This is a genomic window from Sphingomonas sp. Xoc002, from assembly GCF_050408055.1.
GTDB lineage: Bacteria > Pseudomonadota > Alphaproteobacteria > Sphingomonadales > Sphingomonadaceae > Sphingomonas > Sphingomonas yabuuchiae.
Window position 1 is genome coordinate 708,357 of sequence record NZ_CP191175.1, and the last position, 57,671, is coordinate 766,027.

The following is a 57,671-nucleotide window of genomic DNA, read 5'->3' on the forward strand; positions in this document are numbered from 1 at the left end:
TCGTCCTGATCTTCGACGAGGTGTTCATGGGCTTCCGCCTCGCCAAGGGCGGCATGCCCGAATATTTCGGGGTGAAGCCCGACCTGATCACTTATGGCAAGACGCTGGGCGGCGGCCTGCCGGTCGGCGTCTTGTGCGGCCCGGCGCATCTGATGAAGCGCTGGCGCGAGGATCGCCCGGTCGACATCTGCTTTGCGCGCGGGACCTTCAATTCGCACCCCATGGTGATGGGGGCGATGAACGCCTTTCTCCAGCGGCTGGAGACGCCCGAGCTGGCCGCCCTGTATGACGGGCTGGACGAGCGATGGAATGCGCGGGCCGCGATGTTCAACGCACGGATGGCGGAGGCGGGGCTCCCGCTCTCGGTCGCGCATGTCCAGACGATCTGGACCATCCTCTATTCTGTCGCCTCGCCCTATAACTGGATGCTGCAATATTATCTCCGGGCGCACGGCTTGGCGTTGAGCTGGGTCGGGACCGGGCGGCTGATCTTCAGCCTCGACATCGACGACACCCTGTTCGCCGATATTTGCGACCGCTTCGTTGCAGCGGGACAACAGATGCGTGACGATGGCTGGTGGTGGACCTCGCCCGATGCGCCGCAGGAGTTGAAGGCGGCGAACAAGGCGATCCGGCGGCGGATCTTGAAGGAGTCGCTGGCGGTTAGGTTGGGGCGGGGGGAGGGCTGACCTCTCGCATCTTAAAAGCCCCTCTCCCGGCAGGGGGAGGGGTTGGGGAGGGGCAAGGGCCATGGGCGAAGGTCTCTGTGAGACCCCGTGCCCTCCCCCATCCCCTCCCGCCTGCGGGAGGGGAGCGGCCAGGGGCAGGCCGTTTGGAAAAAGATGGCCGGCGGTCCCGTTGGAACCGCCGCCCCGTCCGTCAAACCGCAGCAGAAATTACGCCGCCTTCAAATCCTCGAAATCATCGACATCGTGATGATCCATCCGCTCGCCCTTCATCAGGCGGCGCGGGGCGCTCTTGTACATCTTGAAGTCGTTGAACGGGTCGGTGACGATCTTGGTCGCCCAGACCAGGCCGGTTTCCAGATCGCGCGCGACCCAGAGCTGCATGACCCGCACGAAGATCGCGCTGACGCCAAGGCCCAGCCAGCCGATGCCGACATGGCGCAGATAGCCCATGAAGCCGTCCGGATATTCCAGCGTGCCGAACAAGGTCGGCTGGACCAGCAGCACGACCGGGATCGCGCCCCAAATGGCCATCAGCACATATTTGCGCGCCAGATTGTAGCCGACCTTGATCTCTTCCTTATGCTCATGCGTCGCCTTGTTCACATGGTCATAGCCCTTGGGCTCGAAGAAGAAGTGCCCCGCCTGGCGGCTGGTCATCGCCACGCCCCAGGCGAGCAGGCTGGCCACCGCCGGGTCGATGAACAGCAGGACATAGGCGGTCAAGAAGGTGCAGGCGCTGACGAAGTGCAGGCTCTGATTGACCAGGCTGTGATGATAATAACGATGATCGTCCCACCGCTGTTCGGCGAGCTGCGCGCGAAAACCCGTCATTGGACATGTCCTTGGAGGGAAGGCTGACGCTTGGCGAAGCGGACCAGCGAGAAATGGCCGAGCGGGGGCAGGGGGCGGCTTTCGACCAGCTCCACATCGCCGCGCGTCGCCGCCCAGTTGGTGTAGCGCTCGAACGGAAAATCGGTGCGGAAGCCCAGGCGGCTGGTGATCGGCATCAACGTCTTTTCGATCCGGCCGCGCAGGCCCTCGCCCGCGCCGACGCGCGTCGCGATCACGATCTCGCCACCGGGGCGGCAGATGCGCGCGAACTCGTCCAGCGCCTTTTCCGGGTTCGGTACGGCGGTGATGACGTACTGCGCGACCACCACGTCGAAGCTGTCGTCGGCGAATTGCAGCGATTCGGCATCGCCGTAAGCGATCTGTTCGACATGGGAGAGATTGCCGCGCTTCACCCGCTCGCGCGCCTTGTCGAGCATCGGCTCGGACAGGTCGACGCCGACGATGCGGTTCGCCCGCGAATATTGGGGCAGCGAGATGCCGGTGCCGACCCCCACCTCGATGATGCGACCGCCGATGCGTTCGGCGGCGACGATGGCGGCGGAACGGCCTTTCTTGAAGACCGGGCCGAAGACCAGATCATAGACAGGCGACCAGCGATCATAGGCCTTGGTGACGCTGGCGGTACTCATCTGCGTTGCCATCGAAAGGGGCATCCCGTTGAACGACGATGCGATCCCTGTTTGCAGCAGGCGGTGACAGTTTCACGACAAATCCGGCTTCGCTTGCGAGATTTTCGCAATAGCGCAACGAATATGTCATCATGCGTGCATGAATATGTCGCACATGTCGGATAATAGATAAGGTAGAGGTGCTGTCACCTTGTGACGGAGACCGGGCCTACACTGTCCACGTGCTGCTGAATGCGGGCGGCATGATCCTCTATACTTTGCAGAATTAAGTATATCCGGTGGCGCGACTCGGCGGTTCGCGTCTGTGGGCCGATCCGCCGTTGGTGACGACGGCCCATCGCATGGCGATGGCGGCACGGGATGACCCGATTTTTCGGCACGCCATAACGCATGGTGCGTTTCACCATTTGCTTGGCGTTTTCTACCACGCATTGGCATTACGCACCGGTGACGAAAATGCTAAGACATTGAAATAGCATGGTTCATGTGTATGGCATGACTAATGCAGTAACTCACATGCCGGGGTGATCCGGCATAAAGGGAGTTACCACCATGTTGCTGACACTACTGATCGCATCGACCCTGTCCGCCGCTCCGGCCCGCACGGCCGTCGAGCCCGCGCCCGTCACGCCGAACGCCGTCACGCTGAACACGGTCGCCGTCGCGACGAGCGGCGCGGAACCCTCGGTCATGCCGTCCAAGGCGACGCGCTACTGCGTCGTCGCGCAGATCACCGGCTCGCACCTGCCGATCAAGGTCTGCCGCACCGCCGACGACTGGATCGCGATGGACGGTCAGATCCCCACCGGCCGCATCGCGCGTCGCTGATCCTCGAAAAGCGGAGACCCATCATGATGTTCGCCCTGCTCGCCGCCGCTGCTGCCCTGTCGGCTCCGTCGTCCGCCCCGTCGCCGCGTGAGGAGGCCGCCAGGCCCGCCGCCGCCACCGTCGAAACCGCAGCCCTGCCGACCGCGCCGACCGCCGCCGCCAAGCCGACCCGCTATTGTTTCCTGAATGTCGAGGAAGACCATATCATGCGCGGCAAGGTCTGCATGACGCGCAAGCAATGGCTGTGGCGCGGTGTCGACCCGCTGACCTATATCGGCCGTACCAAGTGAAGCACGGGAAAAGGGGCCGCCTTTTCAAGGACGGCCCCACCCGGCGCGATCAGACCAGATCGCGTGAATAGACGTTGTAGATCTTGTTGACGTCGCTCTTGATGGTCTCGGCGATCGAGCGCATCCCCTGATTGTCGTCGAGGACCCAGCCGATCTCGCCGCGCGACGCGCCATATTTGGTGACCGAGGCCTGGCGGATATATTCGATCATCATGAAGGCGAGCTGGCCCGCCATGCGCGACGCCTGAAGCTCCTTGACCACGCCCATCAGCGGCACGCGCATCGTCCGCACCTTGGGCGCGCGCAGCCACAGCAGCAGCTTGGCCCAACCGAAGGGAAGCAGGCTGCCCTTGAGCGGCTTGATCGCCTCGTTCAGGTCGGGGAGCGTGATCATGAACGCCACGGGCTTGCCGTCCAGCTCGGCGATGCGGATCAGGTCGTTGAACACGATCGGCTTCAGCTTGACGCCGACATCCTTGATCTCGGGCGGGGTGAGGGGGATGAAGCCCCAGTTATCCGACCAGGCATCGTTCAGGATGCTCAGGATGATCGCGGCCTCTTCCTCGAACTTGGCCTTGTTCACCTCGCGCACGCGAATGCGCTCGTTCTTCTCGCCCGACTTGATGATCCGCTGGACGATCGGCGGGAATTCCTGCGTGATGTCCAGCTCATAGGTGAAGAGTTGCTTGACGACGCCGTAACCGGCACCCTCGATCCAGCCCTGATATTCGGGGCGCGCATGGCCCATCATGATCGTCGGATCCTGGTCGAAGCCCTGGACCAGCAGGCCCGGCTCTTCCCAGACCGATTGCGAGACGGGGCCGATCGCACGGGTCATGCCCTGCTCGCGCAGCCAGCCCTCAGCGGCGGCGAGCAGCGCGCGGAACACGTCCTGGTTCACCGCATCCATCAGGCCCCAGAAGCCGACGCCCGGCCCGAAGCCCTTGGACGGCTCCATCTCCAGCGCCAGCGTGTCGAGATGCGCCGAGATGCGGCCCACGACCTTGCCATTCTCCTCCGCCAGGAACAGCTGCGCCTTGGCATGGCTGTACCAGCCATTCTTCTCCGGCGTAATCAGTCCCAGCGCCTCGCCCTTCAGCGGCGGAACCCAGTGGGGATCGTCGGCGTAAAGGCGAAAGGGGAAGTCGACGAAGATCTTGCGATCCGACTTCGAAGAGATGGGGCGGATGGAAACGGTCATGGGATGCGGTCCGGCAATGATTTTGCCATCGTTCCTAACCGTCCACGTCGATCATAGCGAGTGAGGATTCCGTCATGGCAGGACGTGGGAATGCCACCGTGTCGCCACTATGTGGGGGCAAAGGATAGAGCTATGGAATCGACGCTTTCTTTTGAACGGAGTGCGCAGGCTGTCGCAGCGGCCCCTTCCGTGCGTGTCCCGATTGCGGACGACAAGGCGATGCTGCGCGCCGCCGCCGAGCTGACCCGCGACCTGATCGCGCCGCGTCCCGGCCTGTACTGGGGCGACATGGTGGGCAGCGCACTGGTCGGTTATGCGGCGCTGGCCGTCGCGGTCATGGCATCGTCGACGGGCGTGATCGTGGTGGCCTCGGTCGTGGCGGTCCTGGCGCTCTATCGCGCTTTGCTGTTCATCCACGAAGTCAGCCATATGAAGCATTCGGCGCTGCCGCGTTTCCGCGAAGGCTGGAACGCGCTGGTCGGCGTGCCGCTGCTGACGCCCGCCTTCATGTATGAGGGGGTGCACAACCTGCACCATGCCAAGACGCGGTACGGCACGGCGGACGATCCCGAATATCTGCCGCTGGCGCTGATGAAGCCGTGGACGCTGCCGGTTTTCATCCTGGTGTCGGCGCTGGCGCCGCTGGGGCTGCTGATCCGTTTCGCCATCCTGTCGCCGCTGTCCTGGGTCATCCCCGGCCTGCGCAAGATCGTCGTCGAGCGTTATTCGGCGCTGGCGATCAACCCGCAGTTCCGCCGTCGCATGCCCGAGGGCGAGGCGCTGGTCCGCTTCAACCGCACCGATGCTGCCGCCTCGATCTGGGCGATCGCGCTGATCGCGATGGTCGCGACCGGCGTGATCCCGGTGCGCGGTTTTGCGATCGGCTTTGCGATCGGCTCGGCGGTCGCCGTGCTGAACCAGGTCCGCACGCTCGTCGCCCATCTCTGGGAGAATGAGGGCGAGCAGATGACCGTGACCGCGCAGTATCTGGACTCGGTCAACGTGCCGCCGCCCGCGCTGCTGCCGGGCCTGTGGGCGCCGGTGGGCCTGCGCTATCACGCGCTGCACCACCTGCTGCCGTCGCTCCCTTATCATTCGCTGGGCGAGGCGCACCGCCGGATCAGCGCGGCGCTGACGCCGGAGTCGCCGTACCACAAGGCGAGCTATCAGGGCCTGCCGGGGCTGGTCGCGAAGATCGGCTTGAGCACGATCCGCCGGGGGAAGTGATTTCCCCTTGTTGAGCGAAGGGCGGGACGTGCGCTTAGACGTCGCTCAGTGCGAACGGACGGTGGGATTGAGGCTGGCCAGCGAGCCTACGCCCCTCATTCCTCCGTCCGGAACAGCACCGCTTCGCCGATCAGGAAGAACAGCAGGATCGGCGCCCAGGCCGCGAGGAAGGGCGGATAGGCCCCCAGATCGCCCATCGCCATCGAGAAATTGTCCGCCACGAAATAGGCGAAGCCCAGCGCCATGCCGATCACGGCACGCACGAACAGCTTGCCCGACCGCGCGATGCCGAAGGCCGCGACCGCGCCGAGCAGCGGCATCAGCATGGCGGACATCGGCGCGGACAGCTTGTGCCACAGCGACCCCTCCAGCGACTTGGTCGGCCGTCCCGCTTCCTGCAGGTCGGTGATCGCGCTCGACAGCGCACCGAAGGACAGATTGTCGGCGCTGACGCTGGCCAGCGTCAGTTGCTCGGGCGACACGCCGCGCCCGACGATCAGCGAGGGATAGTTGGTCAGCTTGCCCGACTTCACCTCGAAGCGCGTCGCCGGGCCGATCTGCCAGCCATCGCCCGAGCGCACGCCGCGCGGGGCCCGCACGATCGCCTGGAGGCTGCCGCCCGCGCGGTCATACAGCGTCACGCCGCCCAGCTGGGTCTTGGCGCCCCGGCCCTGGATCAGATCGACCGAGATCAGGTCGTCGCCGTCGCGCACCCAGACATTGGCCCGGTCGCCGCTGTCGATGGGCAGGGGGCCATATTGCACCTTCTGCCAGGCCGACAACGTCGCGCTGGCGCGCGGCACGATGCGGTCGTTGAACGCGAAGCTGAAGGCCGCCACGCCCGCGCTGGCGATCAGCAGGGGGGCGAGCACCTGATGCGCCGACATGCCCGCCGCCTTCAGCGCGATGACCTCAGAATTCTGGTTCATCGTGAAGAAGGTCAGGATCGTGCCGAGCAGCACCGAGAAGGGCAGCAGGAACGAGATGATCTGCGGCGCGCGCAGCGAGACGTATCGCCACACCTGTGCCTGTCCGTTGCCCGGCGCGGCCAGCACCGCACCGGATTCGCTCAGCACGTCGAGCGTCTGGAGCACCAACGCCACCGCGAACAGGATGGCGAAGGTGCGGATCAGGAACATCTTCGCCATGTAGATGGCGATCGTCTTCGACGGGAAAATGTTGGACAGGCTCATGCCGTATAGGCCTTTTTACGGCGGCGGCCGGGTATCCAGCGCCCGATCGCCTTGGCCAGCTTGGCCACCCCGCGCTCCAGCGCGCCGATCGGCTGGCCGCCGGGCACATAGGCGGTGACATAATACATCCACAGGACCAGCCCCGCGAACACCGCGAATGGCCCCCATAGCGCCAGGATCGGATTCACCCGCCCCAGCGCGCCGATGTCTGCGGCATATTGGTTCACCTTGAAATAGGTGACCAGCATCACGATCGACAGGAACACGCCCAGCGCCGAGGTCGATCGCTTCGGCGGTATGCCCAGCGACACCGCGAGCAGCGGCAGCAGGAACATCGTCACCACCTCGACCACGCGGAAATGGAATTCGGAGCGGCTGCCTGCGCGTGCCTCGGCGCTCTGCGCCTCCTGACCGTGACGGGCCAGTTCGGGCAGGGTGAACTCCAGGTCGCGGCCGCCGCGCTGGCGGAAATTGTCGAACTTGGGCAGGTCGATCGGCAGGTCATGGCTGGAGAAGGTCAGCACGCGCGGCGCCTTGAACTCCGGCCGGTTGTGGATCAGCGTGCCATTGGTCAGGCGGAAGATGATGACGTTGGGGTCGTCGGTCGCCAGGAAGCGCCCGCGCGCCGCCGTCACGCCGATCCAGTCGCCCTTCGACGTGTTGGCGTGGACGAAGATGCCCGACAGGTCGCGGCCATTCTCGCGGCTTTCCTCGATGCGCAGGGTCATGCGGTCGCCCAGATGGGTGAACTCGCCGACCTTGATCGACGCCCCCAGCGCGCCGGTGCGCAATTCGTAGCGCAAGCCTTCGTAATAATAACGCGCGACCGGCTGGATATAGCCGACGATCGCGAAGTTCAGCGCGGCCAGCACGATGGCGTACATGTACGGCACGCGCAGCAGCCGGGTATAGCTCATGCCGACGCCGCGCATCACGTCCAGCTCGGACGAGGTGGCAAGGCGACGGAAGGCAAGCAGGATGCCCAGCATCAGCCCGATCGGAATGCCCAGCCCCAGATATTCGGGCAGCAGGTTGGCGAGCATCCGCCACACCACGCTGATCGGCCCGCCTTCGGTCGCGACGAATTCGAACAGGCGGCGGATGCGATCGAGCACCAGCAGCATCGCCGAGATGAGCAGCGTCGCGAACAGCGGCAACGCGATCAGCCGGGCCATGTAGCGATCGATAGATTTCATGCGGGGGGCATCACTCGCGCGATAAAACGGCCATGGCTATACGGGGGCGGGCAGGGCGCGTCACCCCCTTCGTTTTTGGGGTGTTTTCGTCGACGGCTACGCCGCCAACCTCAAGCCGCGGCGCAGACCGGCCCTTCCGCCCGCTTCAACGCCGCCGCCACCGCACGTTCCAGCCCGGCCAGGGTGAACGGCTTGCGCAACACCTCATGCCCCTCGAACCCCGTGGCCTGCGCATCGCCCGCAAAGCCGGTGACGAACAGCACCGCCAGATCGGGATGGCTCGGGCGGATCGTGGCGATCAGTTCGGGGCCGGTCAGATGGGGCATCAGCACGTCGGACACGATCAATCGGATGCCGGGATGCCGCGCCAGCAGTCCCTCCGCCTCGCGCGGGTCGTTGCAGGGGATCGGGTCGTGGCCCAGTTCCCGAAGCGCGCTCATCGTCGCGGCCAACACGCGGGGATCGTCCTCGACCAGCAGGATGCGCAGCGCGTCGTTCGCCTCGGCCTCGGTTTCGGCCGCAACCGGCGCGGCCTCGACCGGCAAGGCGGGGGCGGGGGCCGAGTGGCGGGGCAGATAGAGATTGACCGTCGTGCCCTTGCCCGGTGCACTCTGGATGGTCACGTCGCCACCCATCTGGCCGACCAGCCCGAAAATCTGGCTGAGCCCCAGCCCGGTGCCCTTGCCCGCGGGCTTGGTGGTGAAGAAGGGTTCGAACACCCGTTCGATGACCTCGGGCGTCATGCCCTCGCCGGTATCGGCGACCGACAGCACCACATAATCGCCCGCCTCGCCGCGTGGCAGGGCATGCGGCCCCATCTTCATCTCGGCGGTGCGGATGGTCAGCTCGCCGCGCCCGTCCATCGCGTCGCGGGCGTTGACCGCCAGGTTCAGGATCGCATTTTCCATCTGGGTGCGATCGCCGAACAGCGTCCATCCGGTCGTCCAGTCCTGGATCGTCACCTTCACCCCGTCGCCCAGCGTCCGGTCGAGCAGGTCGCGCATGCCCTCGACCAGACGGCGCGGCACCAGTGTCTCGGGGGCCAGCGCCTCTTCGCGGCTGAACATCAGCAGGCGGCGGGTCAGCGCGGCGGCGCGGTGTGCGCCTTCGGTCGCGCTCTCCAGATGGCGCGCCATGTCATCGGGCGACCGGGTGCGGCGGGCGAGTTCCAGCCCGCCCAGCACGACCGCCAGCATGTTATTGAAATCATGTGCGATCCCGCCGGTCAGCTGGCCCAGCGCGTCCATCTTCTGCGCCTGCCGCAGCTTGGCTTCCTGAACCTTCAGCTCCTCGGTGGCGACCTCGACCGCGCTGGCCAGTTCCTCGGCCCGGGCGCGTTCGGCGCGCGCTTCGGCATGGGCCTGGGCCCGCTCGCTGACCGCGCCGACGATGATCCAGGCCAGCGCGATGCCGCCCAGCACCAGCACGATGCCGAACACCACCAGCCCGCCCGCGATCCGGTTGGAGTGCTGGATCGTCTCCTCGGCGGCTTCGGAGCGTTGTTGCAGGAGCACCCGCTCGCCATCGGTCAGCCGGGCGAGCAGATCGTTGATCTTCAGCAGCGCCTCGGCCTGGCGGGCCTGGTAATAGAGACCATAGGCCTGACGGTTGAGGTGGTAGGTGGTCGACAGCGCGATCGTCGACAATTCACGGCCGCGCGTGCCATAGGCCTGGCGGAGCTGGTCCATCAGGCGTTGCTGCTGCTGGTCCTCGATCATCCGGTCCAGCCGGTCGAGCTGGACCCCCGCCGTCGTCCATTCGTCCTGATAGAGCTGACCCAGCTTGCGGTCACCCGAGATGACGTAGCGGCCCAGCGACGCCTCGGACCGGGCGATGGTGCCCGCCAGCGTGCGGGCGGCGATCATCACGTCATAGCTGTGGCTCTGCCGCTCCAGCGCGCGGTCGCGCTCGCGATTGGCATGGCCCAGCGTGATCACGAGCATGGCCAGCGTCACCGCACCCGCCACCGCCATCGCGATCAGCGCAAAGGTCCGCCACCGGCCGACCCCGCCAAGCTCGTCCTGATCCATCACGGGCGCGACGCTATCCTCGACGGTCGGATATTGTAAAGTCGGGCCGACACGGCACTCGGCCCGACGATGGTATCAGGCGATGACGCCGACCGCCTGACCGGCGGCGCGGAACATGCCCAGCACCGTCTGGATCTGTTCCGGCGTATGCTCGGCGCAGATCGAGCAGCGCAGCAGATAGGTGCCCGCCGGTGTTGCGGGCGGACGCGCCATGTTCACGTACAACCCGCCGTCGAGCAGCGCCTGCCACATGATGACCGCCTGTTCCTGATCCTCCAGGATGACCGCGACGATCGCGCTGTCGCAATTCTCGGTGCCCAGCCGGAAGCCCATCGCCTTCAGCCCGCCGTGCAGGGCGCGCGCATTCGACCATAGCCGCTCGCGCTTTTCGTGCGCGGTCATCAGCTTGCGGATCGAGGTCGCGGCGGTCGCGACGACCGAGGGGGGCAGCGAGGCGGTGAAGATGTACGGACGGCAGGCCAGGCGAACCGCCTCGAACTTCGGATGGTTGGACACGACGAAGCCGCCGACCGTGCCGACCGACTTGGAGAAGGTGCCGACGACGAAATCGACCTGGCCTTCCAGCCCCTGCGCCTCGTACACGCCGCGCCCGTTGGGGCCGAAAAAGCCCATCGAGTGCGCCTCGTCGACCAGCACCATCGCGCCATGCTTCTTGGCGACGGCGACCATCTCCTTCAGCGGGGCGATATCGCCCAGCATCGAATAGACGCCCTCCAGCACGACCAGCTTGGCCGGTTCCTTGGGCAGGCGGCCGAGCCGCTTGTCGAGATCCTCGACCGAATTGTGGCGGAAGCGGACGATCTCGGCATTGCCTTGCTGGCAGCCGTCATAGATGGACGCATGGCTGTCGGCGTCGAGGATGACATATTCCCCCTTGCCCGCCAGCGTCGAGATGATGCCCAGGTTCGCCATATAGCCGGTCGAGAAGACGATCGCGCCGGTCGTGCCGTAGAACTCGCGCAGCGCCTGTTCGACGTCCATATGGTCGTGGAAGGTGCCGTTGAGCATCCGGCTGCCGTTCGTGCCCGAGCCGAACTTCTCCAGCGCGTCCTTGCCCGCCGCGATGACGTCGGCGTCGAAGGTCATGCCCATATAATTATAGGTGCCGAGCAGGATCGTGTCCTTGCCGCGGATCACCGCCTCGGTGGGCGACTTCACCTGTTCCATCACGATCGCGAAGGGATCGGTGACCCCTGAGTCGAGCAGCGCCTGCCGCTCGGCGATCAGGCCGTCGAACTTGAAGAGCAGGTCGCGCTCGGGGGCCACGACGGGGGCGTCGGCAGGAAGGGCGTGGGGTTGGGCAGCGGCTTCGGTCATGTCGGTGTCCGTTTGAAGGCGATCAGGCTTGCTTCAGCTTTTCGACCGCGTCGACCAGCTGGCCGACATTCTCGATCTCGGCCTGCATGTTCATCGTGATGATGATGTCGAACTCGTCTTCGATCGCGGCGACGAAATCCATCACGGTCAGGCTGTCCCACTCCAGGTCGCCCTGGAAGGTCGTCGCCTCGGTCAGCGCGACGCCCTTCTTGTTGAAGGGCGCGATCTGGGCCGCGACGGTATCGAAAATGGCTTGGCGGTCGCTCATGATGATCCTTTCAGTCGGGCGCCCAGTGGCACCCAAATGCGGCGGCTTTTCGACCGCGCGGGTCTTGCTGCTATAGCAAGCCATTGGCGCGATACCACCGTGCCGTATCGGCCAACCCCTTGGCGAGCGGTATGGCGGGTTCCCACAGCGCCGGGTCGGGCCGCAGGGTGGGGTCGGCGGTCCAGTCGGGGTGGCAGAGATAGCCGACCCGGTCGGCGGTCAGCTTGGCGCCCGGCCCCCGCAGTTTGCGATCGATCGTCGCGCCCAGGCTCAGCAGCCCCTTGGGCAGGTGCAGCGTCATCACCCGCCGTCCGACCGCCGCGCCCATCGCCTGGGCGAGTTCGGCATGGGTCAGGACCTGCCCGTCATCGACCTCCAGCACCGCGCGGGGGCCATCGGTGGCGACCAGCGTGGTCAGCAGCCGCGCGAAATCCTCGACGGCGATCAGCGACAGCTTGCCCGGCGGCGGCATGAAGGCGAGGCCGAGCCTGGCGGTGCGGAACACGTCCAGCCACTCGGTATCGTGCGGACCATAGATGCCGCTCGGCCGGACGATCGTCCAGTCGAGGCCGCTGTCCGTCACCACATCCTCGGCCTGTCGCTTGGACCAGCCATAGACGGACAGGTCGGGCTCGCGTGCCGACAGCGAGGAAACATGGACGAAGCGCTGGATCCCGGCCGCTTTCGCCGCCTCGACCATGGCGCGCGTGCCGTCGACATTACCCGCGACAAAGCCTTCGCGGTCGGGGGCGTTCACCACGCCCGCGATATGCAGCACGGCGTCGGCCCCCTCGACCAGCGTGGCGAGGCTGTCGGGCTTGTCGAGCGCCCCCGCGATCCAGGTGATCCCGGCGCGCGACGGCTGCGCCCGGCGGGTCAGCGCGCGCAGGGTCAGGCCGGACCCGGCGGCACGGTCCACCACCGCACGACCGACGAAGCCGGTCGCTCCCGTCACCGCGACGATCATAGCAGGGCCAGATGGTTGCGATGGATCAGCGCGGCGCGCGGGGCGTGACCCAGTATCTCGGCCTGCTGGTCCGAGCGGGTGCCGATCAGCGCGCGCGCCTCGGTCGAATCATATTCGCTGAGGCCCCGTGCGATGGTGCCGTTCGGTCCCTCGACGGTGACGAGGTCGCCGCGCGCGAAATGGCCCTGCACGGCTGTGGCGCCCGCCGCGAGCAGGCTGTTGCCCTCGGCCAGCGCCTTGGCCGCGCCCGCATCGACCGTGATCGCACCGCGCGCGGTCAGCCCGCCCGCCAGCCACGCCTTGCGGGCGGGTGCGCTCTTCTCGGCAACGAAGATCGTATGGCGCGCAGGCGTCGACAGCGGATGGTCGATCCGGCCCGATGCGATGGCGAGATGCGCGCCGGCGCTGACCGCGATGCGCGCGGCGGCGATCTTCGACACCATGCCGCCCGATCCCATGCCCGAGGCGGAGCCGCCATCGGCCATGCCGCTGACCGCGTCGATGCGCTCGACCCGCTCGATATGGCGCGCATCCGGATTGGTGTGCGGGTTCGAGTCGTACAGCCCGTCCACGTCGGAGAGCAGCAGCACGCCGTTCGCGCCCGCCGCCTGTCCGACCCGTGCGGCGAGCCGGTCATTGTCGCCGAAGCGGATTTCTTCGGTGGCGACGCTGTCATTCTCGTTGATGACCGGCACCACGCCCAGACCCAGCAGCCGATTCAACGTCGCGGCGGCGTTCAGATAACGGCGGCGATCCTCCAGATCGTCGAGCGTCACCAGCATCTGCGCGGCGGTCAGGTTTTCCGCGTGCAACAATTCCGCCCAGGCCTGGCTCAGCGCGATCTGGCCGGTCGCGGCGGCGGCCTGCGCATCCTCCAGGCTCGCCCGGCCACCCTTGGGCAGGCCCAGCCGACGCGCGCCCAGTGCGATCGCGCCGGACGAGACGATCGCGATCTGCTGCCCCGCGCGTACCCGTGCGGCGATGTCGGCGACCAGCCCGGTCAGCCAGTGGCGACGGACCTCGCCCTCGGGCGTGACAAGGAGGGCCGAGCCGACCTTGACGATCAGGCGCTGGCAGGTGGTGGGGGGGAAGATCATTGTGGAGTGGAGTGCCACGATTGTCGGTCTCTGCGAGGCTCTTTTCCCTCCCCCGGCCCCTCCCGTTTACGGGAGGGGAGAAGAAAGCGCGAACAGCTCGCCAGGTATCGCTCCCCTCCCGCAGGCGGGAGGGGATGGGGGAGGGTCGGGTGTCTCACCGAGCCCGCCACCCGACGCATCAGCCCAGCGGCGACCACGTAATCTCGTCCTCGCCCTGATCGTTCTCCGGCACCGCATCCGCCCCCGGACCCATCTGCTCCAGCAGCTTGTCGAGCACCCAGTCGACGCCGATGCCCGCCGCGCCCGACAGCGGGATCACGTCCGCGCCGCTCGCCTCGGCCAGTTCGGCCGACAGCGCCTCGATCAGTTCGTCGTCGAGCGTGTCGATCTTGTTGAGCGCGATGATGTGCGGCTTGTCGATCAGGCCCGCGCCATAAGCCTCCAACTCGTCGCGCACGATGCGATAGCTTTCGGCCACGTCCGCGTCATTGGCGTCGACCAGATGGAGCAGCACGCGGCACCGCTCGATATGCCCCAGGAAGCGGTCGCCGATCCCGGCCCCGTCCGCGGCCCCCTCGATCAGGCCGGGAATGTCGGCGACCACGAACTCGCGCTCGCGATGCCGCACCACGCCCAGCTGCGGCCGGGTGGTGGTGAAGGCATAGGCGCCGACCTTGGCCTGCGCGTTGGTCACCGCGTTGATGAAGGTCGACTTGCCCGCATTGGGCAGGCCGACGAGCCCCGCATCGGCGAGCAGCTTCAGGCGCAGCCAGACCCACGCTTCTTCGCTGGGCCAGCCGGTGCCGTGCTGGCGCGGCGCGCGGTTGGTCGAGGTCTTGTAGGTCGCGTTGCCGCGTCCGCCGTCGCCGCCGCGCAGGAACACCTCGCGCTGGCCGACCTTGGTGAAGTCGAGCAGCACCTCTTCCTTGTCCTCGGACAGGACCTGGGTGCCGACCGGCACCTTGATGACCAGGTCCTCGCCACCGCCGCCAGTGCGGTTCGAACCCGAACCGCCATGCCCGCGCGGCGCCCGGAAATGCTGGGTGTAGCGGAAGTCGATCAGGGTGTTCAGGCCCGCCACCGCCTCGAAGACGATGTCGCCGCCCTTGCCGCCGTTGCCGCCGTCGGGACCGCCATATTCGATGAACTTTTCACGGCGGAAGGATACGGCACCGGGGCCGCCCGCGCCGGAACGGACGAAAATCTTGGCCTGATCGAGAAAATGCATGGCGCCGCCTTTACCGCTGACCGCGCCGACTGACCAGCCCGGCCGTTTATGACGGGGACGATCAGGCGACCAGCGTGGCCGCGCCGCATCGCACACCGTTGACCGTCACGTCCGCCTGGCCGACATGCAGGCCCAGCAACTCGGTCAGATCGCCGATCAGCGCATCGAGTATCGGGGCGACCGGCGTCAGCGCCGCCCCGACGATCCCGGTCAGCCCCGACAGGTCGAACCCCTCCAGCCGCAACGTCACCTGCTGGATCAGCGACGCGGCGATCCCGCGCAACGCCGAATTGGCGGTGACCGTCTTGGTCGTCCGCTGGCTGATGTCGTCCTGATCGAAACGGACCTGTTGCCATGCGCTGTCGCTCGCCAGATCGAGCTTGGCATAGCCCCAGACCCGCGCCAGCAGCAGCTGGAGCAGCACGGTCTGGCCGGTGATGGGCGAACGGCTCATATCGTCGAAGCGGCTCTGGTCGACCTGGGCGATGGCCAGCGTGCCGGGGGAGGGCAGGGCGTCGATCGTCACCGTCTGCACGGGGCCAGCGCAGGAGACGCTGTTCAACCGGGCCTGGGCCGCCGCGGTCTCGACGAAGATCGGCAGACGGATATTGGCGAGCAGGGGAACGCCGATCTCGGTGTCGATCAGGAACCGTTGCTGCGCGGTCCGCACGATGGTCGAGCCGTCCTGCGCCACCGCCAGCCATGGCGTGCTGGCCGGTCGCTCGCCGATCGCGACCAGGATCCTGGTCGACAGCAGCCCCTTGATCGAACCGCCCAGGTTCAACGCGACCTGTCGCTGCCCGTTGGCGACCGACAGCGATTCGCGCAGCATCGCATAGGCGTCGACCCCGATCAGATCGCGCGACGGCACCCTGGCCGTATTCCCCAGCGGCCCCAGATCGACCAGCCGGGTCAGCGGGACCTTCGATCCCGGTACGCGCAGCGCTATCCGCCGCAATATGCCCGCTGCATCCGGCTTGCCGGTCGCATCGGCCATGGCGCCCAGCAACTGCGGCAGCGTGACGTCGGCGGCCAGGATCGTGTCGAAACTGGCGCCGGTCAGGCCGATCTTCGTGCCCAGCCCCTGAATCATGGGCAGCAGGTCGACCTGTGCGCCCACCAGCGCCTGATAATCGCCGATCGACAGCGACAGGTCGCTGCCCGCCAGTCCATTGAGCAGCGCACCGGGCAATCCGCCCGACACGTTGACCAATCGGGTGCCGAGCGAAAAGGCGGCCATGTCGATCCGCCGCGCCACCGCCCGAGCGGAGACGGGCGCGGTATTGCGCCCGGTCAGCACCCGCCCGAAGAACAAGGGGACGGGGCGGCGGAGCGCGACACGTAACGCTCCGGCATCGGCGCCCGGCATGAATCGGTCCTGCGGCGCGATCGCGGCATCCGCGCGGTAGCGACCCGGCGTGATGGTGCTGGTCACGTCGTTCAGCCCATTGGCGGCGAGCAGACGGCGAATCGCTTCCTCGCGCCGATCGGGGCTGGACGAGGCCGCCGCCAAAGCGGCCTCGTCGGCGATGCCCTGCAAGCGGCGCTGCGACAGGGTCAGCATGCCGATATCGACCCCCAATGCGGAAAAGCCGATCAGGGCCATGGTCATGATCGCGGTCAGGATGCTCACCGCACCGCGCCGATCGCCCCACAGCCTGCGCATCACAGCCCGCCGATCATCGCGATACCCTTGGCGGTCATCGTGCGGCCCGGGGTAGGGACGAAGGGCAGGTTGAGCAGCGGATCGGACGTGGCGTCGTAGCGGATCGACACGGTCATTATATTGTCGACCTCGACCGCGTCCACTTGCCCCCGGCTGCTGCGCAGAATGCCGGTCGAATCGATCATCCGCTTCGCGGTGTCGACGGCGATGCCCTTGCGCTCGGTGGCGCTCATGCCCGCCAATGCGGCGCGGGCGGCGTCGTTGGCGGCCTGCTGGACCAGATGCGCGGTCAGGAAATACTCGCCGAAGCTGACGATCCCCATCAGCATCGTCAGCAGGATCGGCAGGACCAGCGCAAATTCGATCAGCGCGGCGCCCCGCCGGTCACGCGGGAGCGGGGTCGGAGCGAGACGTTGACGATTACGCGACACGGATCGACCGATGGAACAAGACACCGAAGGTTTCCCTTCCTGCGGTAGAATTGAAGTTCTGACCCAAGTAGAGTGTTGAATCCTTATCGGTCTATTACCATGCCGTATCAGGTATCAATTTCGACATTATGATGTGAATCAGTGACTAAAGTGGCTTGATAGCCATCGTCCTGTGATTTGGTCTTGACCGATTCGGGCATGACGGTGGCGTAACGAAATCGTTATACTGCGAATCGCCGCTTTCAACTTCAGTCGCCGGATCGGCCTGCAATTGGTTTGGATCAACGGTGTTGGAATGTCGGGGGGTGTCAAGGATCATCGCTCATTGGGCGCCTCGCACAAGCATGGCTGCCACCTCCGGGCGTCGATCCTCTGCCCGCAAGAAGGAAACTGGCGGAAGGGCGGCATGTCCTGGCGACGCCGCGGCTGGCGGCCAGCGACTTGGTCGTTCCGGCTTTGCCCGAATCCCTCCCTTGATGGGCAGGGATTCGGGCCTCGCGTCACTCAGGCCGCGAGCGGCATCGCGGGAGTTCGCTCGTCTTCCAGGTCCAGCGCATAATGGAGGCTGGGCGACAGCGTGTCGCGCCCGGCCGAGGCGCGGGCCATGCGGTGGCCGGTGGGGCGGAAGCCGAGCTTGGTCAGCACCCGGCCCGAGGCGGGATTGTCGGCGAAGTGCCACGCCCCGAGTCGCGCGATGGGCAGGGCGTGGCGTGCCATGGCGACGACCGCATGGCCTGCCTCGGTCGCATAGCCGCGACCCCAGGCCGCCGGTGTCAGCCAATAGCCGAGTTCATGGCCGGTATCGCCCGCGATGATCGCGATCCCGCCGATCAATTCGGGTGCGCCGCCGCGATCGAGCGCGGTGATCAGGAATTGCGGTTCGGTCGGGCCGCAGGGCCGGGCCAGCCACTGTTCGGCATCGCCGATGGTGTAGGGATGGGGGACGCGCGCCGCCATGCGGGCGACGGCTTCATGGCCGATGGCCTGGGTCAGGGCGGCGGCATCTTCCGGCCAGGCTGGCCGCAACAACAATCTTGGGGTCCGCGCGAACATCACTCGACAACTCCTCGTCGCGTCGGGCGCTTGCCACACGCCCATGACGGGACGGCGACATTGGCCCAAACGGTGGAGGGAGCATGAAAAAAGGGAGCCGGGGTGACCCGTCTCCCTTTTTTGCTGGTTCCTGCGCGGAACCCGGGTCACCCTGGTGGGCAACCCGGCGCGGTTGCCCGATTATTCGGCCGCTGCGGCCAGTTCGACCGAGCAGAATTTACGGCCAAGCTTGCCTTCGTGGAACGCGACGCGGCCATCGACGAGCGCGAACAGGGTATGGTCCTTGCCCATGCCCACGTTGCGACCCGGATAGAACTTCGTCCCGCGCTGACGCACGAGGATGTTGCCGGCGATGGCTTCCTGGCCACCGAACTTCTTCACGCCAAGGCGACGGCCGGCCGAATCACGACCGTTACGCGACGAACCGCCTGCTTTCTTATGTGCCATTGCGAACTACTCCTGGATTTCGTTGGGGTGGCGCGGCTGAAATTCAGGCGCCGACCGACACGATCTTCAGGATCGTGTGCTGCTGACGATGGCCGTTGCGACGACGATAGTTGTGGCGACGGCGCTTCTTGAAAACGATGACCTTGTCGGCCTTCGCCTGAGCGATGATCTCGGCGGCAACGGTGATGCCGTCGACGGCCTTCAGCTCCGAGCCTTCGCCCGCCAGCAGAACGTCACCCAGCGTCACCGACGCGCCGGCTTCGCCCTCGATCTTTTCGACGACGATCTTATCTCCGGCGGCGACGCGATACTGCTTGCCGCCCGTGCGCACGACTGCGAACATGGCTGTTATCACTTCCCAAATACATGGCTCCCGCGCGGGAATGCCCGTCGGGAAAGAACGGCCAGCTAGGCAAAGGTGGCCGGATTGTCAACCGGGGATTCTGTATTTCACCCGGTTTTGCCGTTCCGGTGAGGAGCAGGCCGGATTGACCGGATTGGTCCTATTCTGGCGATGTTGCACCGCAGCAACAATGGCATGACAAAATTGTGAAACGATTGAAATGGGAATTGCGGGCGTCGCTTCGGGTCATATTCTGATCATCGGGGGCGGCACGATGACCGCTCTGTATCAAAAAAGGGGAATTTGATGCGGATATCTCACGCCACGATCCTGCTTGCCTCCGTGTCGGGGCTTTGCCTGGCGATGCCCGCCACGGCCCAGGTTGCCGAACCGGTACCGGCCCAGCAGGAGGGGGCGGAGTCGCAGGACACGGTCGTCGTGACCGGCAGCCGCATTCCGGGCCGAACCCTCGCCGACAGCCCGGTGCCCGTCGACGTCATCGGCGGCGAGCAACTGACCAATGCGGGCTATACCGAGACGAACAAGCTGCTGAACCAGCTGGTGCCGTCGTTCAACTTCCCGCAGCCTTCGATCACCGACGGCACCGACTCGCTGCGCCCCGCGACGCTGCGCGGGCTGGCGCCGGACCAGACGCTGGTGCTGGTCAACGGCAAGCGACGGCATCAGGCGGCGCTGCTCAACCTGAACGGATCGGTCGGGCGCGGGTCGGGCGCGGTCGATCTGAACGAGATCATTCCCATCGCCATCGACCGGATCGAGATCCTGCGCGACGGCGCGTCCTCGCTCTATGGGTCCGATGCGATCGCGGGCGTCATCAACATCCAGCTCTCCAAGCGAAAGGGTGTGCGCGGCTCGATCACCTATGGCCAATATCGCACCAGCATGGACGGGGTGAAGGATGTGCTCGGCGTCCAGACCGATGCGGCGGGCAATCCGGTGATCGCGGTGTCGGGGGGCACCAACCGCGCCAACGACATATTGGGTCTCAACTATTCCGGCGACGACCGGGTGCGCCATGATGGCGATACGCTGACGCTCGCCTCGTCGATCGGCCTGCCGATGGGGCCGGACGGCTATTTCGTCTTTTCCAGCCAGTTCCGCGATCGCGATCCCACCCAGCGCGCCGCCGCCGACCCCCGCCGTCAATATTTTGCGGGCGATGCGCGGGAGCTGACCGCCAACCGCTTCAACCATGCCTATGGCGACGGCAAGACGCGCGACATGAACCTGTTCGTGAATGCGGGTACGGCGCTTGGCGGGCAGTTCGACCTCTATACCTTCGGCTCTTACGGCATTCGCGACGGACTGGGCGCGGGTTTCTTCCGGCGGCCCAACGACTCGCGCAACCGCGACTGGTCTGCCTCGACGACGACCTTCGTGCCTTATTATGCCAACGGCTTCCTGCCGTTCATCCGGTCCGAGATCGCCGACTATTCCGGCGCGGTCGGGGTGAAGGGGGAGATCGCCGATGGCTGGAACGCCGATCTGTCGGTCGTTTACGGCGCCAACTCGCTCGATTACTCGGTCGAGAACAGCTTCAACACCTCGCTGGGCGGGGCGGACAGTCCGCGCAATTTCTACGCGGGCGGCATCCGGTTCGGCCAGATCGTCGGCAATTTCGACCTCAGCCACCGCTTCGACGTGGGCTTCATGAATTCGCTGGGCTTTGCGGCGGGCGGCGAGGTCCGGCGTGAGAATTTCAGCATCAAGGCGGGCAATCCGGCCAGCTATGTCAACGGTCCGTTCGTGCCCAACGGCGCACCCGGCGGGGCGCAGGTCTTCCCCGGCTTCCGCCCGTCCAACGCGATCGACGTCGCGCGCAACAGCTTTGCGGGTTATGTCGAACTGGATGCGGAGGTGAACGACGCCCTGTCCGTCCAGGCGGCGGGCCGGTACGAGCATTATTCGGATTTCGGCGACACGGTGAACGGCAAGCTGGCCGGGCGATTGCAACTCTTCCCCGGAGTCGCGGTGCGCGGCTCGATCTCGACCGGTTTCCGCGCGCCCAGCCTGGCACAGCAATATTTCAGCACCTCGTCGACCAACAATGTCGCGGGCACGCTGCTGGAGATCCTGACCGTGCCGGTGTCGAGCCCGCTGGCGATCGCGCTGGGTTCCAAGCCGCTCCAGCCCGAAAAGGCGACCAATTTCGGCGGCGGCCTGACCTTCGATCCGATTCCCGGCTTCAACGTGACGGCGGACTATTACCAGATCCGCATTCGCGACCGCATCGTGCTCAGCGAGAATCTGCAAGGCGCCGCCGTCAACGCGCTGTTGCGGGCGCAGGGTTTTGCGGGCGTCAACTCGGCGCGCTTCTTCGTCAACGGCGTCGACACCAAGACGCAGGGCGTGGACGTGATCGCCACCTATCGCGTGCCCGATTTCGGTTATGGGCGGGTCAGCCTGACCGCCGGGTTCAACTATAACGAACAGGCGATCACCGGGCGTGCCTCGCTCCCCTCGTTGCCGGGCCTGCTCGTCTTCGGGCGCGCGGAAAGCTATCGCCTGACCAAGGGGCAGCCCAACAGCAAGATCAACCTGGGCGCCGATTATGAACTAGGCCGCGTATCGGCGACGATCCGCACCAATCGTTATGGCACCGTCTTCTCGGCGGGCACGGCGACCGATCTGGCGATCGCGCCGGGTGCGGGGGCGGGCGACTTCACCCTGGCTCCCAAATGGATCACCGATGCCGAGATTCGGGTGAAGCCGATCGAGGCGCTGGAACTGGCGATCGGCGCGGACAATCTGTTCGACATCTACCCGACCCGCTCGCCCGTCGGTGGGACGTTCGGCGTCAACAACTATTTCCTGCCCTATTCCAGCCTGTCGCCCTTCGGCTTCAACGGCCGGTTCCTCTATGCGCGAGCGTCGGTGAATTTCTGAGGTGCGCGCGGGCGGCCGGGGCACATGTCCCGGCCGCCTGTCATCAATGCCGGTGTTCGCGCTTCAGCAGATAGCGCCCATCGGCATAGCCGGTGAACAGGCCCGCAATGGCAGGATGCTCGATGGGTTCGTCGCTATCGTCGTGCAGCAGGTTCTGCTGGCTGACATAGGCGACATAGCTCGATTCGGCGTTCTCGGCGAGCAGGTGGTAGAAGGGCTGGTCCTTGGCCGGGCGAATCTGTTCGGGGATTGCGTCATACCATTCGTCGCTATTGGCGAAGACGGGGTCGACGTCGAAGATGACGCCGCGAATATCGAACATGCGATGCCGCACGACATCCCCGATCGCGAACCGTGCGGTTGCGATCATCGGAGCCTCCACGTCCAGGCGCGAGGTGAGGGGGAGGGTGTCGGTCAGGTCCATGCCCCATGATTTAATGTCTTTGTCGCGCCGCACAAGTTTAGGCGCTTGCAATGCGCAAAAAGCTGATCTAACAGCGCGCCTCCAATCGATCAGCCCCGGCGGTTTTCCACCGCCCGGATCGTCCTCGCGGAGAGGTGGCAGAGTGGTCGAATGCACCGCACTCGAAATGCGGCGTACCGGCAACGGTACCGAGGGTTCGAATCCCTCCCTCTCCGCCACTTACCTGACAAGCTGCTGATAAGCCTCAAAAGCCTTGAAAACGGGGCTTTCTGCGGCGATGCTTGCTACAAAATCTGCTACAAAAAGGGGAGAAATCCTTGAAGCGGGTGAAGGGGCATCGTTACCTGTATCGGCGCGGTGAGTATCTCGTCTTTCGGCGGGGCGTGCCCAAGCGTGCTCGTGCCGCCTTCGGGAAAACCGAGGTTCTGACGTCCTTGGGGACAGGCAGCATTTCCGAGGCTCGGCACTTGCTCGCCCGCGAACTGGAAAAGTTTGACCGCCTGCTGGCCGAGGTGACCGGCACCAGATCGCCAGCCGTCGTTCTCGATACCATCAAGCGAGAGCCGACAGCGGAAGAAGCCGAAGAAGGCGTGCGTCTGTGGTTCGCGGAGCGTGTCGGTCGTCTGGTCGATGAGGTGAATACGATCACCGATGAAGATCGGGCGGTCGACCTTATGCGGGATTATGATGCCCTATCGGGAGACGCCGCCGCCGGAATGAGGATTGGCAGTGAAAGCGCCATGATGACCGATTGGATCGTCGAGGCGCTGATAGAGCGTTTCGGTTGGCAGATCGCTCCTAGCACCCCGTTGCACCGTCGACTGACAAAACTTGTTGGTCGCGGGCAGATGGAGGCGGCGCGTCGCTTCGCGCAGGAGGCTAATGGCGATCCCGTCCGCGTGTTGGACGACACCTTTTCGCCTGAGCAATATCGGTTGGATGCGGAGCGCCAACGCGAACGAATGGCTCGGACGCCTGTATCTATGATGGGGCTGTTCGACGGCTATGCCAAAGAGCGTAAGCCCGCTGCGGCCACAATCAAGGCGTGGCGGCGTCAGCTATCGGCTTTCGTGGCGTTCGTCGGGCATGATGACGCGGCCAAGGTGACGCCGGAAGATGTCGTGGCATGGAAGGACCACCTCCTTCACAAAGCTGGCAAAGATGGTTCCGGGCTGAGCGCCAAGACTGTCGGGGAGACGTATCTCTCGGCGTTGAAAACCACGCTCCGTTGGGCTGTCGAGAACCGCAAGCTGCCTATCAATCCTGCCGAGACCACCCGCGTGCGTGGAGCGAAGAAGGTTCGCAAGCGTGGACCGGGTTTGACTGACGTGGAGGCCAACCTGATTTTGAAGGCGACGCTCACGCCGCCGCCGCCCCGGCTGTCCTCGGAGCGCGTACTGGCCCGGCGCTGGGTGCCTTGGATATGTGCCTACACCGGCGCTCGTGTGAACGAGATCACTCAGCTTCGCGCTGAGGACGTCGCCAAGGTTGATGGTATCTGGACGATCCACATCACGCCGGAGGCTGGATCAGTCAAAAATCATATTGCGCGGACCGTGGCCTTGCATCCCCATCTCGTTGAACAGGGTTTTCCAGCGGTTGCAGGCAAGGCCACGGGTTACCTCTTTTTCGACCCCTTGCGGCGTAGGGGAGGGTCGGACGAAAATCCGCAGTCTAAGAAGGTCGGCGAATTTCTGGCTGATTGGGTGCGAGAAATCGGTGTCGATGATCCCGATGTTCAGCCCAATCACGGATGGCGGCATCGGTTCAAAACAGTCAGTCGGAATGTGCGGATGGACCCGGAGATAAGGGATCGAATTCAGGGTCACGCGCCGAGGACCGAAGGGGAAGGATACGGAGACGTTTCGCCGGAGGCAACGTTACGTGAAGTGTCTCTCCTTCCAAAATACGAGATGCCGTTTGACGGATGCTGACGTGGGTAGTTCACCAAGCTGCGAGACTTGGCGGAGTTCTGCAGGTCGTCGTGTAAACTGTGCGGATTTTACTCCGTACAAGTCAGACGCTTAATTTAGGCTTTAAACCCCATTACCCTGCAACGGGTTGCATTGCCTAGTGACCAACTAGCCGACATGTACGCGAACATCATACCCCAATGAGCGGAGGGCCTTCGAAGTTCGGCCGTTTCGTGGCGGGAAGCGGTCGGGCATTGCCCATCCGACGAGTTCGCCATAGGCGGATACGCCCATGCAATCGAGCTTCCAAGATGGCTCGGAGATCGCGTCCCACAAGCGATCGGGGAGCAAATCAATTGGACCGCCGTATAGGATGTGCTGGATCACCTCAGTGACCGATGCGCCTGATGCGGTGCGGCTCGTCCAGATGTGCTTCGTGAGTGCATCTAGCTTTTCGGGGATCGAATATTGGGTTCCAGTAGAGGGAAGGCCGACGGTACGGTTTGCGACGCGACGCGAATATTCACGCATCGCGTGGATGTGTCCCGCGACCTCTCGAAACTCCGAAAGCGTCATTCGAGCTAGGCTTTCGGGGCGAAGCGCGTCGCGCAGACGAGGTGCAGTCTCGTTGATCGCAATCGCCTCCTGTTCTAATTCGGCAGACGCCTTCCACCATTCTACCGCTTCGTTCAGACCTTTCGCGGGATTTAGGCGGAACTGCTCATAATAGCGTTCGAAGTCGGCTCGGCGGCCATCGAACGTACGCATGTAATAGTGCGCATGAAGAAATTGATCGGCTTGAGCGCCCGCCGCTGCTTCTGGATTAACCCACGCTGGCCTGTTCCCAATCTGGCTGACAGTAGCACCAATGTCTCGAAGCGTTTGAAGCGTCGAGCGCCATTCATTTAAGAACGCCTGCCGTTGTCGATCACTTGCCGCCTTGGGGGCTGTCCGAACTAGGCCCGACCACTGCTTGATACTCGGGTGCTGCCAGAAGGGGCTTGGATCAGACTTCGTCGCGGCCAGCTTCTTGGCTCGTGCGATCATCCAATCCCGAAGCTCCTCGGTCAACGGCGTAGCTTGTGCATCAAGCTGAGCGAACAGGTCAGAAATCTGGCGGTCTAATTCGTCGTCGATCTCTGCTTCTGGGAAGAAGCAGCCTGCCTCGACATTCTTATACCAAGCTTTCGACGTCAGGTTTGCCGATCCGATATATACCCCGAACCCGCGCCACCAAATCACCTTCGCATGATGATGCTGTACAAGTTTGCAGACGAAGTTCGGTGATCGCCGAGAAAGGAAACTGTTGAGAACGCCAACAGTGACGGCGACTTCGTCGTCCAGCCGCCCCCAGAAGCGAAGCGGCACGCCTTTGTCCCAGCACCAATCGAAAAGAAGCCCCGTGTCTGTCGCGTAAGCGACCGCCGCCCAGACAGCTTCGGTTTGTAGTTTGCCATCGACCGGTTGACTGGCCTGCTCGATGAAATTGCGAAGATAGGTGCCATTGATGCCGCCCAGAACGAGCTTCATTCTTCACCCACTTGCTGCGCTTCAGTCTTACGAATGCGCTCGTAGACCTCGCGCGCGATGTGGTCCTGAGCGGCACCTCGAAAGCTCCGGTCCTTCATCACACGGCCGAAGATCTCCTCATTTCCCTCCATGCGGTCGATGAACAAATCTTCGAGGAGGCGGCCAAAGAAGGCGGAAAAATTCGCGAAGTTGTTGGCTTGGGCAGCCTCGACCACTTTCTCATCGCGCTCAGCCGTGGCCCGCACCTGATCAAAGAAGAGCTGGTCGGCTTCGGTGAAATCAGTCCCGAACCGCTCATTCAGCTTCTCGACTAGCGAGGACAGGGCGACTTCGGTATCCTTCTCGCGAGCGGTGCCAACATCGGTCGGCCCCTTGAGCGGCAGTGCGTCGCCCTGCGTCAAATCAATGGTGCCGTCGTTCACCTGACTGAGCCGGAAGAATTTTAGCGCGACATCGTCGTCGAGCGTGAATTTCGATCCATCGCCCGGCCGGGGAAGTTTGGGCGATAGGTTGCGAAGGAAGGCATAGAGCCGCTCCAGCCCCTCATCAAAATAGGGCATAATCTGCGACAGGAAGGAATAGAGGTTGTTGAACGCGGTCATTTGTCCGCGAAACTCCTCCTGAGCGGCCTCTTCCAGCCTGTTGAAGCGGTCAACCGAGCGGTCGAGAACTGCGTTCATCGTCCGGTGATCCTGCCCTGTATGATCGCGCCGTCGCTTGAACCAGACCTCCGCAAATTTATCGACATCGGCGGGGGTGAACACAGCAGGTTGCAGCAATTTGTGATGCAGTTCATTCAGTCGTTGGGGGTCGGCATTTTCACCAACGGGCGTCGTCTCGTAATAGGGTTTGAACGCCTTATAGATGTCGGCCTCTTCGTTGTTGAAATCGAGAACGAACGTGCGTGTCTTGCCGGGTGCAGTGCGGTTGAGGCGGGACAGCGTCTGGACCGCCTGAACGCCAGCCAGCTTCTTCACCACATACATGGTCTGGAGCAGCGGCTGATCGAACCCGGTCTGATATTTCTCCGCGACGATGAGCACACGGTAATCCTCGCCCGCGAACCGCTCCGGCAATTCCCGTTCGGGCAAGCCGTCATTCATGCCCACTTCGGTGAAGGCGGAACCGGGATCGGCCGGGTCCTCTACCGTACCGGAAAAGGCGACCAGCGCGCGGATGCCCTGATAGCCATTGTCGCGGATATAGCGATCAAACGCCTGCTTGTAGCGGACGGCGGAGAGGCGCGATCCGGTGACGACCATCGCTTTCGCTCGGCCGCCCAGTTCGTGCATCACGCGCAGGCGGAAATGCTCGATGATGATCGCAACCACCTGCCCGATGTTGGTCGGGTGCAGTTCCAGATATTGGCCCAGTGCCTTCGCGGCCTTCTTCTTCGGGACGTCGCGGTCATTCTCGACCTGCTTCACCAGCCCGAAGAAGCGTTTATACGTGGTGTAGTTTTGGAGAACGTCGAGGATGAAGCCCTCTTCGATCGCCTGTCGCATCGTATATTCGTGGAAGGGCGCGGAGCCGGACGGTCCCGGTTCGTCGAACACCATTTTGGTCTTGAATTTGGGCGTCGCGGTGAAGGCGAAGAAGCTCAGGTTCGGCTGGCGGGCACGTTGCAGCATCTGCTGGCGGATCGCGGCCTTGGCCCCTTCCGAAAGATCGTCGTCCTCCTCGTCGCCCGCCTGAGCCGCAATGGCGTCGGCAATGCCGTCCTTGTTCAGAATGCCCTTGAGCGCCGCGACCGTGTCGCCGGATTGCGAGCTATGCGCCTCGTCCACGATCACGGCGAAGCGGCGATCGCGGGTGTCGATCGCCACGCCTTCGCCCTTGGCCTCCAGCGTCTTGATCGCCTGTGAGATGAAGGGGAATTTTTGGATGGTCGAGATGATGATCGGCGTGCCGTTCGACAGCGCCTTGGCGAGCTGCTGCGTGTTTTCGTCGATCTTCTCGACCACGCCGGTCTTATGCTCGAACTGATAGATGGTGTTCTGCAACTGCTGATCGAGGACGCGGCGATCGGTGATGACCACCACCGAATGAAACACCTTCTCATCCTTGGCGTCGTGAAGGGTTGCCAGCCGGTGGGCCAGCCACGCGATGCTGTTCGATTTGCCCGACCCGGCCGAATGCTGGATCAGATAATTGTGTCCCGATCCATGCGCCGCCGCATGGCCGACAAGGCTCCGCACCGCGTCGAGTTGATGATAGCGCGGGAAGATCATCACTTCCTTGCGGATCGTGCGGAAGCCGGTGGACGTCTCCACCGTTCGTTCGCTGACATCCAGGTGCATGAAACGCTGGAGAATATCGAGCAGGCTGTTGGCGCGGAGCGCCTCATCCCACAGATAATGGGTTTTCCAATTGCCATCGACCGGCGGATTGCCCGCGCCGTGATTGTGTCCACGATTGAAGGGCAGGAAATAGGTTTCCTCCCCCTTCAACTGCGTCGCCATCCACACCTCGTCGGGATCGACCGCGAAATGCACCAGCGCGCGTTCCTTGAAGCGGAACAGCAGATCGCGTCCGTCCCGATCCCGGATATATTGGGTGCAGGCATCTTCGGCGCGCTGGCCGGTCTGCGGATTCTTCAGTTCCGCCGTGACGACGGGCAGTCCGTTGACCGCCAGCACCACGTCGATCACGCATTCGCGAGCGCGCCCGTCCGGTTGTTTAAGAACGTCGGATTTGAACCGGACCTGCCGGGTGATCGTCAGCCGGTTGGCGGCGTAGCGCGCGGCGCTCTCGGGGTTCAGCCCGGAATTGGGCCGGAAATAGGCAAGGCGCAGCGTCTTGCCATAGCATTTGAATCCGTGGCGTAGCACGCCCAGGCTACCCTTGCTCGCCAGTTCCTTGGTCAGGCTGTCGATGACCGTGGCGGCGGTGCGATCCTTGAGCATCGCCTCTAGCTGTTCCCACCGCGCGGGCTGGCTGGCGCGGATGAAGCCGATCACATCGTCAGGGAATAGAGCGGTCGCCGAGTCATAGGCTTTGGGATCGCCCTTGGCGTAGCCGCCGCTCGTGATGAGGCCATATTCGATGGCATGTTCGAAGTCATTTTCGGTGTGGCCTGTCATCGCTCAAATCTCCGTGACAGAGCTGTTGTGAAGATTGGCGAGCAAGCGGCCGTTCACTTCGTCAAAATGATAATAGCGGATCGACGGATCGGCATTTAATTGGCCATTCGCATCGAGATAATTGCCGGGGTTTTCATTCGTTCCGAACACGAATTTGCGCACGCGGATCGTCCGGCTGTCGCCTGTGTAATGGTCGATCGTGCGCTTGAGGCTGCGGCACCAGTTCACGCCCGCGCGGAGCTGCGGAACGATATTTTCGGCGCTAATGCTCTTGCTTTTGAACTCGATACAGTCAGCGAAGAAGGAGCGCCCATGCGTGCGGAATATCACGAAATCGCAGCGTTTTGACCACGCCTTGCCGTTGTCGTCGAGGAAATGGAACAGTGGTGGCTTGGATTTCTTGCGCTGTAGCTCAACCTGATCGTGGTCGAGTTTGAACGCCATTCCTAAATCGGACAGCCCGAGGACGATCTTACGGGTTCGGGCACGCGCTTCCCCCGTCGGAAAATACTTTTCTTTGAGAATGACTTCCCCGCCTTCGCCGTCGTGAACGACGTACCGATTGTTCACATAGGCTTTGAGGTGCCGGAAATATGTGGATGCGTCGAGGGTCATCGCAACCCCTCGATTTGGCCGGTGACGGCGGCGGTGATGAGCGCGGAGCGATATTCGGCTAGCTTCTCAACGCTCTCAGCGCATTTTTCTAGCACTGGATCGATCGCCAACAGGTCCTCAATCACGGCTTCTTCGATTGAAGCCTGCTCCTTGAGAGGCGGCACCCACACAGGAAGCGACATAAGCGCGTCTTTGGTCAGCTTCGGCTGAGCTGAGCCAGATATGTGCGGGTCTAGGGGGTAAAGCGCCAGAAGGGCTGCGCAGAACCAGATCGAGAGGCTTGTGGGTCGCAGAATATGGGCGTGATTGTTCACCCAATATTGTCCGTCTGCGGAGAACGCTAACGGGGTAGAGCGCGAAAGCAAGTTCGCGCCGTCCTCTGCAACCAAGACGGTCGGGAAATCGAAAATATACTCATCGACATAGTCGATGATGCCTGACGCTCCGTAGTAGGGGTAAAGCCGCTCAATCCCTTTGCGAAGTTCGGCAGCGATGGGAACGCGCATCCGGTTCAGGTTCTCCACCGCGAAACGGAGTGAGCGAACCTCCCAGTGCGCAGGGATTTGACCGAGCCAGTCGATGCCGCTGTCTTTCAAAGGTGCGGCGGGATTGACGCCCTTGGTGACAGCTTGGGTGATGATCGCCTGCCGCTTTTCGGCGAGGCGTTCCAGCAGCACCTGTTTCTTCGCGATCAGCCCGTCGATCTGTGCGGTTTTTTCATCGAGAAAGGCGGCGATGCGCTTCTGGGTTGCGAGTTTCGGGGTGGGAACCGCGAAGTCGGCATATTTCTCTGCGCTGACATTTTGGATGGTCGAGCGAATGGCGATGCTCTCTACCCACGCCCAATAGTCGGATGTGTTGAGCGCCCAAAAAACATACTTCGGATCAAAGCTCTCGCACAGTCGTGCACGGATCAAATAGCCAGCATGGCAGACCGTTCCCCACCCCGGGCGATAAATGAAAGACCGTCCGATCGACCCGCTGCGTGCGAGCAGCAGATCGCCATCTTCCAGCAGATAAGGTTCGGCTTCTTCGGGGGGCAGCGAACGGAACGTCTCATCTTTCAACCGGCCATCATCGGTAATGTCTGTTATTCGTACGAAGCGAGGCCACTCCGGGTTGTCGAATTGCGCAGCGGCATTGGCGCCGTATTTCAATGGCGATGAGCATGTGAACCGCAACCGCGTGGTCGGAAAGATCACGCCACCAGTCCTTTAAGTAGGCTAGCAATCTCGCCTTCCAGCGCCGTAATGTCTGCCTCAATCTTACTCAGTGGGCGCGGCGGCTTGTAGACATAGAAATGCCGGTTGATCGGGATTTCGTAGCCGATCTTGGTTTTGGCATAGTCCACCCAAGCATCGGGGACGTGGGGCAGCACTTCGGCAACGATATAGGCATCAATGGCGGGTTTCATCGCCGCAACCAGATCGTCATTGGGCATGTCCGGCCCGAAGTTCATCGGCAGGGGCAGCGCGGTTCCTGGGGGCAGCGGGATATTCTCGGTATCGCGCAATTCGCTGTCCGGCTCCGGCCGACCCTTGCTGTCGCGGCAGATTTCCGCCGTGGGGTCGCGCTCGCCCAGGGCCGCGAAGATCGCCTTCTTGATCGGTGTGGGCAGCTTGAGTTTCTCGCGCTTCGCGGCGGCCTCCAGCGCCGCCTCGAAGCGGTCCCGGTCCTTGTATAGTCCGTTGCCCGCGAGCGTGCGGAGCATCTCCCGGATGGCCTCTTGCAGGGCGCGGCCGTCGGCTTCTTCCGCTTCGACGGCTTTGGCGTCCTTACGCTTCTTCGACACGGCCAGATTGACGAAGGTCGATTGCTCGTTCAGCCGCGCGATCCGCTCGGCCGTCGCCTCGAAATTCAGGCGCAGGGGGCGTTCGACCGTGACTTTCAGGAAGCCAAATTCGCGGTTTTCAAAGATGCGGCTGACGGCGCGCTCTTCCCACGTCCCGGCCTTCTCATCGGTGCAGACCCGCGCTTTCTCGCCATCCTGAAAATTGTCGTAAATCTTGGTGAGCTGGTCGATGTGACCGCCCGGCTCATCCGACAGCTCGTTGCGCTTGTTGTTGAGGCTCTTCGTCATTTTGCGGAAGAAGCGTGTGCCGTCGATGAGCTGGACCTTGCCGCGCCGTTCCGGCGGCTTCCGGTTCGTGACAAGCCAGATGTAGGTGAAGATGCCCGTGTTGTAGAAAAGCTGATCGGGTAGCGCTATGATGGCATCGAGCTGGTCATTTTCGATGATCCAGCGCCGGATATTGGACGGGCCGGACCCGGCATCGCCACTGAACAGCGGTGATCCGTTGAAGATGATCGCGATCTTCGACCCTTCGCCGCCTTTGGTCGGGCTGGGGTGCATCTTCGACATCATATGTTGCAGGAACAGCAGCGAGCCATCGTTGATCGCGGGCAGGCCGGCGCCGAAGCGGCCTCCGAAGCCAAGCTCTTCCGCCTCCTTGGCGACGACCTTTTGCTGGTCCTTCCACTCCACGCCGAAGGGCGGGTTGGCGAGCATGTAGTGGAACTTCTTTTCCGGAAATCCGTCGCGCGTCTTGCCGTCGCCGAGCGTGTCGCCGAGGACGACGTTGTCGGTATCCTCGTCCTTGATGAGCATGTCCGAGCAACAGATCGCCCAGCTTTCGTCGTTATATTCCTGCCCGTACAGGCCAAGATTGGCCTTGTCGTTGCCCGCGCGGATGGTTTCTTCCGACACGGACAACATGCCGCCGGTGCCGCAGGCCGGATCGTAAATCTCGCGATAGACGCCCGGTTTGTAGACATCCTCCTCGCCGGTGTAGACGAGGTGGGTCATCAGCCGGATGACCTCGCGCGGGGTGAAGTGGTCCCCGGCTTCCTCATTCGCTTGCTCGTTGAAGCGCATCACGAGATGCTCGAACAGATAGCCCATCTGGAGATTGTCGATACCCGCATCGGGATGCAGATCGACATCGGCCATCGCTTTCACGATGTTGAATAGCCGGTTGCTGGCGTCGAGTTTCTCGATCTGCTCGCTGAATTTGAAGCGATCAAAGATGGCACGGGCCGTGTCCGAGAAGCCGTTGATATAGGCGACGAGATTGGGAGCGATGTTCTCGCTGTCGTCCAGAAGCTTGGCGAACGTGTACGGGCTAGTATTGTAAAGCGGCTGGCGACGACGCTTCGGATCGACGATCTTGCTTAGCAGTTTCGGGATGGCCCGTTCGGGCGTCCCGGCTGCGATCAACCGGGCATGTTCGGCGACCACCGCATCCTTGGTCGGCTCCAGCACGCAATCGAACCGGCGCAGCACGACCATCGGAAGCATGACCAATCGGTATTGCGGGGGGCGATACGGGCCACGCAGCCGGTTTGCGATTTCCCAAATTTTTCCAGCGACGAGCTTGTGGCGTTCAGTAAGCAAATTTCATCCCCATAGTGGGGGAAGGTTCTGCCATTCGAGTAGTGCGGTGTCACGAGTTGATGGTCGAATTTCTCATATACCCTTGCCCCAGTGAGACGAGCGCGTGCGGTCCCGCGATGCCTCACATGAGTACCTGTCATCCCATTGAGAAGCTTTCTCGTCGGTTCTAGGCCCCAGTGCGACGCACTCAGTGACGCGGCAACTCTCGTTCCTATTTCGTTCTGGACCTCGTCTACCACTCGGCTAGGCTGCCGGGGGAGGATGGGTACAGCACGATGCAGATTGGATATTGCCGCACCAGCACTGCCGAGCAGGTCGCAGGTTTCGAGGCGCAGGAACAGAAGCTCGTTGCAACGGGTTGCACGCGACTGTTCCGCGAGCAGGTGTCGTCCGTGGCTGCCCGGGGTGAGTTGGATGCTGCCCTCGACTTTGTCCGGGAGGGAGACACGCTCGTCGTTACCCGGCTGGATCGGCTTGCACGGTCAACAACAGACCTCCTCGGCATCGTCGCAACATTGGAGCGCAAAGGCGTATCTCTGCGCGTTCTCGATTTTGGCGGGTCCGAGGTCGACACCAAGTCGCCTACAGGGCGGATGCTGCTGACGATGTTCGCTGCTGTAGCGGAGTTCGAGCGCACCACCATGCTAGAACGACAGCGCGCGGGTATCGCGAAGGCAAAAGCGGAAGGACGTTACCTTGGGCGTGTGCCTACTGCCCGCGCCAAGCTGGTTCAGATGCGCGAGCTACGAGCCGCCGGGCTGGGCGCTTCGGAGATCGCTGCCAAGCTGAATGTCGGCCGCGCCTCGGTGTACAGATTGCTTTCGGAGGATGCCGCTTGATGGAAGTCGCCAGTCACCTGTTTGCCGATCTGAGCGCGTCGCTGGAAGACCCTCACACTACCGATCTCCGGGGCCGTCAGCAGATGCGTCACCAGAGGGCTGCACTGTGAGTGCTAATCGGACGCGAAGCCGATGCAATACGCCGACGAGCGACGACGATGCAGACAAGCTGTGACCGATGATACACCGCTGCCGGTTACGGCAACTCCGGCGGATGTCGCGCTTGAACTACGAGTAAACGAGGTGCTCGCAGCCGGAGGACGCTTGCCGCGATGGGGCTGGCCACTTCCACGGCCCTATAACGGAGCCACCGGTCAGGAGCGGATCGCGGGATGGCGATTAGCCCGTGTCGCAGAGTTACAGGGGTGGCTTATACGGTCGACATCGTGCTCGATCTGCGGACGCCGTGAGCGGCTGCACTTGCACACCGAAAATTATTTTCGGCCCATGTGCGTCCGCTCGGTTTGCCAGCAGTGCCATTTTTGCCTGCATCGCCGCTTTCGGCACCCTGCACGCTGGTTGCAACTGTTGCACGACGCTGCCCCTGCGGCTCGATGGGCGCGAGAGATAAGCCTGGACGAGTTGTCGCGCTCCGAAGCCTTGCGGCTCGCAAGGGACCAATAGATACGAAGCTGGTCAGCCCGAAGCTACTCGTCATTGGGGTTAGGGGCCAAATCTGCGTAGCTAATGCGCAATAGGGCGGGGGGTATGAGTGAGCGAGTTCTACGATGATGAGCTGTCGCCGTGGGAGGAAGTTGGTGAGGCGATCTCACCAGACCAGTCGATGTCGGTGTTGGACCAACTCCAGTTCTACCAGCACATGACCCGAAAGGTATTCCCGTACCTCGATCCTTACGAGACGGCCGTCTTGATCCAGATTGTAGACCGCATCACTGGCTGGAAAAAGCGTGAGGCAAAGTTCAGCGCAGACGCTCTGCTCGTAGGTGATCGGATGTATGGCGGCATCGCTCGGACGATGGACCGCAGTCGCATGATGAAGGCGTTACGTTCGCTGGAAACCCGAGGACTGATACGGCGTCGATCACAGCCAAACTCCCGTATTCGCGTATACTGGGTAAACCCGTCTCCAGATGTTGGGGCGCTTGAAGCTTCCGCGCCGGAACTGCGGAAGTCTGCTGCACGAGCAGGCTCGCGGCGAAGGAGGATGATCTCCAATGGAGACCAACCAGTCTCAGCAGTGGATGGGTTGGTCTCTACAGGAGACGTCAAGGGCTCCGATAGCGACACTGGAGAACCGTATCCTGACAACTGTATCAGAGACTATAATCATGAGAATACTACGCACCCAGAGCCTTCGGCTCCGGGCGCGCGGTCTCCTCTTGATACTTCAACAGATACCCAACGATCGCTACGCCGCCCGGACGTTAATCCGAGGCCGCGCCGCCGAACGGGCGCGCTCTGATGCCCCTTCCGCAGAAATACGGGGCACCGTAATCATTCCAATAGCGTCGAAGGAGGGACGCCCAGCGCCGCCGCGATGCGTTCGACAACCTTCAACGTCGGATTGTGCCCGCCGACTTCGACCTCGGACATGTAAGAACGTGCAACCCCCGCAAGGTCCGCGAACGTCTCTTGAGAGAGCCCGGCCTCTCGACGCAATCGCCTTACATTCGCGCCAAATCGCCGACACAGGTCCATCGACATGCATCAGCCGCATCCTCCGGTGTTCGCGCCACCCGCTATGACCGACATTTTGCTTGAGCGCGAACGGCTGGCGGCTAGTGTCTCCCGGAACAAACGGGGGATGTACGATGAATGGTTCCAAGTCGCGCTCGCGCCAGCAAGCTCGCGAGGCGGGCAAGCAACAGCGTGCCGTGCAGATCGCCGCGATGAGCGGGCGGGAGAAGAACGTCTGGACGATAATCGGGATCGTTCTGGTTGCACTCGCCGTATTCGGACTGGTTCGCGCGTGTAGCTCCTTGCACGATGGAGGCAGCGCGGGCGCAGCCAAGACTACGCCCACGTCCAGTGCGAGCCGGCTCTGCTCCGAGGGCGAGAAGGTTGTGCAGAAGGACTTCGCCGTGGCCAAGGAGGGTGCGCTCCGCGACGCCCCGAAAGGAACGGCTTCCACCGTGCAGATGAACGTAGGCACAGAGAAGGTCGACGCGCCTCTGGAGGCTGGAAGCACCGTACGGCAGCTCTGTCGTGCGGGTGACTGGTCGAAAGTCCACGTCCTTACCGCGCCCAAGGAGTTCCAGCCGCTGGAGGGCTGGGTGCCCACATCCTCGCTTCGCAAGGTCGGCGTAACGGCGCAGGGGAGGCGCATCTACGAAGCGGCGGACTTTGACTGGCCTGCCGGTAGCAAGCCCTTCCGTGGCGCTCTGCTGGCCGTCATGAACCGCATCATGCAGGATAATCCGGCTTGTGAGGCGCTGGACACCGACAACCTCGTTGCGAACAAGCGAGGGAAGCAGACCGTCTACTCGGTTCCGTGCTGGAGCGAGGGCGACCTACAGTCCTTCGATTTTACCGCCGCCGACGCTACCAACCGACGCAGCTTCGCCCCTGTCAGCCCGATGGGGAAGCTTGATGCTATCGCGGCCTGCAAGCAGGGCGTGCTGTCGCGGGCGGCACATCCATCTTCGGTGAAGTTCCCGACCTTCGACTATGACTTCCGCGAGGGGGAGAATGGCAGGACGCAGGTGCTGATGTCCGCCAAGGCAAGCAACAGCCTCAACCTCCAGCTCGACTACGACGTGCAGTGCGACTTCAACGGCAGTGAATTGGACAATCTCGTCATGTCGGAGGCACGTCCGAGATAGTGAAGTCCGTAAGGATTAGACGGGCTGATCGGCTGCGAGTTCGCTTAGATCGGCTCGTCTGGCCTGGTGAGGATCGTAGGGGATAAGGTTGGCAACTCGGCCCTTTTGCGCCTGTCAGCTGTCAAGCTGGCGGTGTGAGGATCGTAGATAGTACAGAAGGCAAGCGGTCATGCGGGGTGCTCGACGGAGCATATCTCGGTGCGGTGAGTTGCTACAAAAAGCCCTACAATCCACCTACCAAGCCATAGAGCAATATACTGAAATCAAACGATATTTAGGAAAATGTTGAGTGTCCCTCCCTCTCCGCCACGGACTGACGCTCGCCCCGAGAGAAGGGGCAAGGCCTCCCCATCGCCATCGACGCCCCGGACAGGGTTCGGCTTCGTCCTGTGTCGCATATGGGCGACCCCTTATCGTGCTGAAGGCCAGGGATGTTCCGGAACGCGCATACCGCGTCGCGCATTGGCTCTCTTACAGGAGAGCGACCATGGCCGACCCGATCAAGCCGACGACCGAGACCCGCGACCCCAATCTGTCGACCGAGCATCAGCGCGATGGCGATGCCCGCCGTCCCAGCGATACGCTCGACCGCGGCCAGCCCAGCACCGAGGGGCAAGATGCGCCGAAGCGAAAATCCTCGCTGACCTGATTTTCCGGAAGGGGGCAAAGGGACGCCCCGTTCATTCCGTAGTGACACAGTGCCTGAACGGGGCGCCGAGGACGTGCGGAAGCTCGACCTCGCACGCCCAGTAACGTGCTTTGGTTACAAAAGCTGCGCCTTCCTTTGCGCCATGCAAAATAAAGCCGCCGGGAAGGACCATGGTGTCCGGTCCAATGGCTGCCGATGTCACGAAAGTGACTCATTTGTGTCACGGAAGTTTCTCTCAAACTGCATCTTGGCGTCATGAGACGCGCCTAACGCCCGGGCCGGGATCGACAGGGGGACTTGTCTTGAGTCGGTCATCGGGCGGCGTTCGCCCGGCTTAGCAACGATAAGATCGGGAGTTTTTCGGCGATGGGCAGCTTCAAGCGCTTCGGCCTCATTCTCATGACCAGCTCGGCCTGTGCGGCCCTTTCCGCATGCGGCGGTGCCGACAGCGTGGCCTCGCCCGGTGCGGGCAGCGTCGTGATCGTGCAGCCCCAGCCGACGCCGACCCCGTCGCCCACGGCCTCGCCGACCGCCAACATCACCGCCGCGCAGTTCGCTGCCGCCAGCACCGTCAACGGCATTTCGATCACCGCCGATGAGCAGCTGGCGATCGTCAACGCGGGCACGAACAACAACGTCAAGGGCACCGGCGGTGCGCTGAACGGCATCTATCCGACGAGCAGCACCTCGCTGGTGACCGCGACCGACCCGTCGACGCTGAACAGCTTCTTCACCTCGACCAACTATGTCGGCGCGCTGAACGGTCCGTCGGACACCGCCTTCCAGGGCTGGACCTGCAACTCGACCTCGGCCGAGTTCGGCGGCTCGGGCGCACGCTGCACCGCGGTGCCTTCGATCGGCACCTATGCCGCGGCGACCTCGGTCTGCCCGACCGGCACCACCGATGACGGCACCAACAGCTCGTCCTCGCCGACGCTGCGTTACTGCCGCCTGCCGCAGAACATCACCGCCGACCTGACGCTGCCGAAGATCGCCGGTGTCGTGTACCGCCTGCGCGGCCAGACCGAAGTCGGCACCGATCTGGGTTCGACCGGCGGCACCGGCGTCACGCTGACCATCGCGCCGGGCGTGGTGGTCGCGGCGGACTCGTCGGAGGCGACCAACGACCTGCTGCTCGTCAATCGCGGCTCGAAGATCTCGGCGGTCGGCACGCGCGATGCGCCGATCATCTTCACCTCGCAGCAGAATCTGGCGAACAACGGCGTGTCCGATGCGAGCCAGGGTCAGTGGGGCGGCATCATCCTGCTCGGCCGCGCGCCGACCGCGGTCTGCGCCACCGGCACCGGCCCGAACAACGCATCGGGTTCGTCGACCACCTGCCAGCTGGCGATCGAGGGCGTGACCGGCCGCTTCTATGGCGGTGCCAATCAGGCCGACTCGTCGGGCCAGATGTCCTATGTCCAGATCCGCTATTCGGGCATCGCCATCTCGGACGGCAACGAGCTGCAGGGCCTGACCCTGGGCGGCACCGGTTCGGGCACGGTCCTGGATCATATCCAGAGCCACAACTCGGCCGATGACGGCATCGAGATCTTCGGCGGCACGTCGAACCTGAAGTACATCGCGATCACCGGCGCGGACGATGACGGCTTCGACATCGACAATGGCTATCGCGGCTTCATGCAGTTCATGATCGCGGCGCAGCGGACCATCGGCGCCACCGCCGACAGCTTCTCGACCGAGATCGACTCGAACAATGCCGAGGACCTGCTGCCGCGCACCTTCGGCCGTTACGCCAACTTCACCTTCGTCCAGACCGCCCTCGCGCCTGCCGCGATCCGTCTGCGCGGCGGTGCCGACATGACCTTCATCAACGGCATCGTGAAGGCGCCGTCGAACGTCGCCTGCATCAACCTGATCGCGGGTGAGGGTTCGGGTTCGGGCCGCACCACGATCCGCGCCGCCGACTCCTCGCTGCAGGATGTCGGGCCGCCGGTCTTCACCTCGGTCTATTTCAGCTGCAACGGCCGCTAAGGCCCCGCTGACCATGCGTCCGGCACCGTTCGGACGCTCTCGGCAGGCCGGGGTGGCGATCATCGCCGCCCCGGCTTTCCTCCATGAAAATCTGATACGGGATGACCCGGCCATGCAGCGACGCCTCGCTTATGCCTCCCTCCTTCTGCTGACCTCGCAACTCGTCGCGCCCGCGCTCCTGGCGCAGACGGCGGGCGGGGCGACGCCAGCTCCGGCGCAGACCAGCACCACCGCGACCAGCCCGGACGGGCAGGCGACCCCGCAGAGCCAGACGCCCACCGGCCAGGACGGTCAGGCGGCGGAAGAGCCGGTCGAAATCTCCGCCCCCGGCATGGACTCCACGGCGGGTAACGAGATCGTCGTGGTCGGCCGCAACATCCCCAACACCATCCGCGCCACGCCGCAGATCGTCTCGGTCCTGTCGGCCGCCGACATCGCACGCACGGGTGAGGGCGACATTGCGGGCGCGCTGACCCGCGTGACCGGCCTGTCGGTCGTGGGCGGCGGCTTCGTCTATGTCCGGGGTCTGGGCGACCGTTACTCCTCGTCGCTGCTCAACGGCTCGCCCTTGCCCAGCCCCGAGCCGCTGCGCCGCTCGGTCCCGCTGGACATCTTCCCGACCACCATCGTCGGCTCGGCGCTGGTCCAGAAGACCTATTCGGTGAACTATCCGGGCGAGTTCGGCGGCGGCGTCATCAACCTGACGACCAAGGCGATCCCGGCCAAGAACTTCATCTCGGGCGGCTTCACCGTCGCGGCCGACGACGTGACGACCAGCGAGCTGGGTTATACCTATGCGGGCGGCGATGCCGACTGGCTGGGCTTCGACGACGGCACGCGCGGCGTGCCGCAGTTCGTGCGCGACGTGCAGGTGGGCAAGGGCTCGGGCATCGTTCCCGCCGCGCAGGTGGCGGGCCTGTCCAACGCCTCGACCACCTTGCTCCAGCGCAACAATCAGCTGCCCGCCAATCTGTCGGGTGAGCTGTCGGCGGGCTCGGTGTTCGATATCGGCAGCGACCGGCTGGGCGTGATCTCGTCGCTCTCGCTCTCCAACACCTTCCGCACCCGCTCGGCGATCCAGCAGGACTCGGTGTCGGCGGACGGCACGATCCGCAACGATTTCCGCACGCTGCTGACCGACAACCGCATCGTCGCCAATGCGCTGGTCGGCCTGGGTTACGAGTTCGGCGACAACACGGTGCGCTGGACCAACGTCTATATCCACGACACGCTGAAGCAGGCGCGCGGCTCGGCGGCCGAGGTCTACAACAATGCCAGCGGCCTGCGCTTCCAGCAGAACACCAACTGGTTCGAGCGCCAGCTGATCGAAAGCCAGCTGGTCGGCGAATTCAAGCTGACCGACGCGCTGAAGTTCGATGCGCGCGGCGCCTTCGCCAATTCGAAGCGCAACGCGCCCTATGAGCGCCAGTTCGACTATCTGTGTTCGGCGCGGACCAGCAACGGCCTGCCCATCAGCTATGACGGCGGCAACGGCGCGAGCGGGTTCCAGTGCAACGGCGCCTATCAGGTGACGCAGCGCTTCACCCCCTTCGCCTCGATCATCTTCTCGGAACTGAACGAGAATCTATATACCGGCCAGGCGGACCTTTCCTACAAGATCGACGGCGATCGTCCGATCACGCTGAGCACCGGCTATTTCTACCAGGGCACGGACCGCTATTCGAGCCGTATCCAGTTCAACTACCAGACCAGCGACGGGGCGGGCACCGCGCCGGGCTTCCCGTACAACCTGTACCGCCCCGACTATCTGCTGAGCCCGGACGTCATCAACAATGCCTGTCCGTTGCGCGGGCAGGGGGCGTGTACGCTCCAGCTGCAATTCTCGACCCAGGCCGGTGCCTATGCCTACGACGCCAAGCTGAACGTCCATGCCGGTTACGTCCAGGCCGAGGCGGAGGTCGCCAATGGCCTGCGCGCCGTGGCGGGTGTCCGCTACGAAACGGCGGTCGAGACGGTGACGCCGGTGCAGAGCGCGACGACGCGGTTGAAGAATGATTACTTCCTCCCCGCCGGCACGCTGACCTGGAACTTCGCCGCCGACATGCAGCTGCGCGCGAGCGGTGCGAAGACGATCTCGCGTCCGCAGTTCCGCGAATTGGCGCCGCAGCAGTTCCGCGACCCGGACTCGGACCGCCTGTTCTTCGGTAACCCGAACCTGCGCGACAGCGAGTTGTGGAACCTCGAAGCACGCTATGAATGGTTCTACGCGCGCGACCAGCGCTTCACGCTGGCGGGCTTCTACAAGCGGATCAAGAACCCGATCGAGCAGGTCGGCTTCTACACCGGCGCGGACGACCGGTTGCAGACGGGCTTCACCTATCTGCCCTCGGCAACGCTCTATGGCGCGGAAGTCGAGTTGCAGAAGTACGTTCCGCTGGCCGGGATCGGCGGCGACTTCTTCGCCACGCGCCGCCTCGTCGCCATCGCGAACTACACCTACACCAAGTCGCAGATCAATGCGGACGCCTCCTGCGTGCCCAACCCGGCGGCGGCGCAAGGCTCGCCGGGTCTGGCGGGCTGCGCCTCGGGCTTCGGCCCGGCGCGGCTGCTGTTCCGCGACGGCGCGTCGCTGACCGGCCAGTCGGACCATCTGGTCAACCTGCAGCTGGGCATGGAGGACACCGCGGCCCTGTCGCAGATCACGTTGCTGTTCAACTATGCCAGCAACCGCGTGACCAATCGCGGTCCGTCGAACCTGTCGGGCAACGGTTTCCAGCCCGACATCGTCGAAGTGCCGGGCATCCGCCTCGACCTCGTGGCGCGCCAGGGCTTCGAGCTGATGGGCGGCAAGTTCGAACTGAAGGCCGAGGCCCGCAACCTGACCCGCACGCGGTACAACGAGCGGCAGGACTTCGGGAATGGCCGGTTCGTCTATCTGAACCGGTATAATCTGGGCCGCATATTCTCGCTGGGGATCAGCACGACCTTCTGATCCTTTTGCGGGATGGCGTGAGGGGCCGTCGTCCGGAGCGATCCGGGTGGCGGCCTTTTCGTTTGGAAGGGGGTGTTGCGTGCACTTCGACTTCACTCAGTGCGAAAGGGTGTTGGGGGCAGGGGGGTATCACCCCCGCCACGGCAACTCCCGATACCATTTGGTGATGACGTATTTCACCCCTGCCCGCACCTTCATCGCCTGATGCAGGGTGGCGGCATTGGTCGAGCCGTCCGCGCGCCGGTTGCTCCAGGCGACCATCTTGCCGGGTTCGGGCTGGATCATCTTGTCCACCACCTTGAACCGCGTCGCGCCGCCCGCATCCGGCGTGTTCAGGTACAGCATCACCGTCCAGGTCCGGTTGCCCGACAGCGCGCAATAGCGGTGATAGTCCAGGCCTTTGGGCTCGAAATAATCGGTATGCTGCTTGAATTCCTGGCCAACGGCATAGCGCTGCCCCTGGATCGGCTCGCCATATTCGCCCGACAGGCCGGTCAGCATCGCGATGCGGCGTTCGGTGTCGATCACCGCCGGATCGTCGGCGGGCAGATCGCCCGTCTCGCTGGTGCGATAGGCATGGTCGCCATTGGCATCGGCGATGGTCGAGGGGCGGCGTACCGCGTCGATTCGCGCGATCAGCGCCGCGCACAGTTCGGGCGGCAGCACGTCGCGCTTCATGAACAGGGTCAGCTTGGGACTGGGCAGCCGCTGGACGCCCGGCGTCGCGGCCAGCCGCGCGATGATCGGGGTCGGATCCAGGCCATTGCCCAGCCTGGGCACGTCATCGGTCAAGGCTTGCATCCGGCTCTCCCATCCTGTCCCTCATGTGAAACCGATATGACCAACATGTTTCAGGGCTTTGACGCCGTGCTGTAACATGTCATGCCTAGAGCCCGAAAATGCGTACGGGGTGGGTTTCATGCGGTTGAGGCTCGACGCGCGCGGACGTCGCTGGTTGCGACGCCTGCCGGTCGTGAATGTCTATTCGGTGGCCGAACTGGCGCTGATGGCGGTTCTCGCCGTTCAGGGCGCGCGGCTGCTATGGGTGATCGTCACCCCCGTCTCGCCGCTGGGCGAGTGGCGGCCGCTGGCCCCCGCCATTGCGGGGTCCCCTGCCGCCATCCTCGAAGGCTTCGACCCGTTCTTCCGCTTGCAGGGGCAGCAGGCCGCGCCCGCCGCCGTCACCACGCTGCAACTGACGCTGTTCGGCACCCGGCTGGACGAGGCATCGGGGCGCGGCTCGGCGATCCTGGCCGGGCCCGACGGGGTGCAGCGCTCGGTGTCGGTCGGCGAGGAAATCCAGCCCGGCGTCACGCTGAAGGCGGTTGCCTTCGACCATATCACCATCGATCGCGGCGGCGCGACCGAGGACCTGTATCTCGACCAGTCCGACGCGCCGCCCGCCGCCGCCGCCGCCGGAGCACCCACTCCGGCCGTGCCGTCCGTGCAAGCGCCCGGATCGGTGCCCCCGGCGGGTGGCGTGGCGATCGCGCAGTTGCGCAGCGACATCGGCTTCATCCCCCGGCTCGACGGCGGGCGCGTCTCGGGCCTGGTCGTCCGGCCGCAGGGCTCGGGCGCCGCGTTCCGCGCGGCGGGCCTGCGCGAGGGCGATATCGTCACCGCGATCGGCGGGCGTCCGGTGACGGGGCCGGGCGACCTTGACCGTCTGGCGGCGGATTTCGCACAGGGCGGTTCTCTTTCCATCACGGTCGAGCGGGGCGATCAGACGCTGCCGCTCTCCCTTCAGATTGCGGCACCACGGCCATGAAGAAGCTTGTCCTCGGTTCGGTTCTGGCGCTGGCCTTGGCGGCGGGCGTTCACGCCCAGACCACGCTCAACGTCCGCGACGCCGATATCCGCGCCTTTATCGCCGATGCCGCCAAGGTGACGGGGCGGACCTTCATCATCGACAGCCGCGTCAACGGCAAGGTGACGGTCGTGACCGACCGGCCGCTGTCCCGGTCCGAATATTTCGAGATATTCCTGTCGACCCTGCGCTCCAACGGGCTGGTCGCGGTGCCGACCTCGGGCGGCGCGTTCCGGGTGCAGCCGGTGGATAACGCCGCGTCGCAGCCGAGCCGGATCGGGTCGGCGGGCGCGAACCGCAATGCCTACGTTACCGAGATCATCCGCCTGCGCGCGATCGACGCCAACAGCGCGCTGGAGACGGTGCGCCCGCTGGTCAGCGCGCAAGGGTCGGTGACGGCGAACCGCGCGGGCAACAGCCTGGTCGTGGTCGACTTCGCCGACAATATCCGCCGTATCCGCGAGGTCGTGCGCCGGATCGACGCCGACAACGCCTCGACCCGCGTGATCGCGCTGCGCAATGCGGGCGCGCGCGAGATCGCGACGGCGCTCCAGACTCTGGCGGGCGGCGGTGGCGGCGGGCAGGGCGGTGCGCCTGCGCAAGGGGCGACCGGCGTGTCGGTGGTCGCCATCGACAGTTCCAATTCGATCGCGCTGCGCGGCGATCCGTCGAGCGTGGCGCGCTTCGCCCAGATCGCCATCGATCTGGACAACAAGGCGAAGAGCGGCACCGAGATCCGCGTCGTCTTCCTCGAAAACGCGGATGCCGAGCAGCTTCTGCCCGTGCTCCAGCAACTGGTCGGCCAGCAACCCGACCCGGTGCAGGAAACCACCCTGTCGCGCGGCAGCTTCACCCAGACCAACAGCCAGTCCGGTTCGGCGGCGGGCACCTCGATCGCGCAGCGTATCCAGCCGGTGGCCCAGCCCCAGGCGGCGAGCGCGCCGGGCGCGGGCGGCCAGAACGGCCAGCAACCCGCGATCAGCACCCAAGGCGGCCGCACGGCGGCGGTCGTGACCCGCTTCACCGGCGCGAACGCCATCGTGATCGCCGGGCCCGCCGACATCCAGCGCCAGATCGGCGAGGTCATCCGCCAGCTCGACGTGCGCCGCGAACAGGTGCTGATCGAGGCGATCGTCGCCGAAGTCTCCGACCAGACCGCGCGGCGGCTGGGTGCGCAGTTCCTGCTCGGCAGCCTGTCGGGGGGCGCGTTCGCCGCCTCGACCTATGGCAATACCGCACCCAACATCCTCCAGATCGCGGGCGCGGTGGGCGCGCAGACGCTGGGCGGCACCCGCACCATCGTGACCGCACCCGATGGCACACGTACCGAAACCAATGTGCCCAATGCCGCCTATAACCAGCTGACCCAATCGGCGGTGCAGTCGATCCTGAGCACCACCGGCGGCTTTGCGGGCTGGGGCGGACAGATCGGCGACACGGTGTTCGGCGCGATCATCAACGCGGTGAAGAGCGACACGACCTCCAACCTGCTCCAGGTCCCGCACATCATCACGCTGGACAATCAGCAGGCGCACAGCCTGGTCGGACAGGAAATCCCGGTCACGACCGGCCAGGCGCTGTCGAACAATTTCGACAATGCCTTCCGCACGGTCCAGCGCCAGAATGTCGGCATCCAGCTGGACGTGAAGCCGCAGGTCAATGCGGGCGGTTCGCTGAAGCTTTATGTCCGCCTGGAGGTCAGCTCGATCGCCGGACCGGTGTCGAGCAACAATAGCGAGCTGATCCTCAACAAGCGCGCGTTCGAGAATGTCTTCACGCCCGATGACGGCCAGATCACCGTCATCGGCGGCCTGCTCGACGATAACGAGCGCCGCACGATCGAGAAGATCCCGCTGCTCGGCGATATCCCCGGCCTGGGTGCACTGTTCCGGTCCAAGGCGCGCAGCCGGTCCAAGACCAATCTGATGGTCTTCATCCGCCCGACCATATTGCGCACGCCCGAGGACAGCCGCCGCGTCACCGAGCAGCGTTACGGCTATCTCCGCCAGCTTCAGGGCTATGCCCAGCCCGGCGTCGAACCCTCGATCGACGAACTGGTCCGCGATTACATGAACGCGGCGCCGCCGATCCCGCACGCACCGATGCCCGGCAATATCGAGGACCCGCGCATCGCCGTCCCCGTCGCCAAGTCGGTCGAACCGATCAAGCGCCGTGACTGACGACGCGCAACCCCTCCCAACGGGCGACACCGTCCCCCTGCCGCTGGGCACGCCCCTCCCGCAGGCGGGAGGGGATGGGGGAGGCCACCCCGCTCTCCCGCTCCCGACACCCGACGAAGCGCTGGAGCTGGTCGCCCCGCTGACCATTCCTTACGCCTTCGCACGCAAGTTCGGCACGGTCGTCCACACCGCCGACCCGCTGACCATCGCGTTGCGCGAAGGCGCGGACCCGCGCGCGCTGATCGAGTTGCGCCGTCATATCGGCCGCCCCTTCGCCATCGCGCGCGTGGAAGGCCCCGCCTTCGACCGGCTGTTGTCTGACGCCTATGCGATGGACGGACAGGCGACGGCGATCGCGGCGGTCGGCATGGGCGACGAGCTGGACATGCTGGCCGACGGCATTCCGACCGCCGAGGATCTGCTCGACACCGCCGACGACGCGCCCGCCATCCGCCTCATCAACGGCATCATCGCCGACGCCGCGCGCAACGGCGTGTCGGACATCCATATCGAGCCCTACGAGACGGGCCTCGTCGTCCGCATGCGCATCGACGGCGTGCTGCGTGAGACGCTGCGCATGCCGCCGCACGTCGCGCCGGTGGTGGTCAGCCGTATCAAGGTCATGGCCCGGCTCGACATCGCCGAGCGGCGGGTGCCGCAGGACGGGCGCATGGCGTTGACCCTGGGCGGCAAGCTGCTCGACGTGCGCGTGTCGACGCTGCCCAGTCGCGCGGGGGAACGCGTGGTGCTGCGTATCCTCGACAAGGAGAATGCGGGCATCGACCTCGACGCGCTGGGCATGAACCCGGCGATGTATGCGCTGCTGCGCGAGGCGTTGAGCGAGCCCAACGGCATCATCCTCGTCACCGGGCCGACCGGCTCGGGCAAGACGACCAGCCTCTATGCGGCGCTGCGCCTGCTGAACGATGGCAGCCGCAATATCCTGACCGTCGAGGACCCGGTCGAATATGCGGTCGAGGGCGTGGGGCAGACCCAGGTCAACGCCAAGGTCGGGCTGACCTTCGCGGCGGGCCTGCGCGCGATCCTGCGCCAGGATCCGGACGTGGTGATGGTCGGCGAAATTCGCGACCGCGAAACCGCCGAGATTGCCGTGCAGGCCTCGCTGACCGGCCACCTCGTTCTGTCGACCGTCCACACCAACGACGCGGTCGGGGCGATCACCCGGATGCGCGACATGAAGGTCGAGCCGTTCCTGCTCGCCTCCACCTTGCGCGCCGTGATCGCGCAGCGGCTGGTGCGGCGGCTGTGCCCGGCGTGCAGGCGCCCGGTCGAGGCGAAGGAAACCGTCGCGCCGCTGCTCGGCATCGATGCCCATGCCACCGTGTACGAGGCGGTCGGTTGTCCGCAATGCAACGGCAGCGGTTACAAGGGCCGGACCGGCGTCTATGAAGCGGTGCGCGTCGACGACACCATCCGGCGGTTGATCAACGAAGGCGGCGACGAACAGGCGATCGCCGCCCACGCCTTTGCCAGGCAACAGCCGCTGGCGGCGGTAGCGCGGACGCTGGTGCTGGACGGCGTGACCACAGCCGAGGAAGCCATCCGCGTATCCCGCCGCGACTCCGACGCGGGGTGAGGGGGATGGTCGTATTCCCATCTTCAGCCGCCACCCCGGCGAAGGCCGGGGTCCAGTTGCCATGCCGTTTGTGGTTGGGAACGGACGGCGGCTCAAAGCTCCTGGGTTCACGCGGAGACGCGGAGACGCGGAGAGATAATGAGTTCGCGCAGAGGCGCAGAGGACGCAGAGACGTCGTACCCGCCGCGCCAGCGGCCCTCTTGCCTCTGCCGGTTATAGATGCAGTGCGCTGCCGCGCACGAGACACCTCTGCGCCCTCCGCGCCTCTGCGCGAACATCCCTTTTGTCTTCGCGTCTCCGCGTCTCCGCGTGAAATGGAATGGCGATCCCACATGCCTCGAAGCCACTGGGCCCCCGCCTTCGCGGGGGAACAGGGGTGTGGGAAGGCGCACTGACATGGCCGGGTTCGATTATGTCGCCATCGACACCAAGGGCGCGGAGAAGCGGGGCTTCATTCCAGCCGAAACCAGCGACGCCGCCCGGGCCGCGCTGGAGAAACAGCGGCTGTACGTCGTATCGGTCAAGCCGGGCAGCGGCGACACGGCCGAGCGGCGTCCGCTCTTCGGGCTGAAGCTCGGCCGCGCGCGCATGTCGGTCAAGCAACTGACGCTGTTCACCCGCCAGCTCGCCACGCTAAACCGCGTCTCGCCGCTGGAGGAGTCCTTGCGCACCATCACCCGCCAGACCGAACAGGAGCGGGTGCGTGCGATCGTCGCAACGGTGCACCAGGGCGTCACCGAAGGCCGTCGCCTGGCCGACGCGATGGCGCGCGAGCCGAAGAGTTTCCCGCCGCTCTACCGCGCGATGGTCGCGGCGGGGGAGAGTTCGGGCACGCTGCCGACCATCCTCGAACGCCTCGCCGCGCTGCTGGAGCGGCAGGCGGAGATTCGCGGCAAGCTGATCACCGCGCTCGCCTATCCGACGATCCTCGCGGTGGTCGCTCTGGGCGTCGTCACCGCTCTTATGATGTTCGTCGTGCCGCAGGTGGTCGAGCAGTTCGATACGGTCGGGCAGGAGCTGCCTTTCCTGACGCGCATGGTCATCACCGTGTCGGACCTGCTGGTCGGCTGGTGGTGGCTGATGGCGGGGATCGTCGTTATCGCGGGGGTCGGTTTCTGGCGTGCGCTGAAGGTGCCGTCGATCCGGCTGTCCTTCGATACCTGGCTGCTGAAGCTGCCGCTGCTGGGCCGGTTGCTGCGCGACCTGCACGCGGCGCGGATGGCGCGGACGCTGGGGACGATGGTGGCGAGCCGGTTGCCGTTGCTCGAAGGGCTGACCCTGACGGCGGGGACCATTCACAACCGCCGGTTGCGCGTCGCGTCCGACGCCATCGTCGATTCGATCCGGGGCGGCGGCAGCCTGTCGGCCGCGATGCGGCGGGCGGGCGTGTTCCCGCCCTTGCTCACCTATCTGGCCGCCAGCGGCGAGGCGGCGGGGCGGCTGGACGAGATGCTGGAGCGCGCCGCCGATTATCTGGAGCGCGAGTTCGACCGCTTCACCGCCACCGCCCTGTCGCTGCTGGAGCCCGCGATCATCGTCGTGATGGGCGGCGTGGTCGCGACGATCGTGCTATCCATCCTGCTGCCCATTCTCCAGCTCAACACGCTGGCGGGTCAATGAGACGAGAGGACATGTTGATGCGTACCCCCACCCAAAGGCGGCTTCGCCGCAAGCGCCCGGCCAATGGCTTCACGCTCGTGGAACTCATGGTCGTCATCGTCATCATCGGCCTGCTGGCGACGATCGTGGCCCTGAACGTGCTCCCCTCGGGCGACACGGCCAAGATCCAGAAAGCCAAGGCCGATATCTCGAACATCGAGACCGGGCTGGAGATGTACAAGCTCCAGAACCTGACCTTCCCGACCACGGCGCAGGGGTTGCCCGCGCTGGTGTCGATGCCCGCCGGGCTTGCCGACCCGTCGCGCTATCAGAAGGGCGGGTATCTGAAGAAGCTGCCCGACGATCCCTGGGGCCGCCCCTATCTCTATGCCTCGCCCGGCCAGCATGGCGAGGCGGATGTCTGGACGTACGGCGCCGACGGTAAGGAAGGCGGCGAAGGGGTCAATGCGGATATCGGCAACTGGGATAAGTGAGTTTTCGCGCCCGCCTGGATGCCGGCCTTGGCGGGCGAATGGGTGCAGGGTCCGCCCGTGCGCTTCGGCTTCGCTCAGCGCGAACGGATGTCGTGCGTTCGGTCCGGACCAAAGCGCCGTTCAGCCTGAGCGGAGTCGAAGGCCGCGCTGAGACACCGCCGCACGGGCTGAACGGTTTCACCCTGGTCGAGCTGATGATCGTCATTGCCGTGATCGGCCTGGCCTCGGCGGTGGCGGTGCTGTCGCTGCCCGACCGACGGGGCCGCGTGACCGACGAGGCGCTGAAATTCGCCGCCCGTGTCCGCGCCGCGCATGACGTGGCGGTGGTCGAGGCGTCGCCGGTCAGCATCTGGGTCACGCGCGGCGGTTATGGTTTCGACCGGCGGGCGGACGGCGCGTGGAGCCCGATGACCGCCAAACCCCTGCGCGTCGCGCAATGGGAGGACGGCACCCAAGCCGGGATTCCCGATGCCAGCGGCCGGGTGCGGATCACCTTCGACGTGACGGGCTTGGCGGACCGCCCGGTCGAGCTGCGGCTGACGCGGGACCGGGCGAGCAGCATCGTGCGGATCGGCGCGGACGGTACGGTGCGCGTCGATGGGTGAGTCACCCCAAATTCCTCCCCTGCAAGGGGAGGGGGACCATGCGCAGCATGGCGGAGGGGTGTCCCGCTACCGAGAGCGCGACACCCCTCCGTCGGGCCTTCGGCCTGCCACCTCCCCTTGCAGCGGAGGAAAAGAAGGTGGCTTCACGCTGATCGAGATCATGGTCGCACTGGCGGTCTTCAGCCTGGCGGCGATGGCGCTGGTGCGGCTGGAGAGCGCGACGATCCGCGGGGCGTCGATTCTGGACGAGACCGTCGTGGCGCAGATGGTCGCCCGCAATGTCGCCATCGCCGCCGTCACCGATCCCCAGGCTCCGGCGCTGGGTCGGACGACCGGCGCGGAGGTCAATGGCGGGCGCAGCTGGAAATGGACCCGGATCGTCAGCGGCACGGGCGACGCGCGGGTCGTGCGGATCGATGTGGCGGTGGCGAATGCGGGTGGCCGGATCACCGGGCGGATGACGATGGTCCGCCCGCCCATGGTCGCGCCGCCGATTGGGGTGACGGGGTCGTGACGGGCTCGTCTGCCCCTTCGTGCCCCCGCGCAGGCGGGGGCCCAGTTCCTTCCGTTGTCATTGGCGCCGTCAAACGCGGCTCCTCATCACGGGCCGGGCAAGAACCGGACCCCCGCCTGCGCCGGGGAACAGGGCAGAACGGCTTCACCCTGGTCGAGGTGATGGTCGCGCTGCTCATCTTCTCGATGCTGGCGGCCGCCGCCGTCGCGATCCTGTCGCTCAGCGTCCGGGCACAGGGGGTGACGGGGCAGAAGCTCGACGCGATGGCGGCGGTCAGTCGGACGACCGCGATCCTGTCCGCCGATCTGGCGCAGGCGGTCGACCGGCCGACGCGGGACGAGGGCGGCGTGCTGACCCCCGCCATGGTCGCGGGGCCGGATGCGATGCGGCTGGTGCGTGGCGGCTGGAGCAATCTGGACAATGCGGCGCGGCCTTCGGTGCAGAAGGTCGCCTATCGCCTGAACGGTGACGTGCTGGAGCGGGTGGCCTGGCCGCTGCTCGACGGCGCCGCTCCGATGGAGCCCGCCGCGCTGATGGACCATGTCCGCGAATTGCACCTGCGTTATCGCTTCAACGGCGCGTGGCTCGACCAGTGGCAGGGGCAGCCCGGCGTCGCCCTGCCGCAGGCGGCCGAGGTCACGATCGTGCGCGACGACGGCATGATCTATCGCCAGCTGTTCCTGGTCGGCACCGGCTATGTCGGCGTCCCGAACCTGCCGAATCCTGCGCCGACGCCCAGCCCTGCACCCACTCCCAATGGCTAGACCCATGCCGCCCGCGGGCGAGCGCGGGGCCGCGCTGCTGACCGTCCTGATTCTGGTCGCCGTCATCGCGGTGCTCGCCGCGACCGCGCTGGAAAAGCTGCGCCTGTCGACGCGGCTCGGCGGCAATGCGGTGGCGATCGAACAGGCGCGCGGTTTCGCCTATGCGGCCGAGGCGCTGGCGATCATCCGCATCGGCGATCTGCTGGAGCGCGCCCAGGGCAAGGTGTCGCTGCTCGGCGGGTGGAGCGACCGGCCCTTCGCGCTGCCGCTGGGCGACGTGGCGGGCGGGGGCAGTGCCGTCGCGCGGGTGACGGACGGGGGCAATTGCTTCAACCTGAACGGCCTGGCGCAGGACCTGCCCGGCCAGCCCGGCACGCTGATCGGCAATGCGGTCGAGGTCGCGCATTTCGCCAAGCTGATGCGGCTGCTGAACGTGCCCGGCCAGGTCGCGCAACAGGTCGCCACCGCCGCGTCCGACTGGATCGACAGCGACCAGAACCCGCAAGGGGGTGGCGCGGAGGACCCTGTCTATCTGGCGCGTGACCCCTCCTATCGGACCGGCGGCGCGATGATGACGGATGTCAGCGAGCTGCGCATGGTCAGCGGCGTCACGCCCGAACTCTATGCCCAGCTTCGCCCCTGGCTCTGCACCCTGCCCGAGGCGAAGCCGACGACGGTCAACATCAACACGCTGGCCCCCGAACAGGCGCCTTTGGTCGCCATGGCGCAGGCCGATACGATTTCGCCCGGCGCCATCGCCCAGGCCCTTTTGCGCCGCCCGCCGCAAGGCTATGCCGACGCCAGTGCTTTCTGGGCGCAGATACCGGGGGCGAGCGGAGGCGGTGGCGTGGCGGTGACGACGCGCTGGTTCAACTTGCGGATCGATGTCGGTCTGGGCAGCGTGACGGTGCAGGAACGCGCGCTGGTCGATGCCACGCGACAGCCGCCGCGTCTGGTGGCCCGGATTTGGGGGGAAGAGTGATGAGTGCGACCAACCTCCTGTTCCTGCCGCCGGGCGAGGGCGGCGACTATCGCTGGATGCGGATCGAGGACGAACGGGTCGCCGCCGCCGGAGAGGGCCTGCCGCAGGGGGATGGCGACGTCATCGCGGTCGCACCCGCCGATGCGGTGTCGCTGCACTGGGCCGAGATTCCCGCCCGCTCGACCGCGCAGGCGGCCGCCGCCGCCCGGCTGCTGGCGGCCGAGGTGAGTGCCGCGCCGATGGACGAACTGCACGTCGCGGTCGGCGAGGACGAGGCTGGCAGCCGCCCCATCGGCATCGTCAATCGCGGCGCAATGGCGGGCTGGCTGGCGCGGTTGGGCGCGGCGGGGGTCGATCCGATCGCGGTCGTAGCCGCACCGCTACTGCTGCCGCGCCCCGAAGAGGGCTATGTGCGTGGGCATTTGGCCGGGCAGGGCGTGGTGCGCGGGCGGGCCTCGGGCTTTGCCGACGAGCCCGGCTTTACCGAGATCGTCACGGGCGACGCGCCGCTCGACGATCTGAACGATGCGGCGGTCGCGGCCGCGCTGGGGGCGGTGGCCGCCGCGCCCGCGCTCGACCTGCGGCAGGGGCCGTTCGCGCGGCGGCGGGGTTTTTCGATCGACTGGCGGCTGGTCAAGCGACTGGCATGGCTGGGCGTCGCCATCGTCGTGGCCACGCTGGCGATCGATTTCGTGCGCTGGACCAAGTACAGCTTCGCCGCCGACGCGACCGAGGCGAAGATCGAGCAGGTCGCCCGCACCGCCCTGCCGCGTGGCGAGACGTTGGTCGATGCCGACCGCCAGCTGACCGAGCGATTGTCGGCGGTGCGCGGGCCGGGCCAGGGGTTCAGCCGGACCGCGGCGGCGGTGTTCGCCGCCGTCCGCGCGGTACCAGGCAGCGAGCTGACCGCGCTCGATTTCCAGCCCAATGGCGACGTCCGGCTGGGCGTCGCGGTCGATCGCGAGGCGCTGGCCACCGATCTGAAACGCGCGATCGAGACGGAGGGCTTCACCGTCCAGCCCAGCACCTTCGTCGCGGCCAATGGTCGGATCACGGGAGAATTCACGGTGCGCGCACGATGAAGGCGCTGAAACTCTGGTTCGATGGCCGCTCCCTTCGCGAGAAGCGGCTGCTGCTGGTCATGGGCGCATTGCTGGTCGTGACGCTCCTCTGGGGCGGGATATTGCGGCCGCTGGACGACGGACTGTCGAGCGCGCGCGAGCGTCATGCCGATGCGGTGATCCGGCTGGGCGAGGCGCAAGCCGTCGCCGCCGAGTTGAACCAGCGCCGCCGCCGTCCGCCCGCACTTTCGGGCACGCTGGCCGACACGGTGCGGCTGTCGGCGGAACAGGCGGGCTTCAGCCTCTCGGCGCTGACCGAGGACGGCCCCGGCCGGGTGCGGGCGCAGATCGCCTCGGCCAGACCCGCCGCGCTGACGCCGTGGCTGGCGCGGCTGGAGCGGGGCGGCGTGCTGGTCGAGCAGGCGACGCTGACCGACAATGGCGACCGGACGGTGGGCGTCGCGCTTCTCTTGCGGACATGGGTGTCCTGATGCGGTTGCGGATGACTACGCGGCCTTCGGTGCTGTTCGCCGCCATGCTGGTCGTGGCGCTGATCGTATTCCTGCCGATGCGGCTGGCACTGGGCGGGACGGGGCTTACCGATCAGGGACTGAGCGCGCGGCGGGTCGGCGGCACGATCTGGGGCGGCAGCATGTTCGAAGCGCGGTTCGGCGACGTGGCGCTGGGCGACCTGCGCGTGTCGCTGTCGCCGCTGGCGCTGCTGCTGGGCCGAGCCAGGCTGGCGTTCGAGGGAGCCGGGGCGGATGGTCGCCCGATCGCCGGGTCCGCGACGATCAGCCGCCATGCGATGGGCATCGACGGCGTGACCGCCAGCCTGCCCGCCGCCACGCTCTTTGCCCCGCTGCCGGTCACGACGCTGGCGCTGGAGGATGTGACGGTCCGCTTCCGCGACGGCGTGTGCGAGGAAGCGTCCGGCCGCGTCCGCGCGACCGTGGTGGGTGAGGCGGGCGGCCTGCCGCTGCCGCCGATGATGATGGGCACCGCACGGTGCGAGGCGGGCGCGCTGCTCTTGCCGATGACGGGGCAGGGGGGCACCGAGGGCGTCAACCTGCGCATCCGGCCCGATGGCCGCTACACCGCCGACCTGGTCCTGACGCCCAGCGATCCGGCGGCGGCGGCACGGCTGGAGCAGTTGGGTTTCGTCGCCGGTACAGGCGGCGGATACCGACTTTCCGCAGAAGGACGATTTTGACCGCTTGACGAAAGCGGGTGATCCCGTTTAGGGGCGCAAGCCTTCGCGGCGACCGTAGTTCAATTGGTTAGAGCGCCGGCTTGTGATGCCGGAAGTTGCGGGTTCAAGTCCCGTCGGTCGCCCCATTCTTCTCCGGCCATATCCTGGCCACGGCACCGGCCCCTTTCGCGCCCGTGTCCCCCCTCAATCCTCACCGATAGGGTGGCCGGGTCGAAAGTCTCGGTCCGGTTCCGCTTTTGTCGGACCGAAGGACGAGCATGACGAACTGGGGCTTTCCCGATTTCGACGCGCATGAAGGCGTGCACCTGTTCACCGATCCCGCTTCGGGTCTGCAGGCGGTCATCGCCGTGCACTCGACGCATCTCGGCCCGGCGGCGGGCGGGGCGCGCTTCTGGAACTATGGCACGCCCGCGCTCGCCATCACCGACGCGCTGCGCCTGTCGCGCGGCATGAGCTACAAGAACGCGATGGCGGGGCTGGCGCTGGGCGGCGGCAAGGGCGTGGTCCTGGCGGCCAAGCCGGGCGACGTCATCACCACCGCACAGCTGGAAGCGTTCGGCCGCGCGGTCGAATCGCTCGGCGGTCGTTACGTGACGGCCGAGGACGTCGGCATGTCCGAGGAGCGGATGAAGGTCATCGCGACCCAGACCCGCTATGTCTCCGGCCTGCCGGTGGCGAGCGGCGCGGCGGGTGGCGATCCTGGCCCGTACACCGCGCACGGCGTCTATCTGGGCGTGAAGGCCGCTGCCAGCCGCGGTCTGGGTGCGACCGACATGAAGGGCGTGCGCGTCGCGATCCAGGGCGTCGGCTCGGTCGGCGGCGGTCTGGCCAAGCTGCTGGCGAAGGACGGCGCGATCCTGACCATCGCCGACGTCAACCAGGCCCGTGCCGAACAGATGGCGGCGGAACTGGGTGCCAGCGTCGCCCCGGCGGACGAGATCCTGTTCGCCGATGTCGATCTGGTCAGCCCCAACGCACTGGGCGCGGTGCTGAATGCCGACTCGATCCAGCGGCTGAAGGCCAAGGTGGTCGCAGGCGGCGCCAACAACCAGCTGGCGACCCGCGAGGACGGCGCGCGCGTGGCGGAGGCGGGCATCCTCTATGCCCCCGATTACGTCATCAACGCGGGCGGTATCATCAATGTCGGGCTGGAATATCTGGGCCAGGGCGACGAGGCCGAGGTCATGGCGCGCATCGCCAAGATCCCCGAGCGCCTGGAGCAGGTGTGGCAGCGCTCGGCCGAGACCGGCCATCCGGCCTCGGACGTCGCGGACGAAATCGCGCAAGGCTTGATCGGGCGTTAAGTGAGTCTCACGCCCCTCCCGCAAGCGGGAGGGGATGGGGGAGGGCAATGAGTCTCACCGAGACCATCGCCTGTGGCCTTGCCCTCCCCAAACCCCTCCCGTTTACGGGAGGGGCTTAAGAAGTAAGAAGTGGGAGGGCATCGCTCCCTCACTCACACCCATCGAAATTCCCGCACCGAAACCCGGTTGACGAACCGCCCCCTCGCGCCCATTTGCCAATCGGACCAAATCCATCCGATTGGGAGATCATGCGCCTTTCCAGCCTAGCCGATTATGCGGTCGTGATGATGACCGCCGCCGCGCGCGAAGGCGCCGGTGGGCGGAGCAACGCGACCCTGCTGGCCGGGCAGACGGGCGTGCCTTTGCCCACCGCGCAGAAGCTGGTCAGCCGTCTGGCGGGCGCGGGCCTGATCGAGAGCACACGCGGAACCGGCGGCGGCATCCGTCTGGCGCGCGACGCCGATACGATCAGCCTGGCCGATATCGTCGAGGCGGTGGACGGCCCGATCGCGCTGACCGCGTGCGTCGATGGCGCTGCGCACGATTGCGGCCTGGAAATGCAATGTCGTGTCCGGCCGCATTGGCATGTCGTCAATCAGGCGGTACGCGCCGCCTTTTCCGGGGTGACGCTCGCGACGCTCGCCGCCGATCCTGTTGAATCGCAAGTGATGGACGCGTCCCCGCGTCCGGGGGTATTCGCCTGATGGCCACGAAGAATGCAGAGGCGCTCGCCGCCGCCAACAAGAAATATGAGTGGGGCTTCGCCACCGAGATCGAGCAGGACTTCGCGCCCAAGGGGCTGAGCGAGGATACGGTCCGCTATATCTCGGCCAAGAAGGGCGAGCCGGAATGGATGCTCGACTGGCGGCTGAAGGCGTTTCGCCTGTGGCAGACGCTGGAGAGCCCGGACTGGGCCAAGCTGAACATCCCGCCGATCGACTATCAGGACGCGTATTATTACGCGGAGCCCAAGCAGAAGAAGACGATCGCGTCGCTGGACGAGCTCGATCCCGAGATTCGCCGCACCTACGAAAAGCTGGGCATCCCGATCGCCGAGCAGGAAGTGCTGGCGGGCGTCGAGGGCGCACGCAAGGTCGCGGTCGACGCGGTGTTCGACAGCGTCTCGGTCGCGACCACCTTCCGCAAGGAATTGGAAGCGGCGGGCGTCATCTTCCGCTCGATCTCCGAGGCGATCAAGGAATATCCCGATCTGGTCCGCAAATGGCTGGGCAAGGTCGTGCCGCAGCGCGACAATTACTTCGCGACGCTCAACTCGGCGGTCTTTTCGGACGGCACCTTCGTCTATATCCCCGAGGGCGTTCGCTGCCCGATGGAGCTGTCGACCTATTTCCGCATCAACGCGGAGAATACCGGCCAGTTCGAACGCACGCTGATCGTGGCGGACAAGGGGGCCTATGTCTCCTATCTCGAAGGCTGCACCGCGCCGATGCGCGACGAGAACCAGCTGCACGCGGCGGTCGTCGAACTGGTTG

At 65.1% G+C, this 57,671-nt stretch carries 50 protein-coding genes and 2 tRNA genes (2 of these 52 cut by a window edge); 28 read left to right on the forward strand and 24 right to left on the reverse strand.

Annotated elements, in window-relative coordinates; genetic code table 11:
- Positions 1-689 carry the 3' portion of an aminotransferase class III-fold pyridoxal phosphate-dependent enzyme gene (locus tag ACQR50_RS03465; RefSeq protein ID WP_428969795.1) on the forward strand. Its footprint begins 991 nt before the window's first position, so the window shows 689 of its 1,680 coding nt (coding positions 992-1,680); its start codon lies off the left edge, out of view; it ends in the stop codon at positions 687-689.
- Between the two features lie 207 nt (positions 690-896).
- Here ACQR50_RS03465 and ACQR50_RS03470 read toward each other — a convergent pair whose 3' ends face one another.
- On the reverse strand, positions 897-1,520 hold the full coding sequence (locus ACQR50_RS03470; RefSeq protein ID WP_428969796.1) for a hypothetical protein: 624 nt from the start codon (positions 1,518-1,520) through the stop codon (positions 897-899).
- A complete protein-coding gene (locus tag ACQR50_RS03475) occupies positions 1,517-2,170 on the reverse strand; it encodes a class I SAM-dependent methyltransferase (protein WP_428969797.1) in 654 nt (217 codons plus the stop codon). Before ACQR50_RS03475 ends, ACQR50_RS03470 begins: the two co-directional genes overlap by 4 nt.
- A 552-nt stretch (positions 2,171-2,722) precedes the next feature.
- Between ACQR50_RS03475 and ACQR50_RS03480 the strand changes: the two genes are divergently transcribed.
- A complete protein-coding gene (locus ACQR50_RS03480; RefSeq protein ID WP_428969798.1) occupies positions 2,723-2,998 on the forward strand; it encodes a hypothetical protein in 276 nt (91 codons plus the stop codon).
- Between the two features lie 23 nt (positions 2,999-3,021).
- Entirely contained in the window at positions 3,022-3,288 is a 267-nt protein-coding gene (locus tag ACQR50_RS03485) for a hypothetical protein (RefSeq protein ID WP_428969799.1), read from the forward strand.
- Between the two features lie 49 nt (positions 3,289-3,337).
- Here ACQR50_RS03485 and ACQR50_RS03490 read toward each other — a convergent pair whose 3' ends face one another.
- Entirely contained in the window at positions 3,338-4,489 is a 1,152-nt protein-coding gene (locus ACQR50_RS03490) for an N-acetyltransferase (RefSeq protein WP_428969800.1), read from the reverse strand.
- 132 nt (positions 4,490-4,621) lie between these two features.
- Between ACQR50_RS03490 and ACQR50_RS03495 the strand changes: the two genes are divergently transcribed.
- Complete coding sequence (locus ACQR50_RS03495; protein ID WP_428969801.1) at positions 4,622-5,716, forward strand: fatty acid desaturase family protein; 1,095 nt, start codon at positions 4,622-4,624, stop codon at positions 5,714-5,716.
- 95 nt (positions 5,717-5,811) lie between these two features.
- On the opposite strand, the gene lptG is transcribed toward ACQR50_RS03495, so the two are convergent.
- The 13 genes from lptG to rplU all read right to left on the reverse strand — a co-directional run bounded on the left by lptG (position 5,812) and on the right by rplU (position 18,973).
- Complete coding sequence (gene lptG, locus ACQR50_RS03500) at positions 5,812-6,909, reverse strand: LPS export ABC transporter permease LptG (RefSeq protein ID WP_076715083.1); 1,098 nt, start codon at positions 6,907-6,909, stop codon at positions 5,812-5,814.
- Positions 6,906-8,105 (reverse strand): LPS export ABC transporter permease LptF, encoded by a 1,200-nt coding sequence (lptF, locus tag ACQR50_RS03505; protein ID WP_294311177.1) that lies wholly within the window; start codon positions 8,103-8,105, stop codon positions 6,906-6,908. The genes lptG and lptF overlap by 4 nt, the downstream gene beginning before the upstream one ends.
- Positions 8,106-8,215: 110 nt before the next feature.
- The gene (locus ACQR50_RS03510) at positions 8,216-10,135 is read right to left on the reverse strand and encodes an ATP-binding protein (RefSeq protein WP_428970633.1); all 1,920 of its coding nucleotides are present in this window, start codon (positions 10,133-10,135) and stop codon (positions 8,216-8,218) included.
- Positions 10,136-10,210: 75 nt separating this feature from the next.
- On the reverse strand, positions 10,211-11,473 hold the full coding sequence (spt, locus tag ACQR50_RS03515) for a serine palmitoyltransferase (protein ID WP_428969802.1): 1,263 nt from the start codon (positions 11,471-11,473) through the stop codon (positions 10,211-10,213).
- A gap of 22 nt (positions 11,474-11,495) precedes the next feature.
- Positions 11,496-11,741 carry an acyl carrier protein gene (locus ACQR50_RS03520; protein ID WP_058718202.1) on the reverse strand — a complete coding sequence of 82 codons (246 nt, stop codon included), beginning with the start codon at positions 11,739-11,741 and terminating at the stop codon, positions 11,496-11,498.
- A 70-nt stretch (positions 11,742-11,811) separates the two neighbouring features.
- The gene (locus ACQR50_RS03525) at positions 11,812-12,708 is read right to left on the reverse strand and encodes an SDR family oxidoreductase (protein ID WP_428969803.1); all 897 of its coding nucleotides are present in this window, start codon (positions 12,706-12,708) and stop codon (positions 11,812-11,814) included.
- Positions 12,705-13,805, reverse strand: a complete 1,101-nt coding sequence (gene proB / locus ACQR50_RS03530) for a glutamate 5-kinase (protein WP_428969804.1) — start codon at positions 13,803-13,805, stop codon at positions 12,705-12,707. The genes ACQR50_RS03525 and proB overlap by 4 nt, the downstream gene beginning before the upstream one ends.
- Positions 13,806-13,983: 178 nt before the next feature.
- A complete protein-coding gene (obgE, locus tag ACQR50_RS03535) occupies positions 13,984-15,033 on the reverse strand; it encodes a GTPase ObgE (RefSeq protein ID WP_076715092.1) in 1,050 nt (349 codons plus the stop codon).
- 61 nt (positions 15,034-15,094) lie between these two features.
- Positions 15,095-16,699, reverse strand: coding sequence for a pilus assembly protein TadG-related protein (locus tag ACQR50_RS03540; RefSeq protein WP_428969805.1), 1,605 nt, complete (start codon positions 16,697-16,699; stop codon positions 15,095-15,097).
- Positions 16,699-17,130 (reverse strand): TadE/TadG family type IV pilus assembly protein, encoded by a 432-nt coding sequence (locus tag ACQR50_RS03545; RefSeq protein ID WP_428969806.1) that lies wholly within the window; start codon positions 17,128-17,130, stop codon positions 16,699-16,701. Before ACQR50_RS03545 ends, ACQR50_RS03540 begins: the two co-directional genes overlap by 1 nt.
- A 504-nt stretch (positions 17,131-17,634) precedes the next feature.
- Complete coding sequence (locus tag ACQR50_RS03550) at positions 17,635-18,183, reverse strand: GNAT family N-acetyltransferase (RefSeq protein ID WP_428969807.1); 549 nt, start codon at positions 18,181-18,183, stop codon at positions 17,635-17,637.
- 180 nt (positions 18,184-18,363) lie between these two features.
- On the reverse strand, positions 18,364-18,630 hold the full coding sequence (rpmA, locus tag ACQR50_RS03555) for a 50S ribosomal protein L27 (RefSeq protein WP_042486007.1): 267 nt from the start codon (positions 18,628-18,630) through the stop codon (positions 18,364-18,366).
- Between the two features lie 43 nt (positions 18,631-18,673).
- A complete protein-coding gene (rplU, locus tag ACQR50_RS03560) occupies positions 18,674-18,973 on the reverse strand; it encodes a 50S ribosomal protein L21 (RefSeq protein WP_007405484.1) in 300 nt (99 codons plus the stop codon).
- A gap of 306 nt (positions 18,974-19,279) precedes the next feature.
- Between rplU and ACQR50_RS03565 the strand changes: the two genes are divergently transcribed.
- Positions 19,280-21,880 (forward strand): TonB-dependent receptor plug domain-containing protein, encoded by a 2,601-nt coding sequence (locus ACQR50_RS03565; RefSeq protein ID WP_428969808.1) that lies wholly within the window; start codon positions 19,280-19,282, stop codon positions 21,878-21,880.
- Between the two features lie 43 nt (positions 21,881-21,923).
- Here the strand turns inward: ACQR50_RS03565 and hspQ are convergent, their stop codons facing one another.
- Positions 21,924-22,304: a heat shock protein HspQ gene (gene hspQ / locus ACQR50_RS03570; protein ID WP_042486005.1), complete on the reverse strand. Its 381-nt coding sequence runs from the start codon at positions 22,302-22,304 to the stop codon at positions 21,924-21,926.
- A 128-nt stretch (positions 22,305-22,432) separates the two neighbouring features.
- Here hspQ and ACQR50_RS03575 point away from each other — a divergent pair.
- A tRNA-Ser gene (locus ACQR50_RS03575) sits at positions 22,433-22,522 on the forward strand.
- 108 nt (positions 22,523-22,630) lie between these two features.
- Complete coding sequence (locus tag ACQR50_RS03580) at positions 22,631-24,238, forward strand: DUF6538 domain-containing protein (protein WP_428970634.1); 1,608 nt, start codon at positions 22,631-22,633, stop codon at positions 24,236-24,238.
- A 147-nt stretch (positions 24,239-24,385) separates the two neighbouring features.
- Here the strand turns inward: ACQR50_RS03580 and ACQR50_RS03585 are convergent, their stop codons facing one another.
- The 5 genes from ACQR50_RS03585 to ACQR50_RS03605 are packed head-to-tail and all read right to left on the reverse strand — an operon-like array spanning position 24,386 to position 32,839.
- Complete coding sequence (locus tag ACQR50_RS03585; protein ID WP_428969809.1) at positions 24,386-25,747, reverse strand: phospholipase D-like domain-containing protein; 1,362 nt, start codon at positions 25,745-25,747, stop codon at positions 24,386-24,388.
- Positions 25,744-28,830: a type I restriction endonuclease subunit R gene (locus ACQR50_RS03590; protein ID WP_428969810.1), complete on the reverse strand. Its 3,087-nt coding sequence runs from the start codon at positions 28,828-28,830 to the stop codon at positions 25,744-25,746. The genes ACQR50_RS03585 and ACQR50_RS03590 overlap by 4 nt, the downstream gene beginning before the upstream one ends.
- Before the next feature lie 3 nt (positions 28,831-28,833).
- Positions 28,834-29,445: a hypothetical protein gene (locus ACQR50_RS03595; RefSeq protein WP_428969811.1), complete on the reverse strand. Its 612-nt coding sequence runs from the start codon at positions 29,443-29,445 to the stop codon at positions 28,834-28,836.
- Positions 29,442-30,647 carry a restriction endonuclease subunit S gene (locus ACQR50_RS03600; protein WP_428969812.1) on the reverse strand — a complete coding sequence of 402 codons (1,206 nt, stop codon included), beginning with the start codon at positions 30,645-30,647 and terminating at the stop codon, positions 29,442-29,444. The genes ACQR50_RS03595 and ACQR50_RS03600 overlap by 4 nt, the downstream gene beginning before the upstream one ends.
- Positions 30,644-32,839, reverse strand: coding sequence for a type I restriction-modification system subunit M (locus tag ACQR50_RS03605; RefSeq protein ID WP_428969813.1), 2,196 nt, complete (start codon positions 32,837-32,839; stop codon positions 30,644-30,646). The genes ACQR50_RS03600 and ACQR50_RS03605 overlap by 4 nt, the downstream gene beginning before the upstream one ends.
- A 275-nt stretch (positions 32,840-33,114) precedes the next feature.
- Between ACQR50_RS03605 and ACQR50_RS03610 the strand changes: the two genes are divergently transcribed.
- Positions 33,115-33,678 carry a recombinase family protein gene (locus ACQR50_RS03610; RefSeq protein WP_428969814.1) on the forward strand — a complete coding sequence of 188 codons (564 nt, stop codon included), beginning with the start codon at positions 33,115-33,117 and terminating at the stop codon, positions 33,676-33,678.
- A gap of 1,455 nt (positions 33,679-35,133) precedes the next feature.
- Here ACQR50_RS03610 and ACQR50_RS03615 read toward each other — a convergent pair.
- On the reverse strand, positions 35,134-35,343 hold the full coding sequence (locus ACQR50_RS03615) for a helix-turn-helix domain-containing protein (RefSeq protein WP_428969815.1): 210 nt from the start codon (positions 35,341-35,343) through the stop codon (positions 35,134-35,136).
- A gap of 107 nt (positions 35,344-35,450) precedes the next feature.
- Here ACQR50_RS03615 and ACQR50_RS03620 point away from each other — a divergent pair, with 107 nt between their 5' ends.
- From ACQR50_RS03620 to ACQR50_RS03635, 4 genes are all read left to right on the forward strand, one after another.
- Positions 35,451-36,461, forward strand: coding sequence for a hypothetical protein (locus ACQR50_RS03620; RefSeq protein WP_428969816.1), 1,011 nt, complete (start codon positions 35,451-35,453; stop codon positions 36,459-36,461).
- Positions 36,462-36,948: 487 nt separating this feature from the next.
- Positions 36,949-37,110, forward strand: a complete 162-nt coding sequence (locus ACQR50_RS03625; protein WP_168371483.1) for a hypothetical protein — start codon at positions 36,949-36,951, stop codon at positions 37,108-37,110.
- 366 nt (positions 37,111-37,476) lie between these two features.
- A complete protein-coding gene (locus ACQR50_RS03630; RefSeq protein ID WP_428969817.1) occupies positions 37,477-39,105 on the forward strand; it encodes a hypothetical protein in 1,629 nt (542 codons plus the stop codon).
- 112 nt (positions 39,106-39,217) lie between these two features.
- The gene (locus ACQR50_RS03635) at positions 39,218-42,058 is read left to right on the forward strand and encodes a TonB-dependent receptor domain-containing protein (RefSeq protein WP_428969818.1); all 2,841 of its coding nucleotides are present in this window, start codon (positions 39,218-39,220) and stop codon (positions 42,056-42,058) included.
- Between the two features lie 129 nt (positions 42,059-42,187).
- Here the strand turns inward: ACQR50_RS03635 and ACQR50_RS03640 are convergent, their stop codons facing one another.
- The gene (locus tag ACQR50_RS03640; RefSeq protein WP_428969819.1) at positions 42,188-42,859 is read right to left on the reverse strand and encodes a prolyl hydroxylase family protein; all 672 of its coding nucleotides are present in this window, start codon (positions 42,857-42,859) and stop codon (positions 42,188-42,190) included.
- A gap of 118 nt (positions 42,860-42,977) precedes the next feature.
- On the opposite strand from ACQR50_RS03640, the gene ACQR50_RS03645 reads away from it, so the two are divergent.
- From ACQR50_RS03645 to sufB, 16 genes are all read left to right on the forward strand, one after another.
- A complete protein-coding gene (locus tag ACQR50_RS03645) occupies positions 42,978-43,826 on the forward strand; it encodes a type II secretion system protein N (protein ID WP_428969820.1) in 849 nt (282 codons plus the stop codon).
- Complete coding sequence (gene gspD, locus ACQR50_RS03650) at positions 43,823-46,045, forward strand: type II secretion system secretin GspD (protein ID WP_428969821.1); 2,223 nt, start codon at positions 43,823-43,825, stop codon at positions 46,043-46,045. Before ACQR50_RS03645 ends, gspD begins: the two co-directional genes overlap by 4 nt.
- A gap of 121 nt (positions 46,046-46,166) precedes the next feature.
- Positions 46,167-47,642, forward strand: coding sequence for a type II secretion system ATPase GspE (gene gspE / locus ACQR50_RS03655; RefSeq protein WP_076717931.1), 1,476 nt, complete (start codon positions 46,167-46,169; stop codon positions 47,640-47,642).
- A 396-nt stretch (positions 47,643-48,038) separates the two neighbouring features.
- On the forward strand, positions 48,039-49,262 hold the full coding sequence (gene gspF / locus ACQR50_RS03660; protein ID WP_428969822.1) for a type II secretion system inner membrane protein GspF: 1,224 nt from the start codon (positions 48,039-48,041) through the stop codon (positions 49,260-49,262).
- 17 nt (positions 49,263-49,279) lie between these two features.
- The gene (gene gspG / locus ACQR50_RS03665; RefSeq protein ID WP_428969823.1) at positions 49,280-49,735 is read left to right on the forward strand and encodes a type II secretion system major pseudopilin GspG; all 456 of its coding nucleotides are present in this window, start codon (positions 49,280-49,282) and stop codon (positions 49,733-49,735) included.
- Positions 49,736-49,827: 92 nt separating this feature from the next.
- Entirely contained in the window at positions 49,828-50,340 is a 513-nt protein-coding gene (locus ACQR50_RS03670; protein ID WP_428969824.1) for a GspH/FimT family pseudopilin, read from the forward strand.
- Positions 50,341-50,500: 160 nt separating this feature from the next.
- Positions 50,501-50,854 (forward strand): type II secretion system minor pseudopilin GspI, encoded by a 354-nt coding sequence (gene gspI / locus ACQR50_RS03675; RefSeq protein WP_428969825.1) that lies wholly within the window; start codon positions 50,501-50,503, stop codon positions 50,852-50,854.
- A 161-nt stretch (positions 50,855-51,015) separates the two neighbouring features.
- Entirely contained in the window at positions 51,016-51,618 is a 603-nt protein-coding gene (gspJ, locus tag ACQR50_RS03680; RefSeq protein WP_428969826.1) for a type II secretion system minor pseudopilin GspJ, read from the forward strand.
- Positions 51,619-51,622: 4 nt separating this feature from the next.
- Entirely contained in the window at positions 51,623-52,600 is a 978-nt protein-coding gene (gene gspK, locus ACQR50_RS03685; RefSeq protein WP_428969827.1) for a type II secretion system minor pseudopilin GspK, read from the forward strand.
- The gene (gspL, locus tag ACQR50_RS03690; protein WP_428969828.1) at positions 52,600-53,682 is read left to right on the forward strand and encodes a type II secretion system protein GspL; all 1,083 of its coding nucleotides are present in this window, start codon (positions 52,600-52,602) and stop codon (positions 53,680-53,682) included. The genes gspK and gspL overlap by 1 nt, the downstream gene beginning before the upstream one ends.
- Positions 53,679-54,152: a type II secretion system protein GspM gene (gene gspM, locus ACQR50_RS03695; RefSeq protein WP_428969829.1), complete on the forward strand. Its 474-nt coding sequence runs from the start codon at positions 53,679-53,681 to the stop codon at positions 54,150-54,152. The genes gspL and gspM overlap by 4 nt, the downstream gene beginning before the upstream one ends.
- An 11-nt stretch (positions 54,153-54,163) precedes the next feature.
- On the forward strand, positions 54,164-54,874 hold the full coding sequence (gene gspN / locus ACQR50_RS03700; protein WP_428969830.1) for a type II secretion system protein N: 711 nt from the start codon (positions 54,164-54,166) through the stop codon (positions 54,872-54,874).
- 48 nt (positions 54,875-54,922) lie between these two features.
- A tRNA-His gene (locus ACQR50_RS03705) sits at positions 54,923-54,999 on the forward strand.
- A 132-nt stretch (positions 55,000-55,131) separates the two neighbouring features.
- Positions 55,132-56,178, forward strand: a complete 1,047-nt coding sequence (locus tag ACQR50_RS03710; protein WP_184103918.1) for a Glu/Leu/Phe/Val dehydrogenase family protein — start codon at positions 55,132-55,134, stop codon at positions 56,176-56,178.
- 248 nt (positions 56,179-56,426) lie between these two features.
- Complete coding sequence (locus ACQR50_RS03715; protein ID WP_056430140.1) at positions 56,427-56,882, forward strand: SUF system Fe-S cluster assembly regulator; 456 nt, start codon at positions 56,427-56,429, stop codon at positions 56,880-56,882.
- Positions 56,882-57,671 carry the 5' portion of a Fe-S cluster assembly protein SufB gene (sufB, locus tag ACQR50_RS03720; RefSeq protein ID WP_056430137.1) on the forward strand. Its footprint extends 674 nt past the window's final position, so only the first 790 of its 1,464 coding nucleotides appear in the window; it begins with the start codon at positions 56,882-56,884; the stop codon falls past the right edge of the window. Before ACQR50_RS03715 ends, sufB begins: the two co-directional genes overlap by 1 nt.

Coding starts and splice junctions, on each gene's coding strand:
- lptG (WP_076715083.1), bottom strand. CDS start 6,909: ATGAGCCTGTCCAACATTTTCCCGTCGAAGACGATCGCCATCTACATG.
- ACQR50_RS03610 (WP_428969814.1), top strand. CDS start 33,115: ATGCAGATTGGATATTGCCGCACCAGCACTGCCGAGCAGGTCGCAGGT.
- ACQR50_RS03710 (WP_184103918.1), top strand. CDS start 55,132: ATGACGAACTGGGGCTTTCCCGATTTCGACGCGCATGAAGGCGTGCAC.
- ACQR50_RS03565 (WP_428969808.1), top strand. CDS start 19,280: ATGCGGATATCTCACGCCACGATCCTGCTTGCCTCCGTGTCGGGGCTT.
- ACQR50_RS03490 (WP_428969800.1), bottom strand. CDS start 4,489: ATGACCGTTTCCATCCGCCCCATCTCTTCGAAGTCGGATCGCAAGATC.
- gspL (WP_428969828.1), top strand. CDS start 52,600: ATGAGTGCGACCAACCTCCTGTTCCTGCCGCCGGGCGAGGGCGGCGAC.
- lptF (WP_294311177.1), bottom strand. CDS start 8,105: ATGAAATCTATCGATCGCTACATGGCCCGGCTGATCGCGTTGCCGCTG.
- hspQ (WP_042486005.1), bottom strand. CDS start 22,304: ATGGACCTGACCGACACCCTCCCCCTCACCTCGCGCCTGGACGTGGAG.
- ACQR50_RS03615 (WP_428969815.1), bottom strand. CDS start 35,343: ATGTCGATGGACCTGTGTCGGCGATTTGGCGCGAATGTAAGGCGATTG.
- ACQR50_RS03635 (WP_428969818.1), top strand. CDS start 39,218: ATGCAGCGACGCCTCGCTTATGCCTCCCTCCTTCTGCTGACCTCGCAA.
- ACQR50_RS03540 (WP_428969805.1), bottom strand. CDS start 16,699: ATGCGCAGGCTGTGGGGCGATCGGCGCGGTGCGGTGAGCATCCTGACC.
- gspJ (WP_428969826.1), top strand. CDS start 51,016: ATGGTCGCGCTGCTCATCTTCTCGATGCTGGCGGCCGCCGCCGTCGCG.
- gspM (WP_428969829.1), top strand. CDS start 53,679: ATGAAGGCGCTGAAACTCTGGTTCGATGGCCGCTCCCTTCGCGAGAAG.
- ACQR50_RS03620 (WP_428969816.1), top strand. CDS start 35,451: ATGAATGGTTCCAAGTCGCGCTCGCGCCAGCAAGCTCGCGAGGCGGGC.
- spt (WP_428969802.1), bottom strand. CDS start 11,473: ATGACCGAAGCCGCTGCCCAACCCCACGCCCTTCCTGCCGACGCCCCC.
- ACQR50_RS03625 (WP_168371483.1), top strand. CDS start 36,949: ATGGCCGACCCGATCAAGCCGACGACCGAGACCCGCGACCCCAATCTG.
- gspI (WP_428969825.1), top strand. CDS start 50,501: ATGGTCGCACTGGCGGTCTTCAGCCTGGCGGCGATGGCGCTGGTGCGG.
- ACQR50_RS03510 (WP_428970633.1), bottom strand. CDS start 10,135: ATGGATCAGGACGAGCTTGGCGGGGTCGGCCGGTGGCGGACCTTTGCG.
- ACQR50_RS03495 (WP_428969801.1), top strand. CDS start 4,622: ATGGAATCGACGCTTTCTTTTGAACGGAGTGCGCAGGCTGTCGCAGCG.
- ACQR50_RS03585 (WP_428969809.1), bottom strand. CDS start 25,747: ATGAAGCTCGTTCTGGGCGGCATCAATGGCACCTATCTTCGCAATTTC.
- rplU (WP_007405484.1), bottom strand. CDS start 18,973: ATGTTCGCAGTCGTGCGCACGGGCGGCAAGCAGTATCGCGTCGCCGCC.
- ACQR50_RS03645 (WP_428969820.1), top strand. CDS start 42,978: ATGCGGTTGAGGCTCGACGCGCGCGGACGTCGCTGGTTGCGACGCCTG.
- ACQR50_RS03475 (WP_428969797.1), bottom strand. CDS start 2,170: ATGAGTACCGCCAGCGTCACCAAGGCCTATGATCGCTGGTCGCCTGTC.
- rpmA (WP_042486007.1), bottom strand. CDS start 18,630: ATGGCACATAAGAAAGCAGGCGGTTCGTCGCGTAACGGTCGTGATTCG.
- ACQR50_RS03640 (WP_428969819.1), bottom strand. CDS start 42,859: ATGCAAGCCTTGACCGATGACGTGCCCAGGCTGGGCAATGGCCTGGAT.
- gspN (WP_428969830.1), top strand. CDS start 54,164: ATGACTACGCGGCCTTCGGTGCTGTTCGCCGCCATGCTGGTCGTGGCG.
- ACQR50_RS03470 (WP_428969796.1), bottom strand. CDS start 1,520: ATGACGGGTTTTCGCGCGCAGCTCGCCGAACAGCGGTGGGACGATCAT.
- ACQR50_RS03595 (WP_428969811.1), bottom strand. CDS start 29,445: ATGACCCTCGACGCATCCACATATTTCCGGCACCTCAAAGCCTATGTG.
- gspF (WP_428969822.1), top strand. CDS start 48,039: ATGGCCGGGTTCGATTATGTCGCCATCGACACCAAGGGCGCGGAGAAG.
- proB (WP_428969804.1), bottom strand. CDS start 13,805: ATGATCTTCCCCCCCACCACCTGCCAGCGCCTGATCGTCAAGGTCGGC.
- ACQR50_RS03630 (WP_428969817.1), top strand. CDS start 37,477: ATGGGCAGCTTCAAGCGCTTCGGCCTCATTCTCATGACCAGCTCGGCC.
- gspK (WP_428969827.1), top strand. CDS start 51,623: ATGCCGCCCGCGGGCGAGCGCGGGGCCGCGCTGCTGACCGTCCTGATT.
- gspG (WP_428969823.1), top strand. CDS start 49,280: ATGCGTACCCCCACCCAAAGGCGGCTTCGCCGCAAGCGCCCGGCCAAT.
- obgE (WP_076715092.1), bottom strand. CDS start 15,033: ATGCATTTTCTCGATCAGGCCAAGATTTTCGTCCGTTCCGGCGCGGGC.
- ACQR50_RS03550 (WP_428969807.1), bottom strand. CDS start 18,183: ATGTTCGCGCGGACCCCAAGATTGTTGTTGCGGCCAGCCTGGCCGGAA.
- gspD (WP_428969821.1), top strand. CDS start 43,823: ATGAAGAAGCTTGTCCTCGGTTCGGTTCTGGCGCTGGCCTTGGCGGCG.
- ACQR50_RS03520 (WP_058718202.1), bottom strand. CDS start 11,741: ATGAGCGACCGCCAAGCCATTTTCGATACCGTCGCGGCCCAGATCGCG.
- ACQR50_RS03590 (WP_428969810.1), bottom strand. CDS start 28,830: ATGACAGGCCACACCGAAAATGACTTCGAACATGCCATCGAATATGGC.
- ACQR50_RS03480 (WP_428969798.1), top strand. CDS start 2,723: ATGTTGCTGACACTACTGATCGCATCGACCCTGTCCGCCGCTCCGGCC.
- ACQR50_RS03485 (WP_428969799.1), top strand. CDS start 3,022: ATGATGTTCGCCCTGCTCGCCGCCGCTGCTGCCCTGTCGGCTCCGTCG.
- ACQR50_RS03525 (WP_428969803.1), bottom strand. CDS start 12,708: ATGATCGTCGCGGTGACGGGAGCGACCGGCTTCGTCGGTCGTGCGGTG.
- ACQR50_RS03715 (WP_056430140.1), top strand. CDS start 56,427: ATGCGCCTTTCCAGCCTAGCCGATTATGCGGTCGTGATGATGACCGCC.